Source organism: Thioalkalivibrio sp. AKL8 (assembly GCF_000380525.1).
GTDB classification, from domain to species: domain Bacteria; phylum Pseudomonadota; class Gammaproteobacteria; order Ectothiorhodospirales; family Ectothiorhodospiraceae; genus Thioalkalivibrio; species Thioalkalivibrio versutus.
The window spans coordinates 167371-223958 of the sequence record NZ_AQYF01000005.1 but is presented as its reverse complement, the minus strand read 5'-3'; the positions used below and the strand labels follow the sequence as shown (position 1 = coordinate 223958).

General features: G+C 66.6%; 51 protein-coding genes and 1 tRNA gene (2 of these 52 only partly in view). 22 read left to right on the top strand and 30 right to left on the bottom strand.

Going from position 1 to position 56588, the window contains the following annotated elements; genetic code table 11:
* From ccoS to G335_RS0104000, 10 genes are all read right to left on the bottom strand, one after another.
* Nucleotides 1–190 carry the 5' portion of a cbb3-type cytochrome oxidase assembly protein CcoS gene (gene ccoS, locus G335_RS0104045; protein WP_018145090.1) on the bottom strand. It extends 29 nt beyond the left edge of the window, so 190 of the gene's 219 nt are visible here — the first part of the coding sequence; its start codon is at nucleotides 188–190; the stop codon falls past the left edge of the window.
* A gap of 30 nt (nucleotides 191–220) precedes the next feature.
* Nucleotides 221–2779, bottom strand: coding sequence for a heavy metal translocating P-type ATPase (locus tag G335_RS0104040; RefSeq protein ID WP_018168911.1), 2559 nt, complete (start codon nucleotides 2777–2779; stop codon nucleotides 221–223).
* 17 nt (nucleotides 2780–2796) lie between these two features.
* Nucleotides 2797–3630 (bottom strand): FixH family protein, encoded by an 834-nt coding sequence (locus tag G335_RS0104035; protein ID WP_018168910.1) that lies wholly within the window; start codon nucleotides 3628–3630, stop codon nucleotides 2797–2799.
* Nucleotides 3631–3740: 110 nt separating this feature from the next.
* Nucleotides 3741–5141, bottom strand: coding sequence for a cytochrome c oxidase accessory protein CcoG (ccoG, locus tag G335_RS0104030; RefSeq protein ID WP_018168909.1), 1401 nt, complete (start codon nucleotides 5139–5141; stop codon nucleotides 3741–3743).
* Between the two features lie 179 nt (nucleotides 5142–5320).
* Entirely contained in the window at nucleotides 5321–6250 is a 930-nt protein-coding gene (ccoP, locus tag G335_RS0104025; protein WP_018168908.1) for a cytochrome-c oxidase, cbb3-type subunit III, read from the bottom strand.
* Nucleotides 6247–6465 (bottom strand): cbb3-type cytochrome c oxidase subunit 3, encoded by a 219-nt coding sequence (locus G335_RS0104020; RefSeq protein WP_018145085.1) that lies wholly within the window; start codon nucleotides 6463–6465, stop codon nucleotides 6247–6249. The genes ccoP and G335_RS0104020 overlap by 4 nt, the downstream gene beginning before the upstream one ends.
* A gap of 18 nt (nucleotides 6466–6483) precedes the next feature.
* Complete coding sequence (gene ccoO, locus G335_RS0104015; RefSeq protein WP_018168907.1) at nucleotides 6484–7218, bottom strand: cytochrome-c oxidase, cbb3-type subunit II; 735 nt, start codon at nucleotides 7216–7218, stop codon at nucleotides 6484–6486.
* 19 nt (nucleotides 7219–7237) lie between these two features.
* Nucleotides 7238–8722 (bottom strand): cytochrome-c oxidase, cbb3-type subunit I, encoded by a 1485-nt coding sequence (ccoN, locus tag G335_RS0104010; protein WP_018168906.1) that lies wholly within the window; start codon nucleotides 8720–8722, stop codon nucleotides 7238–7240.
* 204 nt (nucleotides 8723–8926) lie between these two features.
* Nucleotides 8927–9799 carry a malonyl-ACP O-methyltransferase BioC gene (gene bioC, locus G335_RS0104005; RefSeq protein WP_018168905.1) on the bottom strand — a complete coding sequence of 291 codons (873 nt, stop codon included), beginning with the start codon at nucleotides 9797–9799 and terminating at the stop codon, nucleotides 8927–8929.
* On the bottom strand, nucleotides 9796–10620 hold the full coding sequence (locus G335_RS0104000; RefSeq protein WP_018168904.1) for an alpha/beta fold hydrolase: 825 nt from the start codon (nucleotides 10618–10620) through the stop codon (nucleotides 9796–9798). Before G335_RS0104000 ends, bioC begins: the two co-directional genes overlap by 4 nt.
* A 47-nt stretch (nucleotides 10621–10667) precedes the next feature.
* Between G335_RS0104000 and plsY the strand changes: the two genes are divergently transcribed.
* The gene (gene plsY / locus G335_RS0103995; protein ID WP_018168903.1) at nucleotides 10668–11285 is read left to right on the top strand and encodes a glycerol-3-phosphate 1-O-acyltransferase PlsY; all 618 of its coding nucleotides are present in this window, start codon (nucleotides 10668–10670) and stop codon (nucleotides 11283–11285) included.
* A gap of 45 nt (nucleotides 11286–11330) precedes the next feature.
* Here plsY and tsaD read toward each other — a convergent pair whose 3' ends face one another.
* Nucleotides 11331–12353, bottom strand: coding sequence for a tRNA (adenosine(37)-N6)-threonylcarbamoyltransferase complex transferase subunit TsaD (gene tsaD / locus G335_RS0103990; RefSeq protein WP_018168902.1), 1023 nt, complete (start codon nucleotides 12351–12353; stop codon nucleotides 11331–11333).
* A 76-nt stretch (nucleotides 12354–12429) separates the two neighbouring features.
* Nucleotides 12430–13629 carry a class I SAM-dependent methyltransferase gene (locus tag G335_RS0103985; protein WP_043689831.1) on the bottom strand — a complete coding sequence of 400 codons (1200 nt, stop codon included), beginning with the start codon at nucleotides 13627–13629 and terminating at the stop codon, nucleotides 12430–12432.
* A gap of 82 nt (nucleotides 13630–13711) precedes the next feature.
* Between G335_RS0103985 and G335_RS0103980 the strand changes: the two genes are divergently transcribed.
* The 3 genes from G335_RS0103980 (at nucleotide 13712) to G335_RS0103970 (ending at nucleotide 16324) form a co-directional block, all read left to right on the top strand.
* Nucleotides 13712–14434 carry a pteridine reductase gene (locus tag G335_RS0103980; protein ID WP_026304759.1) on the top strand — a complete coding sequence of 241 codons (723 nt, stop codon included), beginning with the start codon at nucleotides 13712–13714 and terminating at the stop codon, nucleotides 14432–14434.
* 64 nt (nucleotides 14435–14498) lie between these two features.
* The gene (locus G335_RS0103975; RefSeq protein ID WP_018168899.1) at nucleotides 14499–14759 is read left to right on the top strand and encodes a ubiquinone biosynthesis accessory factor UbiK; all 261 of its coding nucleotides are present in this window, start codon (nucleotides 14499–14501) and stop codon (nucleotides 14757–14759) included.
* Between the two features lie 59 nt (nucleotides 14760–14818).
* Nucleotides 14819–16324, top strand: a complete 1506-nt coding sequence (locus G335_RS0103970; protein WP_018168898.1) for a YifB family Mg chelatase-like AAA ATPase — start codon at nucleotides 14819–14821, stop codon at nucleotides 16322–16324.
* A gap of 72 nt (nucleotides 16325–16396) precedes the next feature.
* On the opposite strand, the gene G335_RS0103965 is transcribed toward G335_RS0103970, so the two are convergent.
* Complete coding sequence (locus tag G335_RS0103965; protein WP_018168897.1) at nucleotides 16397–17269, bottom strand: c-type cytochrome; 873 nt, start codon at nucleotides 17267–17269, stop codon at nucleotides 16397–16399.
* A gap of 183 nt (nucleotides 17270–17452) precedes the next feature.
* Here G335_RS0103965 and G335_RS0103960 point away from each other — a divergent pair.
* A tRNA-Arg gene (locus G335_RS0103960) sits at nucleotides 17453–17529 on the top strand.
* Nucleotides 17530–17708: 179 nt separating this feature from the next.
* Here the strand turns inward: G335_RS0103960 and rfaH are convergent.
* Nucleotides 17709–18260: a transcription/translation regulatory transformer protein RfaH gene (rfaH, locus tag G335_RS0103955; protein WP_018168896.1), complete on the bottom strand. Its 552-nt coding sequence runs from the start codon at nucleotides 18258–18260 to the stop codon at nucleotides 17709–17711.
* 174 nt (nucleotides 18261–18434) lie between these two features.
* Between rfaH and G335_RS14405 the strand changes: the two genes are divergently transcribed.
* On the top strand, nucleotides 18435–18569 hold the full coding sequence (locus G335_RS14405; RefSeq protein WP_018168895.1) for a hypothetical protein: 135 nt from the start codon (nucleotides 18435–18437) through the stop codon (nucleotides 18567–18569).
* A gap of 94 nt (nucleotides 18570–18663) precedes the next feature.
* Here the strand turns inward: G335_RS14405 and G335_RS0103945 are convergent, their stop codons facing one another.
* The 3 genes from G335_RS0103945 to G335_RS0103935 form a co-directional block, all read right to left on the bottom strand.
* On the bottom strand, nucleotides 18664–19602 hold the full coding sequence (locus G335_RS0103945) for a DmsC/YnfH family molybdoenzyme membrane anchor subunit (protein WP_018168894.1): 939 nt from the start codon (nucleotides 19600–19602) through the stop codon (nucleotides 18664–18666).
* 26 nt (nucleotides 19603–19628) lie between these two features.
* A complete protein-coding gene (locus G335_RS0103940) occupies nucleotides 19629–20324 on the bottom strand; it encodes a 4Fe-4S dicluster domain-containing protein (protein ID WP_038032074.1) in 696 nt (231 codons plus the stop codon).
* Between the two features lie 75 nt (nucleotides 20325–20399).
* The gene (locus G335_RS0103935; protein WP_018168893.1) at nucleotides 20400–23309 is read right to left on the bottom strand and encodes a molybdopterin oxidoreductase family protein; all 2910 of its coding nucleotides are present in this window, start codon (nucleotides 23307–23309) and stop codon (nucleotides 20400–20402) included.
* A 235-nt stretch (nucleotides 23310–23544) separates the two neighbouring features.
* On the opposite strand from G335_RS0103935, the gene moaA reads away from it, so the two are divergent.
* The gene (gene moaA, locus G335_RS0103930) at nucleotides 23545–24555 is read left to right on the top strand and encodes a GTP 3',8-cyclase MoaA (RefSeq protein WP_018168892.1); all 1011 of its coding nucleotides are present in this window, start codon (nucleotides 23545–23547) and stop codon (nucleotides 24553–24555) included.
* 96 nt (nucleotides 24556–24651) lie between these two features.
* Here moaA and G335_RS0103925 read toward each other — a convergent pair whose 3' ends face one another.
* Nucleotides 24652–25140, bottom strand: coding sequence for a universal stress protein (locus G335_RS0103925; protein WP_018145067.1), 489 nt, complete (start codon nucleotides 25138–25140; stop codon nucleotides 24652–24654).
* A gap of 310 nt (nucleotides 25141–25450) precedes the next feature.
* Between G335_RS0103925 and G335_RS0103920 the strand changes: the two genes are divergently transcribed.
* Together G335_RS0103920 and G335_RS0103915 are read left to right on the top strand one after the other, a co-directional pair.
* The gene (locus G335_RS0103920) at nucleotides 25451–26956 is read left to right on the top strand and encodes a SulP family inorganic anion transporter (RefSeq protein WP_018175974.1); all 1506 of its coding nucleotides are present in this window, start codon (nucleotides 25451–25453) and stop codon (nucleotides 26954–26956) included.
* 266 nt (nucleotides 26957–27222) lie between these two features.
* Nucleotides 27223–27951: a rhomboid family intramembrane serine protease gene (locus G335_RS0103915; RefSeq protein ID WP_018175973.1), complete on the top strand. Its 729-nt coding sequence runs from the start codon at nucleotides 27223–27225 to the stop codon at nucleotides 27949–27951.
* 115 nt (nucleotides 27952–28066) lie between these two features.
* Here the strand turns inward: G335_RS0103915 and G335_RS0103910 are convergent, their stop codons facing one another.
* The gene (locus tag G335_RS0103910) at nucleotides 28067–30187 is read right to left on the bottom strand and encodes a TonB-dependent receptor (protein ID WP_018175972.1); all 2121 of its coding nucleotides are present in this window, start codon (nucleotides 30185–30187) and stop codon (nucleotides 28067–28069) included.
* 243 nt (nucleotides 30188–30430) lie between these two features.
* Here G335_RS0103910 and G335_RS0103905 point away from each other — a divergent pair, with 243 nt between their 5' ends.
* Nucleotides 30431–31456, top strand: a complete 1026-nt coding sequence (locus tag G335_RS0103905; protein WP_018168888.1) for a porin — start codon at nucleotides 30431–30433, stop codon at nucleotides 31454–31456.
* Nucleotides 31457–31577: 121 nt separating this feature from the next.
* Here G335_RS0103905 and G335_RS0103900 read toward each other — a convergent pair whose 3' ends face one another.
* Both G335_RS0103900 and G335_RS0103895 read right to left on the bottom strand, forming a co-directional pair.
* Nucleotides 31578–32450, bottom strand: coding sequence for a dienelactone hydrolase family protein (locus G335_RS0103900; protein WP_018175971.1), 873 nt, complete (start codon nucleotides 32448–32450; stop codon nucleotides 31578–31580).
* 113 nt (nucleotides 32451–32563) lie between these two features.
* Nucleotides 32564–33028, bottom strand: a complete 465-nt coding sequence (locus G335_RS0103895; protein ID WP_018168886.1) for a tRNA (cytidine(34)-2'-O)-methyltransferase — start codon at nucleotides 33026–33028, stop codon at nucleotides 32564–32566.
* On the opposite strand from G335_RS0103895, the gene G335_RS0103890 reads away from it, so the two are divergent.
* Nucleotides 33027–34019 (top strand): dihydroorotate dehydrogenase, encoded by a 993-nt coding sequence (locus G335_RS0103890; RefSeq protein WP_018168885.1) that lies wholly within the window; start codon nucleotides 33027–33029, stop codon nucleotides 34017–34019. The genes G335_RS0103895 and G335_RS0103890 overlap by 2 nt on opposite strands.
* Before the next feature lie 339 nt (nucleotides 34020–34358).
* Here G335_RS0103890 and ntrC read toward each other — a convergent pair whose 3' ends face one another.
* The 6 genes from ntrC to G335_RS0103860 form a co-directional block, all read right to left on the bottom strand.
* Nucleotides 34359–35795: a nitrogen regulation protein NR(I) gene (gene ntrC, locus G335_RS0103885; RefSeq protein ID WP_018145059.1), complete on the bottom strand. Its 1437-nt coding sequence runs from the start codon at nucleotides 35793–35795 to the stop codon at nucleotides 34359–34361.
* Nucleotides 35795–36892: a nitrogen regulation protein NR(II) gene (glnL, locus tag G335_RS0103880; protein WP_026312996.1), complete on the bottom strand. Its 1098-nt coding sequence runs from the start codon at nucleotides 36890–36892 to the stop codon at nucleotides 35795–35797. Before glnL ends, ntrC begins: the two co-directional genes overlap by 1 nt.
* A 188-nt stretch (nucleotides 36893–37080) precedes the next feature.
* Nucleotides 37081–37728, bottom strand: coding sequence for a DUF4124 domain-containing protein (locus G335_RS0103875; RefSeq protein ID WP_018168883.1), 648 nt, complete (start codon nucleotides 37726–37728; stop codon nucleotides 37081–37083).
* Nucleotides 37729–37830: 102 nt separating this feature from the next.
* A complete protein-coding gene (locus G335_RS0103870) occupies nucleotides 37831–38685 on the bottom strand; it encodes a hypothetical protein (RefSeq protein WP_018168882.1) in 855 nt (284 codons plus the stop codon).
* Nucleotides 38685–39080, bottom strand: a complete 396-nt coding sequence (locus tag G335_RS0103865; protein WP_018168881.1) for a DUF2782 domain-containing protein — start codon at nucleotides 39078–39080, stop codon at nucleotides 38685–38687. Before G335_RS0103865 ends, G335_RS0103870 begins: the two co-directional genes overlap by 1 nt.
* Nucleotides 39080–39805, bottom strand: a complete 726-nt coding sequence (locus tag G335_RS0103860) for a TIGR00730 family Rossman fold protein (RefSeq protein WP_018145054.1) — start codon at nucleotides 39803–39805, stop codon at nucleotides 39080–39082. Before G335_RS0103860 ends, G335_RS0103865 begins: the two co-directional genes overlap by 1 nt.
* Before the next feature lie 144 nt (nucleotides 39806–39949).
* Between G335_RS0103860 and polA the strand changes: the two genes are divergently transcribed.
* From polA to G335_RS0103845, 3 genes are read left to right on the top strand one after another with little or no spacing between them, the layout of a single operon-like run.
* Complete coding sequence (gene polA, locus G335_RS0103855) at nucleotides 39950–42652, top strand: DNA polymerase I (RefSeq protein ID WP_018175970.1); 2703 nt, start codon at nucleotides 39950–39952, stop codon at nucleotides 42650–42652.
* Nucleotides 42653–43171, top strand: a complete 519-nt coding sequence (locus tag G335_RS0103850; protein WP_018175969.1) for a hypothetical protein — start codon at nucleotides 42653–42655, stop codon at nucleotides 43169–43171.
* An 11-nt stretch (nucleotides 43172–43182) separates the two neighbouring features.
* A complete protein-coding gene (locus G335_RS0103845; protein ID WP_018168877.1) occupies nucleotides 43183–43830 on the top strand; it encodes an SCO family protein in 648 nt (215 codons plus the stop codon).
* A 282-nt stretch (nucleotides 43831–44112) separates the two neighbouring features.
* Here G335_RS0103845 and yihA read toward each other — a convergent pair whose 3' ends face one another.
* The gene (gene yihA, locus G335_RS0103840) at nucleotides 44113–44727 is read right to left on the bottom strand and encodes a ribosome biogenesis GTP-binding protein YihA/YsxC (RefSeq protein WP_018175968.1); all 615 of its coding nucleotides are present in this window, start codon (nucleotides 44725–44727) and stop codon (nucleotides 44113–44115) included.
* Nucleotides 44728–44887: 160 nt separating this feature from the next.
* Here yihA and G335_RS0103835 point away from each other — a divergent pair, with 160 nt between their 5' ends.
* From G335_RS0103835 to G335_RS0103800, 8 genes are all read left to right on the top strand, one after another.
* Nucleotides 44888–45511: a cytochrome c gene (locus G335_RS0103835; protein ID WP_018168875.1), complete on the top strand. Its 624-nt coding sequence runs from the start codon at nucleotides 44888–44890 to the stop codon at nucleotides 45509–45511.
* Nucleotides 45512–45777: 266 nt separating this feature from the next.
* The gene (locus tag G335_RS0103830; RefSeq protein ID WP_018175967.1) at nucleotides 45778–47847 is read left to right on the top strand and encodes a cytochrome c biogenesis protein ResB; all 2070 of its coding nucleotides are present in this window, start codon (nucleotides 45778–45780) and stop codon (nucleotides 47845–47847) included.
* 26 nt (nucleotides 47848–47873) lie between these two features.
* The gene (gene ccsB, locus G335_RS0103825) at nucleotides 47874–49046 is read left to right on the top strand and encodes a c-type cytochrome biogenesis protein CcsB (protein WP_018168873.1); all 1173 of its coding nucleotides are present in this window, start codon (nucleotides 47874–47876) and stop codon (nucleotides 49044–49046) included.
* Nucleotides 49047–49679 carry a thiol:disulfide interchange protein DsbA/DsbL gene (locus tag G335_RS0103820; protein WP_018145046.1) on the top strand — a complete coding sequence of 211 codons (633 nt, stop codon included), beginning with the start codon at nucleotides 49047–49049 and terminating at the stop codon, nucleotides 49677–49679.
* A 27-nt stretch (nucleotides 49680–49706) separates the two neighbouring features.
* On the top strand, nucleotides 49707–51347 hold the full coding sequence (locus tag G335_RS0103815) for an acetolactate synthase large subunit (protein WP_018168871.1): 1641 nt from the start codon (nucleotides 49707–49709) through the stop codon (nucleotides 51345–51347).
* A 37-nt stretch (nucleotides 51348–51384) separates the two neighbouring features.
* Complete coding sequence (locus G335_RS0103810) at nucleotides 51385–52266, top strand: endonuclease/exonuclease/phosphatase family protein (RefSeq protein WP_018145044.1); 882 nt, start codon at nucleotides 51385–51387, stop codon at nucleotides 52264–52266.
* Between the two features lie 117 nt (nucleotides 52267–52383).
* On the top strand, nucleotides 52384–53670 hold the full coding sequence (locus tag G335_RS0103805; RefSeq protein WP_018175966.1) for a GGDEF domain-containing protein: 1287 nt from the start codon (nucleotides 52384–52386) through the stop codon (nucleotides 53668–53670).
* A gap of 19 nt (nucleotides 53671–53689) precedes the next feature.
* Complete coding sequence (locus G335_RS0103800) at nucleotides 53690–54574, top strand: carbohydrate kinase (protein ID WP_018168869.1); 885 nt, start codon at nucleotides 53690–53692, stop codon at nucleotides 54572–54574.
* Nucleotides 54575–55136: 562 nt separating this feature from the next.
* Here G335_RS0103800 and G335_RS0103795 read toward each other — a convergent pair.
* On the bottom strand, nucleotides 55137–56561 hold the full coding sequence (locus G335_RS0103795) for an HlyD family type I secretion periplasmic adaptor subunit (RefSeq protein WP_018175965.1): 1425 nt from the start codon (nucleotides 56559–56561) through the stop codon (nucleotides 55137–55139).
* Between the two features lie 8 nt (nucleotides 56562–56569).
* A protein-coding gene (locus G335_RS0103790; protein ID WP_018175964.1) for a type I secretion system permease/ATPase crosses the window boundary here: on the bottom strand, nucleotides 56570–56588 show its end. It continues 2135 nt past the right edge of the window; 19 of the gene's 2154 nt are visible here — the last part of the coding sequence; its start codon lies off the right edge, out of view — the gene reads right to left on this strand; it ends in the stop codon at nucleotides 56570–56572.

Sequence of the window (56588 nt, the reverse complement as noted above, 5' to 3'; positions counted from 1 at the left end):
CGGTCGCGTCGGGAGGGGCCTCCTCGCCGGATCCGGTCGGGATACGCGGGTCATCATCGTCCATCAGGATGCGATGCGCCGGGCCCTGAAGATCGTCGTACTGCCCCGAGCGGATGGCCCAGAACAGCACCACGCCCACCACCAGGGCGAACAGCATGGCCAGCGGGATCAGCAGGTAGAGGATTGACATGTTTCCAGTGTACCCAGGCGCGCGAACGGCTTAAACCGGGGGTGGCCGTGACGCCGGATCGCGCACGGACCCCTCTCCGGAAGGCACCGACGACTCGGCGCCTGTGTCCATCACGTCGCGCCCCGGACGCAGGCGCAGCGCATTGCCAACCACCAGCAACGAGCTGAGCGACATGCCCAGCGCCGCCAGCCAGGGAGTCAGCAGCCCCGCCGCGGCTACCGGGAGGGCCACCAGGTTGTAGCCGATTGCCCAGGCGATGTTCTGCCGGATCACCCGCCGCGTGTGGCGCGCCTGGTCCAGCGCCTGCGGCAGGTGTTCCAGGCGATCCGAGAGCAGGACCAGGTCGGCCTGATTCTGCGCCAGCTGGGTGCCGCCGCCCATCGCCAGCGATACATCGGCCCCGGCCAGCACCGGGGCATCGTTGATGCCCTCGCCGGCCATCAGGACCACCCGGCCCTCTGCCTGGCGAGCGTCCACATAGGCGAGCTTCCCCTCCGGGGTCAGGCCACCCTCGGCTTCGGCGATGCCCATTTCCGCCGCGAAGGCCTGCGCGGCCTGCGGGCGGTCCCCGGTCAGCAAGACCACCCGCAAGCCGCGCCCCTGCAGATCGGCGATCACGTTCCGCGCCCCGGGACGCGGAGTGTCGGCCAGCCAGAACAGCGCGACCGGTTGGTCGTCGACCACCAGCCAGACCGGGGTGGCCAGGGGATAGCCCAGGGGTGCCTCCGGGCTGGGCGTATCGCGCTGCGGCAACATCGACGATCCACCAATGGCCACACGGTGGCCCTCTATGTGGCCAACGAGGCCGCGCCCGGGGAGGTTGCGAACCTCGCTGGCGACCACCGATGAGGACGTGGCCGGAGCGACCAGGGCGCGTGCCAGGGGGTGCTCGGAATGGGCCTCGAGCGCGGCGGCCCAGTCCAGCCAGTCAGCCCCCTCGGGCGTGGGCTGCAGCTCGGATTGTGCTACCAGACGCGGCATGCCGACGGTCAGGGTTCCGGTCTTGTCGAGACAGACCATATCGACGCGCGGCAAGGTCTCCAGGGCACTGCCGCGCGTAACCAGCAGACCGAGGCGCGACAACGCGCCGGTGGTGGCTGTCAGCGCGACCGGCGTCGCGAGCGCCAGGGCACAGGGGCAGGTGGCGACCAGCATGGCGACCATGACCCAGAGGGCCCGCGTCGGATCGATCCACGCATACCAGACCAGACCCGCCAGCGCCGTCAGGACCAGGACGGCACCCACAAACCAGCCGGTACCGGCCTCGGCGATCCGGGCCATCCGCGGCTTCTCGGTCTGGGCGCGATCGAGCAGGCGCTGGATCGCCGCCAGGGTCGTCTCGGCGCCGACGCGCTGGACCTCGATGGCGAGTGGGCCATCGACGTTCACGGTCCCGCCGGTCACGGGATCCCCGACGCGCACCGCGTGCGGCTCGGGCTCGCCGGTCAACAGGGCACGATTGACTGTCGACTCACCCTCGCACACCACGCCGTCCGTGGGGATGGTCTCGCCCGGGCGCACACGTACCCGATCCCCCGGCACCAGCTCGCCGACCGGGACCGCCTCGACGCGCCCCGCTGCATCCAGACGGTTGGCGATGGCGGGAACCAGGCGATCCAGGCGGTCAATGGCATGGCTGGCGTGCTGGCGCGCGATCAGCTCCAGATAGCGGCTGGTGAGCAGGAAGAAGACGAACATCACGACCGACTCGAAATAGACGTGCTCGCCGGTCCCGAGAATGACCGCGTACAGGCTGGCCAGGTAGGTCACGATGATCGCCAGACTCACGGGCACGTCCATCCCCAGCTGGCGATGACGCAGGTCGCGCCAGGCGCTTTGATAGAACGGGATCGCGGAATACAGGACGACCGGTGTGGTCAGCGCCGCCGCCACCCAGCGCATGAACTGGAGCAGGTCTTCGTGCTCGGTGTCCTCGGCGCCCAGCCAGAGCGCCACGGCCAGCATCATCACCTGCATCATCCCCAGGGCGGCAACGGCGATCCGGCGCAAGGCGAGGCCCCGTTCGCGGGCGATCGCCTGCTCGCGGGTTCCGGGGTCGTAGGGATGGGCGTGGTACCCGATGTCGCGGATCGCCTTGAGGATATCCGACAGGGCAATGCGCGCGGGGTCCCAGACGACCTGCGCGCGATGGGTGGAGTAATTCACGCGAAAGCTCTCCACGCCCGGAAGGGCCTGGACATGACGCTCGTTCAGCCATACGCAGGCCGCACAGGTGATGCCCTCGAGCATCAGGGCGGCCTCACGGCGGTCGCCCTCTGCGCCGGCGGGCGCGACGAACTGTTGCTGGACGCCGGGGTGATCGAACAGTTCGAGCTCGCGGAGCTCGTCGGGGATCAGGGGGCTGCCGGTGTCCGCCGGGGGGGCATCACGGTGATGGTAATAGGCCCCCAGGCCACGCTCGATGATCGCGCCGGCCACGGCCTGGCAGCCGGGGCAGCAGGTAGGTTCCACGCGGCCCTCGAACGTCACCGGGTAGCAGGCGCCTACCGGCACCTCCAGGCCGCAGTGGAAACAACGGGCCTCGGCCTCGGGCGTTGCCGGGCCCTGCGAGTCGGACGCGAGCGCCACGGCGGGAGCGCGGTGGGCTAACCGGGCTGGGCGCTACGCACGCGGGTGCGTGCCTGTTGCTCCAGAAGCTGCCCATCGTGCTGGACCTGGAAGCGCAGATCCCAGCGCCCCGGTGCCGGCAGCGCCACTTCGACCTGATACATGCCCTCGCCCATCGCCTGCATCTCGAAGCCCTGGTCGCGACGTTCGTCGGCCAGCCACATGAAAAGGCCGCGGATGCTGGCATCGTCGATCGGCTCGCCGTCCGCATCCCGCACCTCGACCTGCAGGGTGGCGGTCTCGCCCTCGGTGGGTCGGTCAACCCAGCCCTGTCGCACCTGCCAGCCCTTCTGTCGCTGTTCCTGCAGCTCCGAGACGCGGTGCACGGCGAGCGCCTGCTTGCGGCTCTCCATGCCGGCCACCGTGCCTGGGAAGGCGGAGGTCACCCGCTCGGCCCGGTTCTCCGGCTCCGGCAGGATCGAGCCGATGAACTGCTGCGGCATCCCGTTATGGGCGAGTGTGATCAGGACTGCCTGCACCGAGGCGACCATGGTGAAGAACCCCACCAATACCAACGGGGCCCAGTGCAGACGCCCAATCTTGGCCTTGCCACCACTTTCGACCTCGGCCTCCTTCTGGGTGAACACGATCCCCAGGCCGTAAGGCACGATGATGTAGAGCGCCAGATGAATGGCGAAGACGTCGGCCCCCTGCCAGGTCAGGATCGAATAGGGGATAAACACGAACAGCATGAGCGCGACGACCACGGCCGAGGTGCTGTAGGCCTTGAACCGCGTGAAGCGGTAGATCAGGGCGAACAGGATGGCCAGTGCCGCACTGCCGATGCCGAGGGTAATGACGAGATTGCTCATATGCTTTTCTTCGTTTCCTGCGTGAACGCAAGCTAGGCGCTTGCGGTGTGCCGCGCGAGTTCCGGCAGCTCGGTTACTGTTTCTTCGCCGGTGGCTGGCGGCAACGCTTGCTAGCGGTGACTGAACTGCGAAGTCACCTCGAGCGGTTCGATATGGCCGTCGCGGTCGGTGATCACGAAGCGGAAAGGCTGCGGCGAGGGAGTACCGGCGGGCACGTCGTGGCGCACACGCGCCACGACGGTCAGCCGCTCACCGGGCTCCAGACGGATGCGTTCCACCTGGCCCAGATCCAGTTCGGCGCCCTCCAGCCCCGCCAGGCCGATCTCGAAGTCCAGCTCCCGATCGGCGGTGTTGTTCAGGCGGATCTCGTAGCCGTTCTGGGTGCGACCATCGGACATCTGGACGTAGAGCGGCTGGCGCACCTGGTTGACGTTGGCGTCCACCGGCGGGCGCCCGAGAATACTGCCGACCAGCGCCACGATCACGATCAGCACGGCGGCCCCGTAGCCAAGGGTCTTGCCGCGCAGGACATGGGTCTTCCCGCCCTCCTGCTCGCGCTCGGAGGTATAGGCGATCAGGCCGCGGGGCCAGCCCTGCTTGTCCATAATGGTGTCGCAGGCATCAATACAAAGTGCGCAGTGGATGCACTGGAACTGCAGCCCGTCGCGGATATCGATGCCCGTCGGGCACACCTGAACGCAATAGCCGCAGTCGATGCAGTCACCCACCCCGGCGGCCTGGCGTTCCTCGCGGGTCTTCAGACCGGCCTTGACCTTGGAGCGCCCGGCGGTACCTTCCCCGCGCGCCTCTTCATACGACACGATCATGGTGTCGCGGTCGAACATCACGCTCTGGAATCGGGCGTAGGGGCACATGAAGGTGCAGACCTGTTCGCGCGCCAATCCGGCAAAGGTGTAGGTCGTCGCCGTCAGGATGCCCGCAGTCAGGTAGGCCGCGTAGACCGCCTGACCCGTAAAGAAGTCGCTCACGATCGAGGGGGCATTCCCCCAGTACAGGATGAAACCGAGGCCGGTGGCAAAGGCCACGAGCAGCCAGGACAGGTGGGTCAACCCGTACTTGAACAGCTTTTCGCCAGTCCAGGGCTGCTTGGCCAGGCGCAGGCGGGCGGGCCGTTCACCCTGGATCTTGCGCTCCAGCCACATGAAGACGTCGGTCCACAGGGTCTGGAAGCAGAAATAGCCACAGAACACCCGTCCGGCGACGCCCGTGACGAAAAACAGCAGCAAGGCGGCCACGAGCAGGAAGCCGGCCAACCAGAAGATGTCCTGCGGGTAGACGACCAGATCGAAGATGTGAAACTGCCGGCCCGGGATGTCGAACAAGACCGCCTGATTGGGGCCGTATTCGCGCTCCCAGCGGACCCAGGGCAGGCCGAAGAACACACCGTAGGCGAGCAACAGGATGCCGGTCTTCAGATTGCGGAAACGCCCCTTGACCGACCGCGGATGGATCGGGATGCGTGCCTCGTACAACGGCTGGGCCTGGGACATCAAAACCTCCCGGAGTTCAATCCGGCAGAGTGGGGCGGCCGCAAGGCGCGCCCCGGGATCGGGTTCCTTCCAAAAAAGCAGGGGCGCCCTCGGGCGTCAAACAACCCGGCGGGCACCCCTGTAGTTATCGCGGCGAGCGCCCGGCCCCGGGGCTCACCATACGGTCAACAGTTTCGCGCTTACTGCCCGCCACCCAACGAATGCACGTAGGCCGTCAGCATCTTGATCTCCGCATCGGACAGACGATCCCCGAACGCAGGCATCTCGCGCTGGGCGCCGTTGCGAATGAAGTTCGCCACCAGACGCTGACGCTCGCTGTCGCTTTCCGCACCGCGCACGTCCACCAGACCCCAGAGATCATTGGTCAGGTTGGGCGCGCCCTGGGAGGCCAGGCCCTGGGCATCCATGGCGTGGCACTGGAAGCAGCCGCCGTCCGTACCGGTGAAAATGCGTTCGCCGGCGTCCGCTTCTTCTTGGTCGACGCTGTAGTCGTTGAGCGACAGCACGTACGCTGCGACCTGATTCAGCTGGTCGCCGTCGAGGGTGTCGCGGTAGCCCGGCATGTAGCCCAGGCGACCCTGGTGCAGGGTTTCCTCGATCTGCTCCACGGTGCCACCCCACTTCCAGTGGTCGTTGCGCAGGTTCGGGTACTGCCCGACCACGCCGGCACCGCCAACCTGATGGCAGGCGGCACACCAGGTGCCGAAGGAACCCTGGGCGTAGGCGTTGACGAAGCTCATGCTCTCGGCGTCCTGCAGGATGGTTTCGTAATCCTGGGCCGCGACTTGGTCAAGCATCTCGCGCTGACGCACCGCGTAGGTGCCGGTCTGCATGTCCTTGGCCAGCAGCGCACGGGTGTTCCAGTGCATCGTCCGCTCTTCGCCACCCTGCTCGAAGGTGATGGTGTTGAAGCCCTTGGTAAAGCTGTCACCGATCGGCCAGGCCGGGTAGATCAGCCAGTACACCACGGCAAACACGATCGTGGCGTAGAAACCCCACAGCCACCAGCGCGGGAGCGGGTTGTTGTATTCCTGGAGGTTCCCGTCCCAGACGTGCCCAGTGGTCTCGACCTGGTTCGGGTCCTTTTCGCGGTTGTCCTGTGTGCTCATTGCTCGTCACTCTTGGTTTTGTCACGCCGGGCCACGGGCTCCCGATGTGAATCATCGTCATCCAGAGGAATATAGCGATACGTCTCGAACTTCCGGGCCCGCTGACGGTTGGCAAACAGGAAGATCACGACCCCGATAAAGGTACCCATGAAGAGCAACAGGGCGACCATCTTGCTGTTGCCCATGTCCGTGATCCATTCCCACAGTCCCATCATGTTCGCGCCCGCTCCTCCTTACCGGAACTCGGCAAAGTGTCCGTCGTCGTATTCGCTGAAGTCGACCATGGTCCCGAGCACCTGGAGATAGGCGACCATTGCGTCCATCTCGGTGACCGTCCCGGGGTTGCCGTCGAAGTTCCCCGCCTGGGCCTGGCGAACCAGGTTGTCCTCGGCGTCACGGATGTCGAACATCCGGGCGTGCTCTTCGCCGAACCGCTCGACGTTGGCCTCGTATTCCTCTTCGGTGAGCGAGTACGGCACACCGACCCGCTTCAGCGCGACCATCCGGCGGTCGATATCGGAGTAGTCAAGCGGGGTTTCTGCCAGCCAGGGGTAGCCCGGCATGATCGACTCCGGCACCAGCGACTGCGGATCGATCAGGTGCTGAACCTGCCATTCGTTGGAGTACTTGCCGCCAACTCGGGCGAGGTCCGGACCGGTGCGCTTGGAGCCCCACTGGAACGGATGGTCGTACTGCGACTCGGCCGCCAGCGAGTAGTGGCCGTAGCGCAGCATCTCGTCACGGAACGGACGCACCATCTGCGAGTGGCAGGTGTAGCAGCCCTCGCGAACGAAGATGTCGCGACCACGCTGTTCCAGCGGGGTGTAGGGACGCACGCCGTCCACTTCCTCGATCGTGTCGTCGATGTAGAACAACGGCACGATCTCGACCAGGCCGCCGACGCTGATCACCGCAAGGGTGAGGATGATCAGCAGGCCGGCATTGGTTTCAACGCTTTCATGCTTCATGGATCTATTCTCTCCCTAATCAGGCCGTGCGGGCTTCGGTGGACGCAGCCTGGGCCTCGCGGGCCTCGGCCTTGATGCCCGAGCGAACGGTCATCGCGATGTTGAACGCCATGATCAGCATGCCGGCGAGGAAGAACCCGCCACCAATGGCGCGCACCACGTACGGCTTGTGCAGGAACACCACCGACTCGGTGAAGGTGTAGGCAAGGTTCCCGTACTGATCGAAGGCACGCAGCATCAGACCCTGACCGATACCGGCCACCCACATCGCGGTGATGTACAAGACGATCCCGATGGTCGCCAGGAAGAAGTGCACGTACACCAGCTTCAGGCTGTACAGGTTCACGTTCCACAGGCGCGGCATCAGGTGGTACAGGGAGCCGAAGGTGATCATCGCCACCCAGCCCAGCGCACCGGAATGCACGTGGCCCACGGTCCAGTCGGTGTAGTGCGACAACGCGTTCACGCTCTTCAGCGACATCATCGGACCTTCGAAGGTCGACATGCCATAGAACGCCAGCGCGGTGATCAGGAACAGCATGATCGGGTCGGTGCGCAGCTTATCCCAGGCGCCCGACAGGGTCATGATGCCGTTGATCATGCCACCCCAGGAAGGCAGCAGCAGCAGGATGGAGAAGGTCGCCGCCAGGGTGGAGACCCAGTCCGGCAGGGCGGTCCAGTGCAGGTGGTGCGCGCCCACCCACATGTACAGAAAGACCAGCGCCCAGAAATGGATGATGGACAGCTTGTACGAGTAGATCGGACGCCCGGCCTGCTTCGGCACGAAGTAGTACATCATCCCGAGGAAGGCCGCGGTCAGGAAGAAGCCCACCGCATTATGGCCGTACCACCACTGAGTCATCGCATCCTGCACCCCAGAGAAGATGGAGTAGGAATGCGGGTGGAACAGACCCACCGGCACCTGGATGTTGTTGAAGACGTGCAGCAGCGCGGTCGCCAGGATGAAGGCCATGAAGAACCAGTTCGCCACATAGATGTGCGGCTGGTTCCGGCGCAGCAGGGTCATCAGGAAGACCATGAAGTAAGCCACCCAGACAACCAGGATGATGATGTCGATCTGCCAGTTGAATTCGGCGTACTCGCGGCCCTGGGTGATCCCCATCATGTAGGTGATCACGCCAAGGATCAGTGCCAGGTTCCACCCGTAGAAGGTGAAGCTCGCCATGGAATCACTCCACAGGCGGGTCTGACAGGTCCGCTGAACCACGTAATACGAGGTGGCGAACAGCGCGTTACCCCCGAACCCGAAGATCACGGCCGTGGTATGGACCGGACGGAAACGCCCGAAGGTGATCTGCGCGATATCGAAATTCAGGAACGGGAACGCCAGTTGCGAGGCGATCCAGACGCCGGCGGCCATCCCGAACACGCCCCAGAGGACGGCGGCAATGGCAAACCGCTTGATAATCGCGTAGTTGTACTGCTCGGAAGTCGCGACTGACGCTGCGGGTGCGGCACCCGCCGTAGTGGCTGCTTGTGACATGACTTTTCCACCTTGCTGCGGGGAACACGGATGTCCCGATGGTTCGGGGGCGTGAACTCTACCCCATTCCGGGCCCACAAAAAACCAATACCGCCTGTGTCACTCGGATATTGAGTGCGATTGGCGGAACTTTTGACCGCTTCGATAATACATCGGTCATACACCTCCAGGCGAGAGGGCGCCGGGCCGATTCGTTGATCTGGATCAACGAATCGGCTGGACCGGGATCACCCGCCCCGCCGGGCGCGATGGCGGCGGGGCATCCGGCACCCAGGCATGGCCATAGACCACCTCCCAGGTTGCCGGAAGGCGACCCTCCACGCCGAAGTCGCGCGCGTAGGCCTCGGCCACCGCAACCAGGCGGCGCGGACCGAACAGTCCGGGCGACCGGCCCGACAGGGCATTGCGCACCCCAACCCCGCGCAGGTCACGAATCAACCCGGTCAGATCCGGGTAGGTCAGGGTCAGGGCCTCCTGGTCCATCACCGGATCGGCAAACCCGGCGCGCACCAGGGCATCGCCAATGTCGTGCATATCCATGAAGGCGTTCACATGCGTCCCCGCCCCACCGTCCACCGTCGCGAAGGCGGCCCGCAGCTCACGCAGGGTGTCAGGACCGAAGGTGGTGAACATCCACAGCCCGCCCGGGCGCAGGATACGCCGCACCTCCATGAAGGCCTGATCCAGGCTGGCGCACCACTGCAGGGCGGAACTGGAAACCGCCAGGTCGAAGGATTGCTCCGCCAGCGGCAGCGCCTCGAGATCGCCGCAGACCACCTGCGGCCGGCGCAGCCAGCGCCCGCGGCGGCGCGCCCGCGCGACCATCTCCGGGGCGAAATCGACCCCGGCCAGGCGGGCTTTGCGGTAGCGGCGGCTCAAGTGGTCCAGGGCCTCGCCGATGCCGCAGCCGAGATCCACAACCTGTTCCGGCTGCATGCGAACCCAGTCCAGCCGCCCCAGCATTCGCTCCTGCACCTCGCGCTGCAGGACTGCGTGCTCCTCGTAGGTGGAGGCCGCCCGCGCGAAGGCCTCGCGGACCCGCGCCTTGTCGAGATCGAAACTGTCGGGTCGGCTCATGCGGATTTCCCTGCGCTGCACTGATTCAAGAACTCGACGACCAAACCGGCCAAGGATTGCGGGCGCGCGAACCACTCCGCGTGGCCGCCCACGCCGCGGACGACCCGACTGGCGGGTCGCAGCCTGTGCAGGTCGTCCGCCACGGCGGCCGGCACCAGCGCATCGCCGGCCTCCAGCCAGGCCGCCGCCGGCACCTCCAGGCCCGCCCAGACGGACCGAAGATCCGCCGCCTCCAGTAGCGCGAGGCCGGCCTCCAGGCCCTCGGGCGAGGCTGGAGCGGCCTGTAACTGCAACACCAGCCGGCGGGCGAGCGAAGCGGCATCCTGGCTGCCACGTGCACAGAGCATCGCCAGGCGGCGCTCCAGCCGCCGGCGACCACCCCCGAGGGCTGCACGAAAATCTTCCAGCTCGGCCGGGGGCAGGGCCGCCGGCCAGTCGTCGGCCTTCGCAAAGCGCGGCGAGGCCCCGATCAGCAGCAGCCCCTGGGGCCCCGACCACTGGCGCGCGGCGGCCAGCGCGACCAGGCCGCCCAGGGACCAGCCCGCCCACACCGGACACTCGACATCCGCTGGCAGCGAAGCGATCAACGCCGCCGCGGTGCGCTCGGCATCCGCCAGCGTCTCGCCATCGCCGGCGGCCCCGTGCCCGGGCAGGTCCGGCGCCAGCACCCGTGTCACACCCGGGAGCGCGGCCCGCAGCGGCGCCCACACCGCGCCAGAGAAGCCCCAGCCATGCAGGAGCACCAGCGTCGGAGCACCGCCCTGCGATTGCGCGGCAGGCACGTCAGCGCCCTGAACGGCGGCCACCGGCTTGCGTATCATGTGCGGTCGAATCCTCTCGCCAATCCGCGCAGGCAGGCTGACCGCTCATGGGCATCACAATCGGCATCATCATCGCGTATCTACTGGGATCGCTTTCCACGGCCATTCTGGTCAGCAAGCTGCTGCGCCTGCCGGACCCGCGCACCACCGGCTCGAAGAACCCCGGCGCCACCAATGTACTGCGCTCGGGCGGCAAGACGGCGGCCATCATCACGCTCATCGGGGATGTCGGCAAGGGCTGGCTGCCGGTGTTCGTCGCCCTGCAACTGGACCTGTTCCCCGGCTGGGCGATCGGCCTGATCGGCCTGGCCGCCTTCCTCGGGCACGTGTTCCCGGTGTTCTACCGCTTTCAGGGCGGCAAGGGCGTGGCCACCGCACTGGGCGTGATGCTCGCCATCAGCCCGCTGGTCGGCGGCCTGGTCCTGCTCACCTGGCTGGTCGTTGCCGCCATCTGGCGCTATTCGTCGCTGGCTGCCCTGGTCGCCGCCGGCATGGCCCCGGTGTACATGGTCCTGCTGGGCATGGACCACTGGATCAGTGCCGCCGTGGCCCTGATGAGCGTGATCCTGTTCATCCGTCACGACAGCAACATCCGCCGCCTGATGCGCGGGGAGGAATCGCGGATCGGCCAGAAGGACAAGGCCCCGGCGGCGCCGAAGGAGTAACCCTTCGGCCTGCGGACGGGTTTACAGCCCCATCCGCAGCCCCCTTCATGCCGCCGCGGGCGGCGCCAGCTCCGCCAGCGGCCAGCGCGCCCGCGCCGCCACCACCGGCGCCCCGGTTTCCGCCACCTGGCCAGCCTGCAGTCGCCGCAGGCCGGCCAGCGCGATCATTGCCCCATTGTCGGTGCAGAATTCGGGCCGCGGGAAATACACTGGCACCCCCTGACGCTGCGCCATGGCCTTGAGCCCGGCGCGCAATGTCGTGTTGGCCGCCACGCCACCGGCGACCACCAGCGCCGGGGCCCCGGTTTGCTCCAGGCCGCGCCGGGTCTTCTCCACCAGGGTGTCGGTCACCGCTTCCTCGAAGGCGCGGGCGACATCCTCCGGCCGGTAGACCTGTTTCTTCAATGCGGTCAGCACCGCGGTCTTCAGACCGGAGAAGCTCATGTCCAGCCCCGGGCGGTCGAGCATCGGGCGCGGCAGGCGCAGGGCGTCCGAGCGCCCCTGCTCGGCCAGACGCGCGAGCGCCGGCCCACCCGGATAGCCCAGCCCCAGCAGCTTGGCGGTCTTGTCGAAGGCCTCGCCCGCGGCATCGTCGATGCTCTCGCCGATCAGGTCGTAGTCGCCCAGGGCACGCGCGTGAATCAGCTGGGTATGCCCGCCGGAGACCTGCAGCACCAGGAACGGGAAATCGAGCCCGGTATCCTCCAGAAACGGCGCCAGCAGGTGGCCCTCCAGGTGATGCACGGCCAGCGCCGGGATGCCCCAGCCCCAGGCCAGGGAGCGCGCCACCGAGGCCCCGGTCAGGAGCGCCCCCAGCAACCCCGGCCCACCGGTGTAGACCACCGCATCCAGGTCGTGGCCGTCCACGCCCGCCTCGTCCAGCACCGCGCGCACCAACGGCAGCAACCGCTGGATATGATCGCGCGAGGCCAGCTCCGGCACCACGCCGCCGTAGACGGCGTGCAGGTCAGTCTGGCTGTACAGCCGGTGCGCAAGCAGGCCCCGGTCCGCGTCGATCAGCGCCACACCCGTCTCGTCGCAGGAAGTCTCGATGCCCAGTACGATCATTGCGCAAGCATGCCGGGTTTCACGGGCCGCACCAAGCAGCCCCTGTGCGTCCGCGCCATTGCGTGGGGGCAAGCGCTCACAGTCGCCCCCGGCGATCCGGGATCCCGTCCAGCGGCAGATGTGCACAATCGCGGCCCAGGGCCATCACCTGAAAACGCTCGCCCATCTCCCCGGGCAGCGTCAGCATGCGCACGGCCTGGGCGGCCTGCATGGTCACACGGGCATCCTCGCCGCTGCCGACGCGGGCCTCGAAACGCCCTGGCAGCCCCGCCCCCAGCAGGAATTCGCCCTGCGCGGCATAGGCCAGCACGTCGAGACCCGCGGCGTCCGCCGCCTCTGCAACCCCGGTGAAATCCACGCTCGCGGTCAGATCCATCAGGCCCGGATAAGCCAGCGGGTCCTGGATCATCTGCTGGCGGTAATACCCCACCAGCGTACCCTGGTGACGCTCCGGGGCGTAGTAGGCGCTGCGCGGAAAGCCATAGTCCACGATCACGGCGACCCCCTGCTCCAGGAAGTCGGCCAGCGCGGTCACCCACGCGGCCTGGGCCGGGCGCCATTCGGAGAGGTAGCCCTCGGGCCACGGGCCATGCTCGGCCTGGAGCCGCGCCACCGGCTCGGCGAGGCCGGGCGGGGCCGGGCGCTCGGCCAGGCTCAGGGTGCCGGCGGCATCGGTCGTGATCCCGACCTGCCAGACCCGGCCTTCACGCCAGCGGAAGAGCTCCACCGGCAGGGCATCCAGGACCTCGTTGGCCAGCACCACACCGCGCAACGGGGTCTCGGGCAGGGCATCCAGCCACGCCACCCGGGCGTACTCCGCGGGTTCAAGCGCAGCCTCCAGGTGGACCTGCTGCCGCGCCCGCAGGTCCGGACTGACCTCGACGATCCAGTAGCGCTCCCACGCCACCCCGAGTTCGCGCAGCGTGGTGATCACATCCCCCGCGAGCCGCCCGCTGCCGGCGCCGAATTCGAGCAGTGTGCCGGTGCCGTTCAGATCGTCCCGCAACACCGGGGCCAGCCAGGTCGCCAGGGTCTCGCCGAACAGGGGCGACAGCTCCGGCGCGGTGACGAAATCGCCCCCCTCGCCCAGCTTGTGGGCCCCGTTCACGTAATAGCCAAGCCCCGGCGCATACAGCGCGGCCTGCATGTAATCGACGAACGGAAGGAACCCCTCGCCGGCGACGACACTCTGTTGCAGGGAGGCCTGCAGACGCAGGGCGATATCGGCGGCCACCGGATCGGCCGGGGCGTTTGTGCTAGGTTTCGGCGGCATCATGACGACGAATGGTACCAACCCGGGGGCAGGCGTGACGCAGGTACAATCCGACAGCATGGACACGACTGCCGGGGAGGCACGGGTGGTGCTGGTCACCGGGGCCGCCCGGCGGGTCGGCGCAACCATCGTGCGCGGGTTGCACGCAGCCGGGTTGCGGGTACTGATCCACTACCGCGGCTCGCGCACGGATGCCGAAGACCTCGTCGCGGAACTGAACGCGAAGCGCCCGGACAGCGCCCGCGCCCTGCAGGCCGACCTCCTCGACCTGGAGGCTATCGAACGCCTGGCGCGCGAGGCCGAGGCGGCCTGGGGCCGCCTGGACTTCCTGGTCAACAACGCCTCGACCTTCTACGCCACCGCCGTGGGCGAGATCACCCAACAGAGCTGGGACGACCTGATCGGCTCCAACCTGAAGGCCCCGACTTTCCTCACCCAGGCCTGCAATCCGGCGTTGCAGCGTGAGCAGGGCGCGGTCGTCAATATCGTCGACATCCATGCGCTGCGCCCGCTAAAGGGCTTCCCGGTGTACTCGGCGGCCAAGGCCGGTCTGTGGGCGCTGACCCAGGCCTACGCCCGCGAGCTGGGGCCGGACGTGCGGGTCAACGGCGTTGCCCCCGGCGCGATCCTCGCCCCCGAGGAGGCCGAAAACACTGGCACCCACGAGGCAATGATTGAACGCACCGCACTCAAGCGCGAGGGAAGCCCGGAGGACATCGCGCGCACCGTGCGCTTCCTGCTGCTGGACGCGCCCTACATCACCGGCCAGGTGATCCCGGTGGACGGCGGCCGGTCGGCATCGCAGTAGCCGCGCCCCCGTCCCGCCGCGCTACACTGGTCCCAACCGAGCATTTGCGCCAGGAGACTGCAGCATGATCGATTCCAAACGCTTCGACGACCTTGCCCGCCGCATCACCGAAAGCCTGCCGGAGTCGGTACGCCACATGCAGGAGGACGTGCAGCGCCAGGTCCGCTCGTCGCTGCAAAGCGGCTTCGAACGCATGGACCTGGTGACCCGCGAAGACTTCGACATCCAGGTGGCCCTGCTGGAACGTACCCGCGAACGCCTGGCGGAGCTGGAGGCGCGCGTCGCCGCGCTGGAAGCCCGCCCGAGCGACGAATCCGGGCAGTAACCACCACCTGAATCCACCCGCCGGGCACGGATGCCGGGCGGCAGAACGGAGGGGCACGGATGCCCGTCACTATCGCCTACGCCCGCGCCATCGACGGCATTCACGCCCCGCTGGTCACCATCGAGACCCACCTGGCCAACGGGCTGCCCGCCTTCCAGATCGTGGGCCTGCCCGAGGCCGCGGTGCGCGAAAGCCGTGATCGCGTGCGCGCGGCGATCCAGACCAGCGGCTTCGAGTTTCCACGGCGCCGCATCACCGTCAACCTGGCCCCCGCCGACCTGCCCAAGGACGGCGGCCGCTTCGATCTCGGCATTGCGCTGGGCATCCTGGCCGCCAGCCAGCAGATCCCGGGCGCAGCGCTGGCCCGGCACGAGTTTCTCGGCGAGCTGGGGCTGGACGGCACCTTGCGCCCGGTGGGCGGCACCCTGGCTGCCGGACTTGCGGCAGCCAACGCCGAGCGGGCGCTGGTGGTGAACCCGGAGGATGGGGCGGAGGCGGCCCTCGCCAGCCGCGCCCGGGTTCTCACCGGCTCGCACCTGAGCGCCGTCTGCGCCGCGCTGGCGGGGCGCGAGGCCCTGGTGCCGGCACAACCGCCCGAGCCTTCCGCACCCGCGCACCCCGACCTCGCCGACGTGCGCGGCCAGCACCAGGCGCGCCGGGCCCTGGAGATAGCGGCCGCCGGCGGGCATCACCTGCTGATGGTCGGCCCACCCGGGAGCGGCAAATCCATGCTGGCCGCGCGCATCCCCGGCATCCTGCCGTCAATGGACGAGGACGAGGCCCTGGAGACCGCGGCCATCCACAGCCTGCGCGGCAGTTCGCACCTGCGCCGGGACTGGCGCGCGCGTCCGTTCCGGTCCCCGCACCACACCGCCTCGGGCGTCGCGCTGGTCGGTGGCGGCAGTACGCCACGCCCCGGCGAGATCTCGCTCGCGCACCAGGGCGTATTGTTCCTCGACGAACTCACCGAATTCAGCCGCTCGGTGCTCGACGTACTGCGCGAGCCGCTGGAGAGTGGCGTCATCCACATCTCGCGCGCGGCCCGCCAGGCCGAGTTTCCGGCCCGCTTCCAGCTGGTCGGTGCGATGAACCCCTGCCCACAGGGCTTCGATTGCGACCTCGCCGAACGCTGCGAATGCACCCCGGAGCAGCGGGCCCGTCACCGCAAGCGCCTGTCGGCACCGCTACTCGACCGGATTGACCTGGCCATCGAGGTCCCGCGTATCCCGCCCGGGGACCTGGCGGGATCGGCCGACGCATCCGAAGACTCGGCCTCCGTGGCGAAACGCGTGGCGCGGGCCCGCAAGGTGCAGCGCGAGCGCCAGAATGGACTGAACAGCGCACTCGATGGCTCAGCCCTGGACCGGTACGCCGCCCTCGGCACGGCTGACCGGGAGCTGCTGGACAAGGCTGCGGAACGCTTCCGGCTCTCCGCGCGGGCCTACCACCGCATCCTGCGGGTAGCGCGCTCCATTGCCGATCTCAACGGCGCCGAGGCGATCGCGACCCAGCACCTGACCGAGGCTCTGAGCTACCGCGCCCTGGACCACTGGCGCACGCAATAGGCGCCGCCAAAGAAAAACCCCGCCCAGGCGATACCTGGGCGGGGTTTTGTAGTGCCATTGCTACGGGGTCGATCAGTCTTCGAACGTCGCCACGTAGACGGCCAGGTCGGCGATGTCCTCGTCCGACAGGTTGGCGGCATTCGGCGCCATCAGGGCGGTCTGGTCGCCAACGGTCTCGCCGGCGCGGTAACGCACCAGCTTGTCGGCAATGTACTCGGCATCACGACCGGCCAGCTTCGGGAACACCGGGGTACCCTGGCCCTGCGCACCATGGCAGGCAATACAGGTGTTGTAACTCGACTGGCCGCGCTCCGCATCGCCATCTTCAACCGCGATGGTGGCAACCGCTTCGGCCTCTTCTTCGGCCGCCGCTTCGCCAGTCTCGGTAGTAGCGACCGGCTCTTCGCCCTCGGCAGCATCTTCAGCGGCGGTGTCGCCATTGCCGTTATCGCTGCCTTCATAGTCGTGATCGACCCCGGCCTGGTCCAGCATGTAGGCGACCACGTCGCGCATCTGCTCGTCGCTCAGGCTGGAATCGCCACCGCGCGCCGGCATGGCGCCGATGCCGTTGATCGAGTTGGCGAACAGGGTATCCAGGCCCTTGTCGTTCAGGCGGTTGCTCCACTCGTCGGTGTCGTCTTTGAGCGGGGCGCCGGAAACACCAGCGTCATGGCAGGCCGCGCAGACGTTCGAGTAGAGGTCGCCCGGGCTCAGGTCCGCGGCTTCCTCGGCGCTATCCACCTGGCCGGACACCACCTGACCGATCGGCGCGATGCGCTGGGCGACGCGCTCGTCACTCACGGTGTCGGGCTGGGACACCTGCATGCCGGCAAGCCAGCCGGCCAGGTGCGACACCAGGAAAAGGACCGTACCCAGCAAGGCCAGGGACGCAATAAACAGCAACACCTTGTTCCCGGTGTCCATCTTGATCGGTTGATTTCCCACTTCTCTCCCTCCGAGATCCCGGCCTTGAGCGGCCATGTGGTGTGCTATTCGAAAGCCCTCGCGCATCAAGCGCAAATCGGGCGCAGAGTATAGGGCATCATGCAAACCACGACCACAAACCGAGTGTGGCGGTCAAATATGGCTGGACGCGTCAAAGCTCGCGCCCGTATCATTGCAGGTCTTGCGCCCGTAGCTCAGCTGGATAGAGTACTGCCCTCCGAAGGCAGGGGTCGCAGGTTCGAATCCTGCCGGGCGCGCCATCATGACGACGAAGAAGGGCCCATTGTATGGGCTCTTCTTCGTTATGCGGATGGATCCCGGAGCCGGACGCCCCCTTCTCCAGCCGAGGCCCGCTGAACGGGACAACCGATCCGCCCCACCATGACAATCCCCAGTCTCTGCACATCGCAGACGACCGCCTTGCCCTCGCACTGCCCGATCAGACAACAGGCCCTACGGCCGCAGCCGGCAGCTCGACCTGCTGACACTGGCTCATGATCTGCATGAGAACGATCACGCGCTCTTCTCCGGTACGGGCGAGAAACAAGGCCTCGCGCCCCTGGAACGGCCCATCCGTGATGGTGACCGGCTGCTGCGGGGCAAAGTCACTGTCACGGGTAAGGTCGAGACAGCCGCTCTCGGGGTCCAAGCGCAGGCGGATCCCCTCGATAACCGGCTCGGGAACCGGCACCGGGCTGGAGCCAAAGCGCACCAACCCAAGCACGCCGCGCGTGGAGCGAATTGGGGCCCAGTTTTCTGCGACGTCGCAAAGCTGTGCGAAAAGGTAGCGCGGAAACAGGGACTCGGTGACGGCGGTGCGACGCCCCCTGCGGCGAATGGGCCGGCGGATCAGCGGCCGGAACGTGCGATAGCCCTGGCGGTCGAGATTCGCCTCGGCGCGGGCTTCTTCCCGGGGTTTGCATTGGATGGTGTACCAGTGTTTCAAGGGGACCTCTTCGCAGCAGTGCGCCGGCAATTGCGCACCAGCCATAGCATCAGCTCACTCTAATGATAGGCCGACTGGCAGCGAACGTGCGTAGTTGCATCACGAAACTGGATGCACAGGGTTGCCGGGGCGATCGGCTACTGCCTTGATCTGGATCAAATTCGGCAGCCCGGGGCAGCGCTAGCTTCAGAGGTGCAACAACACCTCAGGAGAACCCTCATGCTGACCGAAATCATGTTCCAGTCGCCCATCGGCATTCTGACCATCATCACCCTGCTGGGGATCGTGGCCTTCTTTGGCTACGTGGGCTATTACATCATCCACGGCATGCGCCAGGACGAGCAGCGCGAGTAAGACATCCGCGCCCGACGGCCAGCGGCCACGACGGGCGCCCATGAAAACGCCCGCGCAAGGCGGGCGTTCGATGTGCCACTTCAGCCAGCGGGGCTCAGGTGTGCTGGTCCCCGTGGTACAAGCGCACGACGTGCCGGGCCTCGGCGAAGAACAGCCAGCGCTCCATGATCACACCCGCCAGGGCCGCGACCAGGCCGAGCCAGGCCACGATGGCCGGCACGCCGGACAGGATCGCGGCGAACACCAGGATCGGGGTACCGAACGCGAGCAGGAACACGCCCATCTTCAGGGTGTCGGTGGTGTTCTTGCCTGCATCGTAGCCAAACTCGTCGGTCAGGAAGGTACCGGCGGTATGCCCGGTATCCAGCAACCGCACGGTCGCGCGGTTGAAGGTGGTGGCGGTGTTGATGGTCGGGCCGGTCACGCGGGAGATCCAGAAGTAGTAGATCCCCTTGAGGACGCCAGCGATCAGCAGCAGCACGATGGCCACGCCCGCATGCATCGCGGTGGCGTTGCCGAACACACTGGCAATGGCGGCGAAGGCGACGGCACCGGTGGCCACACCCAGAAGGATGTAGTTGGCCGGGGTCAGCGCGGTGTTCCACTGGCGGATGGTCTTCAGGCAGCCGTAGATCATCCCGGTGGAGAACAGCGTGACCACCGCCAGCACGGCGGCGATGGCGCCAGCCACTGCGGCCAACGGACCGACTTCGTGGCCCTGCAGCAGCACGCCGAGGCCATAGATCGCGGCGAACGGGTAGAACAGCACGGCAAATACCGCCTCGCGCGAGAGCCAGGAGGTCTTGAAGCGCATGAAGGAACGCCAGGCGTTCTTCTTGTTCGCCAGGTGGCCGGTGGACAGCATGAGCCCGACGGTGATCATGCCCAGGGCCGCAACCCCGTGCGCGATCAGCTCGCCATGGCTCATGACCGGACCGATGCCCGCGAGATGGAAGGCCACCAGCAACAGGAACAGGCCGTAGCCCGCACCGGAGATGACAGTAAACAGAATGACGGAAAACGCCGGATGCATGGTTTTCTCTCCCCGATCGGGCGCGCTTAGCGCGCCACCATCTTGTTGACCCAGTCCTTCACCGAGGTGATCAGCGTGTTGGCACGCACGTCGTCGGTGGGGATGGAACGGGTGATCCGCGGCGGCAGATAGGTGTTGACCGGCTTGTAGCCAAGCTCGGGCATCTGCTTCACACCGCCACGTTCGCGGACCAGGCGGCTCACCTCGGAGGCGTCGTCATCAAAGTCGCCGAAGAAGCGCGCGTGCGCCGGGCAGGTGATGACGCAGGCGGGCTGACGCTCTTCCGGCGGCAGCTGCTCGTCGTAGATGCGGTCCACGCACAGCGTGCACTTCTTCATCACGCCGTCTTCGCGGTCCAGCTCGCGGGCGCCGTACGGGCAGGCCCAGGCGCAGTAGTTGCAGCCCATGCACTTGTCCTGGTCGACCAGCACGATGCCGTCTTCCGGGCGCTTGTAGGAGGCACCGGTGGGGCAGACGTTCACGCAGTCGGCATGCTCGCAGTGCATGCAGGACATCGGGATGTTGACGGTCTTGTTGTTGGGGTAGTCCCCGACCTCGTAGTGGCGGATGCGGTTGAACCACACGCCGCTCGGGTCCTCGCCGTAGGGGCGATAGTCGGTCAGCGGACCCGTGGTGCCGCTGGTGTTCCACTGCTTGCAGGCCACCGCGCAGGCATGGCAGCCCACGCAGGTGTCCATGTCGATTACGAGTCCAAGTCGCATGGTTGGTACTCCCTCAAATCGTTCGTGCGGGCAAGCCCCGCGATGGCCTTGAGGCCGTCGCGGAACCGGGCCGGATCAGTTTTTCTCGTCGTCCAGCGAACCGCGCGTGAGCACGTCGCGGATGTCGCGGTTCAGGTGCACGGGCTTGTGCGCGTGGTAGCGCAGCTGGTCCGGCGATTCGGACATGCCCGGCGTGGCCTTCACCTCGTCGAACTGCGGCCAGGCGCTCTGCTCGTCGGGACCGGCCGGGGTGATCTTGACCTTGAGGTCGTACCACGCGGCCTGCCCGGTGACCGGGTCGGAGTTGGTGATGTTGTCGATCGGGTCGCCCTTCTTCGGGAGCAGCTCGCTGATCAGGTGATTCATCAGGAAGCCCTTCTGCGACTCGTTCGCCTCCGGCTTCAGGCCCCAGGCGCCCTTCTGCTTGCCGATGGCGTTCCAGGTCCAGACGGTGCTGGGCTCGCAGCCCTCGATCAGCTTGACCTGCACGCGAATCTTGCCGTTGTGCGACTCCAGCCACACCCAGGACAGATCCTCGATGCCCATGGACTCCGCCTTCTGACGGTTCATGTACAGGTAGTTCTGGGCGCAGATCTGGCGCAGCCAGGCGTTCTGCGAATCCCAGGAGTGGTACATGAACATCGGACGCTGGTTGACCGCGTAGAACGGGTACTCGTCCTCGTCGATCCGGGTCTGCTCCAGCGGCTTGTGCCAGATGGGCAGCGGATCGAAGTACTGGGTCAGCCGGTCCTTGTGCTCCTGCTTGGTCGGTTGCGGGCCGTCGTACAGGCCCTGGCCGGCCAGCTTGAAGCGCTGCTGGGTCTCGGAGTAGATCTCGATCGTGATCGGATCGGTCTTGCCTACCCAGCCGGCGTGCTTGGCCAGCTCCAGGTAGTCCTTGTTGGCGTAGCGGTAGAACTGCTGATTCGGCGCCAGGTGGTACAGGAAGAACCCCTGGTTCTCGATGTACGCCTCCCACTGCTTCGGGTTCGGCTCGCCGCGCAAGTGGCTCTGGCCGTCCTTGCCGCGATAGCCGGACAGGAAGCCGATGCCCGGCTCCTTCTCGAAGTTGACGATGAAGTCCTTGTAATCCGAGAACTTGCGGCTGCCATCGTCCTTGGTGAACGCCGGGAACTTCAGGCGCCCGGCCAGCTCGACCATGACCTCCTGCCACGGCCGCACGTTGCGATCGGGCTCGAGGATCGGGTGGCGGATGGAGTCCGCCGCCGCGGCCGGCTCGGAGATCGGGCGGTCGAGCATGGAGATGGTGTCGTAGCGCTCCAGATAGGTGGTATCCGGCAGCACCAGGTCGGCGAAGCTGACCATCTCGGAATTGAACGCATCCGAGACCACCAGGAACGGGATCTTGTACTCGCCGTTCTCGTCCTTGGACCGCAGCATGTCCATCACTTCGGCGGTGTTCATCGTGGAGTTCCACGACATGTTCGCCATGAAGAAGATCAGGGTGTCGATCGGGTACGGGTCGGCGTTGACCGCGTTGGTCACCACCATGTGCATCATGCCGTGGTTGGACACCGGCGCATCCCAGGAGAAGGCCTTGTCGATGCGCAGCGGGTTGCCGTCGTCATCGATGACCAGATCCTCCGGCGCGGTCGGGAAACCGAGCGGCGGGCTCTTCAGCGGGGTGTTCGGGGCGCATTCCTTGGCCGGCTTGATGCCCGGCGGGATGTGCTTCGGATACGGCGGCTTGGCCAGGTGACCGCCGGGGCAGTCCACCGAGCCGAGCATGATCTGCAGCAGGTGAATCGCGCGGCAGGTCTGGAATCCATTGGAGTGCGCGGAGATGCCGCGCATCGCGTGCATGGACACCGGACGCCCGAACACCTTGTCGTGCTTGCGGCCCCAGGAGTCGGTCCACTCGATGTCGAGCTCGATGGTCTCCTTGAACGCGACGTGGGCCATCTCCAGCGCCAGGCGCTCGGTCTGCTCGGCCGGGATGCCGGTCACCGCGGCGGTATTCTCCGGGGAATACTCGTCCGCCAGGTAACGTTCGGCCAGCAGGGTCATCACGGTCTTGACCGGGCGGCCGTCCGGGGCGGTGTACTCGCCGAACAGGGCCGGCTTGATGTCGACCTGGCTGCCGTCGACGAAGGCCTCCTTCTCCAGTTCCCAGACCTGCGGGTTGCCGGCCTCGTCACGCAGGATCAGGCCGTCGCCCTTCTGGCCCGGGGTCTGTACGACCAGCTGGGTGGCGTTGGTGTAGCGCACCAGGAAGTCCCAGTCGAACTGGTCGTTCTTCAGCAGCACGTGCAGCATCGACAGCGCGAACAGGCCGTCGGTGCCGGGCTTGATGCCCACCCACTCGTCGGCGATCGCCTGGTAGCCGGTGCGCACCGGGTTGATCGCGACGAACTTGCCGCCGCTGCGCTTGAGCTTTTCCAGCCCGATCTTGATCGGGTTGGAGGCATGGTCTTCCGCCACACCCCAGAGCATGTGGTACTTGGTGCGATCCCAGTCGGGGTCGCCGAATTCCCAGAAGGCGAAGCCAGTGGTGTACAGGCCGCCGGCGGCCATGTTCACCGAGCAGAAGCCACCGTGGGCCGCCCAGTTGTAGGTACCGAACTGGGTTGCCCACAGGCCGGTCAGGGCCTGCATCTGGTCACGGCCGGTGAAGAACGCCAGCTTGCGCGGGTCGGTCTCGCGGATCTTCTGCAGGCGCGCGGACAGGGTGTCCAGCGCCTCGTCCCAGGAGATCGGCTCAAACTCGCCAGCACCGCGCTCGGTGCCCGGCTTGCGGCGCATCGGCTGGTGCAGGCGCGCCGGGGACTGCTGCTTCATGATCCCCGCGTTGCCCTTGGCGCAGAGCACACCCTTGTTGATCGGGTGGTGCCGATTCCCCTGGATGTAGCGGACCTTGTTGTCCTGGACGGTAACCTTGATACCGCAACGACAGGCGCACATGTAGCAGGTGGTGTACTTGATCTCCTGCTCGCCGTGCTTTTCGAATTCGGGCAACGCGCTCATGGGGGCGACCTCGTGATCTCGGTTCAGTTATGCATCGCGCATTGTGGACGGAGCGGACACATTCTGCCAACGAGTCTTTTCTATTTGCGGATAAACCAGAATTATCGGGTGAAGATTTTTTTTATTGTGACCCGAATCCACAGATGATTTGCACGTTCATGTGGCAAAGACCGCAAAATGATCTACGATGTGTACCACGGAACATATCGCCCCACTCGACGTCACAGGCCCGCCAATGGAACACGCCGACACCCCCACGGAAGGAAACGCCCTGATCGACGCCTTCGGTCGCCGCATCGAATACGTGCGCCTCTCGGTCACCGATCGCTGCGATCTGCGCTGTTTCTACTGCATGCCCAAGGGCTTTCGCGACTTCGAGGAGCCGGAACACTGGCTCAGCTTCGAGGAGATCGAGCGCGTGATGGGCGCCTTCGGTCGCCTCGGCACCCGCCGTGTGCGCCTGACCGGCGGCGAGCCCCTGGTGCGCAAGAACCTCCCGGATCTGGCCGCGCGCCTGAATGCCCTGCCCGGCATCGACGATATCTCGCTGTCCACCAACGCCACGCGCATGGCGCGCCATGCGCAGGAGCTGAAGGATGCTGGCGTCGACCGGATCAACGTCAGCCTCGATTCGCTCAAGCCCGAGGTCTTCAAGGAGATCACCGGCGGCAAGCTGGAGAAGGTGCTGGACGGGCTGATGGCCTCCAAGGCCGCGGGCCTCGCCCCAATCAAGATCAACATGGTCGTGATGGGCGGGATCAACGAGCCGGAGGTCGAGGACATGGTCGACTTCTGCATCGAGCACGGCTTCACCCTGCGCTTCATCGAGACCATGCCGATGGGCGACACGGGCCGCCAGGCGAAAGAGGGCCATTACGTGAACCTGCAGGATGTGCGTGCCCGCCTGGAGCCGCGCTACAACCTGGTGCCCGGCGTGATGCCCGGGGGCGGCCCGGCGCGCTACATGCAGATCCCGGATACCGATGTGCGCATCGGCTTCATCACCCCGATCTCGCAGCACTTCTGCGATACCTGCAACCGCGTGCGCCTGTCGGTGGACGGCACCATCTACACCTGCCTCGGCAACGACCACAGCCTGAACCTGCGCCCCTACCTGCGCGAGGGCTGTACCGATTCGGAACTGGAGGACCTGGTGGTTCAGGCCATCAACCTGAAGCCGGAACGCCACGAATTCTCCGAGCGCCCGGAGAAAGTCCTGCGCTTCATGTCCATGACCGGGGGCTGAGGCCCGGCCAGCCGGCACCGCGATGAGCATGCCGCAGGAACGAGAAAGGCCCGCTGAAAGCGGGCCTTCTGCATGCCGGGAGGGCTGCGAGCCGCTTCAGTCGACGGCGCCTTCCGGCGGCAGCTTTTCCTTCATCGAGTCGGACAGCGGCACGTCGTGCACCACCAGGACCGGCAGGCGCGCATTGCGCACCAGCCACTCGGTGGCAGAGCCGGAGAGCATGTTGGAGATCTGGCTGCGCCCACGGGTCCCCATCACGATCATGTCCGCACCCCACTCTTCGGCGTGGCGGGAAATTTCCTCGGGGGCGCTGCCCACGGCGATGGCGACGTCGTCGTCTGCCTCGGCCCACTCCTGCATCTGGGCACGCACCTTCTCCTCCGCAGCATTGCGCATGTCCTTCGCGTTCAGCGGCGACGAGCCCGCACCACTGAACGCACCGGCAGAGCTGGGACCGGCCACGTCCGACGGCTTCATCACATACAACAACCGCTTCTTCGCCCCCGGGCAGTGCTGGCGGGCAATCGCCAGGGCCGAGGCCGACGCGGGCGAGAAGTCGATGGCGATGATGACGCGCTGCAGCATGGGGATCCCCTTTGTGATCGCATGAAACCGACCCGGCGTACGCGCCCGGGGTCATGAAAACTTCAGAACCGACTACATAGAGTGGTACAATTTCGCGCCTTTCCTGAGCGGTTCTCAGTCTGTACTGGCACCGAACCGCTTGCAACCGCGCCATCCACTGGTGGCAACCGGGCCCGGCTACTTCCCGGGGAGGCACCGATCCAACCCTTCGCGTGGATCCGCGCCTCCCAAAGTCTCTGGTACCTGTTCGTTCACCCGTTGATCCCGACCCGGGTCGGCTTCGGCGCGCACCGGTATTGGGGAACGCAACGTGCAGCAGACCATACAAGACTTCCTGTCCCGCCAGCGCAAGGTCTGGTTCTTCAATGTCCGCGGCGACCTGATCGCCGGGATCGTGGTCGCACTGGCCCTGATCCCCGAGGCGATCGCCTTCTCCATCATCGCCGGCGTGGACCCGAGCGTGGGCCTGTACGCCTCGTTCACCATGGCGGTGGTGATCGCCTTCGCCGGCGGGCGGCCCGGAATGATCTCGGCGGCAACCGGGGCGATGGCCCTGCTCACGGTCACGCTGGTGGCCGAGCACGGGCTGCAGTACCTGCTGGCGGCCACCATCCTGACCGGGCTCATCCAGCTCCTGTTCTCGTGGGCCAAGCTCGCGCGCTACATGATGTTCATCCCGCGCACCGTGCTGGTCGGCTTCGTCAACGCGCTGGCGATCCTGATCTTTCTCTCCCAGGTGCCCTACCTGGTCGATGGCGACACCACCATGTGGGCGCTGGTCGCGGCCGGTCTGATCATCCTCTACGGCCTGCCGATGATCCCCGGCTACCCGAAGCTCCTGCCGCCACCGCTGGTCGCGATCATCGCGCTAACCGCCGTCGTCTACTACATGGGCATGCCCACGCTGGAAGTCGGCGACATGGGCGACCTGCCCTCCGGCCTGCCGGTGTTCCTGTTCCCGGACATCCCGTGGAACCTGGAGACCCTGCAGATCATCTTCCCGACCGCGTTCGCGCTGGCGATCGTTGGTCTGCTGGAGTCGCTGCTGACGGCCTCGATCCTCGATGACCTGACCGACACCCCCTCCGGCAAGAACCGTGAGGCCCAGGGCCAGGGCATCGCCAACATCGTCACCGGCTTCTTCGGCGGCATGGCCGGCTGCGCGATGATTGGCCAGTCGGTCATCAACATCAAGTCCGGCGGTCTCGGTCGGCTGTCGACCCTGTCGGCCGGCCTGTTCCTGCTGTTCTTCATCCTGGTGCTGGGCGATCTGGTCTCGATCATCCCGATGGCCGCACTGGTCGCGGTGATGATCATGGTCTCCATCGCCACCTTCGACTGGGGCTCGCTGACCACGCTGCACAAGTTGCCGCGCACCGATGCCGTGGTGCTGATCGTGACCGTCGCGGTCACCGTGATCACCCACGACCTGTCGATGGGCGTGTTCGCCGGCGTGCTGCTCTCCGCGATCTTCTTCGCACGCAAGATGGTCAAGGCGGTGGAAGTGAAGAGTGACCTGTCGGAGGACGGCAAGACCCGTATCTACACCGTTCGCGGCCAGCTCTTCTTCGTCGCCGTGGACAAGTTCATCGACAGCTTCGACTACCGCGAAGGCATCCATAACGTCGAGATCGACCTGACCCGCGCCTCGCTGTGGGACAGCTCGGCCGTGGCCGCGATCGACAAGGTGGTCGGCAAGTTCCGCCGTAACGGCATGGAGGTCGAAGTGAAGGCCCCGCGCGGCGAAAGCGGCGAACTCCACGACAAGCTTGCCCTGCACGACAAGGGCGCCGACCTGGGGCCGGGCGGGCACTAATCCCGCCGTTCGCCTTCGGCACCGTCATTGCGAGGAGCCGAAGGCGACGCGGCACAAAAAGCAGCGGAGCTGGGTTGAACGGCCGCACGCCGGCCCGAAGGGCGTGCGGAGCGAGTAACCGCCATCCGGAACCACCGGCTCCCGACTCGGTGCCAGCTTTGGGAGGTTGCCACGGCCCCTGCGGGGCCTCGCAATGACGGTGCCAGGGGCGGCGCCCGGGAGCCAGAGAGATTGGACCTCGTGCCCGAGCGTGGCAGGCTAGGCGCATGATGAATCTGCGCCGGCCGGCACCCCCGACCGATCCCAGGGCCGAACGCGAGCGCATTCGGCGCGCCCTGATGTGGCCCATGCTCGGGGCCGGCATCCTGATCGCGATCCATGCGCTGCAGGAGCTGACCGGCGGCGACTGGTCACGCCTGGGCATCCTCCCGCGCGACGCGGTCGGGGTGCTGGGCATCATCACCTCGCCGCTGATCCACGGCTCCTGGGGCCACCTGCTGGCCAATGTCCCGACCCTCTGGGTGCTAGGCATGCTGACCCTCTACGGCTTTCCCCAGGCCACGCGCACGGCGGTGCCGCTGATCTGGCTGATGGGTGGACTGGGCGTGTGGCTGTTTGCCCGCGAGGGGCTGCACATCGGGGCGTCCGGCCTTACCCACGGTCTGATGTTCTTCGCGGTCGTGATCGGGATTCGCCGCCGCGATGCGCTGTCCATCGCGCTCGCCATCATCATCCTGTTTCTTTACGGCAGCATGCTGTGGGGCGTGTTCCCCAGCGGGCCCAAGGTGTCGTTCGAGGCACACCTGTTCGGCGCGGTGGTGGGCGCGGCCTGCGGCGGGTTGCTGTACCGGCGTGACCCGTTACCCCCGGCGCGCCGATCCTCCTGGGAGGACGACGACGAGACCGACCCGGAGACCCTGCGCAAGATCGAGCAGGGGCGCCTGGACGAGATCGAGCCCGGGAAGTCGTCGGACGAGCCGTGGCGTCGTGATTAGTCGGACCCGTGTGTGGATGCGGTTCGCTGCGCTCAGCGCATCCTGCGATGATGCTTCCGGCCCCGCAGATCACAGGGTGCCGTGAGCGCAGCGAACCACACCGACCCCACCCCTCTCACTGTCCGAAATACATCCGCACCCCCGCCATCAAGGTCAGACCCGGCGCTGGCTCGTAGTAGCGGCCGCCCGCCGCATTGATCCGGATGTTGTCGACATTGTCAGCATCCAGCAGGTTGTTGGCGGCGACGAAGGCCTCGGCACGGGTATCGCCCTGCTGCCAGAACCGGCCGGCGCGCAGGTTCAGCGTCGTCTGCGGCCCCACCTTCTCCGTGTTCGCGTTGTCCACATAACGCGACCCCACATGCAGCGCGTCCACGGTCACGAACCAGGGGCCGTCGCGCCAGTCGGCCTCGACGAACAACTGCTCGCGCGGCAGCCCCGGCATCCGGTTGCCGTCATGGCGAACACCCTCGGCATCCTCGAACTCGCGAAAACGGAAACGATTGAGGCTTGCAGCGGCGCTCAGGGTCCACTGTGGGTTCAACCGCCAGTCTGCGCTTAGCTCAACGCCATCGCGGGCCGTGCGCCCGGCGTTGGTATAGAACGTCCGGTCGCCCTGACCTTCAAGCTGGTACGGCGACAGCTCGTCGCGCACCCGGGTAGCGTAGACCGAGGCCTCCCAGGAGAGCTGCGGATTCTCGCGCCGGATACCGACCTCGATACTGCGCGCCCGTTGTGGGTCCACCTCGGGGTTGAAGCCGCCTCCGCCCTCCGGATTGGCAAACTCGGTGAAGGTCGGGGTCTCGAAGTTGGTCGCCACATTCACGTAGGCGCGATACTCGGGCCGGAAGTGCCAGATCAGCCCGGCCATGCCGCTGGTCTCGTCAAAGGTCCGTCGGCCCGATCGGTCCGTGACGTCATCACCGTCGTCAAACCGCTCGACGAAGTGATCGTCGATGGACATGCGAATACGGTCGTGACGGGCGCCGGCCACCAGGTTCCAGTCCGACCCGAGTGCGGTATCGGTCTGCACGAACACCCCGCGCGAGCGGGCACGCTCCCGCTGGTCGAGCGCCAGGTCGCTCATGGGATCAACCGGGTCCGCGGAACACTCGCCGCCGTCGCGATCGAAAAGCCGGCCAGCAGAACAGCGCCGTGTGCGGTCATCGCGCTGTTCTTCCAGGTCGATGCCGGTGAGCACACGGGTCGCCCCAACGTCGCGCTCGTACTGGGCATTGACTCCAAAGAAATCGCGCTCGTAGGCGACGCGGGAATCACCGGGGAACGGCAACTGCTGCGCATAGTCGCGCTGGGTCCAGAATCCGCCCAGGCGCAGCTCGCCCCCGGCCAGCGGCTGCTCCCATTGCAGGCCGGTGGTCAGCTGTTCGGCGGACTGGGTACTGTCCAGCGCCGTGGCCAGCGGGGCCGCGGCACGCCGGTCCTCGCGCATCTCCTCGCGGGTCAGGCCGCCGGGATCGTCGGTGCGTGGCGCATCCAGGTAGCGCAGGTGAACGTTGAGCGTGCCGGCATCCAGTTCCGAGGCGGTATGCAGGCGCAGATAGCGCTTCTCGGCGGTGGACTGTTCGCGGTAGCCGTCGATGGCGAAATCATGTGCGGTCAGGGAATAGCGGTGGGTGCCGTGGTCCTGCTCCGCCACCGCCTCGGCGCGACGATAGCCGTAGCTGCCCAGCAGCACCCCGCCGCCGAAGCCGCGCGGATCCCGCCCATCGCGGGTGCGCGCAGCGATCACACCGCCGGAGGCATTGCCGTACAACGCCGCGCTGGGCCCGCGCAGCACCTCGATGTCGCGCAGGTTCAGCAGATCGATGGCATCCACCTGCGACTGGCCGTCCGGCGTGGTCTCGGGGACCCCGTCCTGGAGGATGCGCAGTCCACGCACCCCGAACGGGGCGCGCGAACCGAAACCGCGGATCGAGATTCGCGCATCCTGGGCAAAGTTGTAGCGGTTCTGGCCGAACAGCCCCGGCACACGGTTGAGCGCCTCGTCCAGCTGCAGACCCTGCCGCCCCTCGGTGGCCTGGCGGTCGTCGACCCGGCTGACCGCCGCCGGCAGATCCGCCAACGGGGTCGCCAGGCGCGGCGCCGTCACCGTGATCTCGACCGGATCGAGCACCGGCGGCGCCTCATCCTCCGCGCCGCTTGCCGGGGATACAACCAGAAGGGGCCACAGCATCCAGCCACTCAGGCGGGGGATCGTCGACTCCGATGCTTCCAATGCCGCACCTCCTCTCGCTCGCCCCGAGACCTCCAGTAGACCGGAAACCGGCTCCTCATCGGAAGGACCCATCGCCTTGCGGCGGGTTCCGTTCGAAGCCGTGTCATTTCCGCAACGGTGTGGCCTTTTAACGGGATCTTCATGAGCGCTTAACCAGGGCGTCACCCGGCCTCCCCATGCTTGCGCCCTGTCGAGAGGCACTCGCGTCTCGCCAACGTTCAAACGCAAATAGGGGAGAAATCCATGAACCGCAAGCACCTGCTGACCAGCCTGATCGCCGCCGGCCTGGTCGTCCCGGCCCTGGCCACCGCCGACTGGACGCTGTACGGGCGGGCCCACCTGTCCGCCGACATCCTGGATGACGGCGCCGAATACAACGAATTCAACGTCTCGAGCAATTCCAGCCGCCTGGGCTTCAAGGGCGAGCGCGAATTCCGCGAACAGCTGGTCGGCATGTTCCAGATCGAGCAGCAGATCGATTTCGACACCAACGGCACAAACTTCGCGACCCGCGACACCTTTGTGGGCCTGAAGGGTTCCGAGTGGGGCATGCTGCGCATCGGCAAGTTCGACACCCCGTTCAAGCGCGCCCGTGGCCCGGCCAACTTCTTCGGCGATCAGGTCGGCGATATGCGCAACCTGACTCGCTCACGCGCCCAGACCGGACGTTTCGACGAGCGCTTCAACAACAGCATCCACTACCAGACCCCCAGCTTCGGCGGCCTGACCTGGAACATCCAGTACGCCAACGAGACCGGCGATGCCTCCACCGTGGACGGTGCGACCAACAAGGCCTACTCCACCTCGCTGAATCTCAACATGGGCGACCTGACCGGTGCCCTGGCCTACGAAAAACAGGAAGACGGCGCGATGGATCCGGATGCCTGGCGCCTGGCCGTTGGCTACCGCATCACGCCGGCCTTCCGCATGGGTGCCTTCTACCAGAACTCGGAAACTACCAATGGCGACGAAGCAGATGTGTACGGCCTGGGCGGGCAGTTCCGCCTGACATCGAACATGTACCTGAACGGCCACGCCTTCCAGCTGGATTCCGATCTGGACGATGCCGACGCCACCATGTATGCGCTTGGCCTCGAATACCGTGTCGACAGTGACCTGCGTTTCTACGGCAACGTCGCAATGGTCGACAACGACGCGAACTCCGCCTTGAGCCCCTGGAGTGCGGCCCGCAGTGCCAACCCCGACGATGCCAACCCCCTCGCCCAGACGGCCACGGCACTGTCGATCGGCATGCGCTACGACTTCTAAGGCCGTAGCACGGACACCCCGACGGCCAGGACCGCCGGGGCGTCTACCATCCCAGGCCCTGCCGGATTACGCCCCGGCGGGGCCTTTTTCGTTGGTGCCCAGCTCGCGGACGGCAGCGAGGTCAGTCGCGCAGGTGCTGGTTGACGAAGCGGGTGACGCGGATCATGGCGTCGCGCGATGCGAGGTCGTCGGCGAAGGTGCGGTTGTTGCCGTTGCGGAAGTCGAAGCCGCGGCCCACGCCCGGGTATTCGATCCAGTGCACTTCGCCCCCGCGGCTTGCGAGACCATCGGCGGCCATGCGCGCGGTGCGGTGGCGCTGGTACTGCTCCTCGTCCCCGATCAGGATCATCATCGGGATCTCGAGCTCGTTGACCTCGTTGGCGTAGCGATACACCTGGTGCGGCTCGCCCAGGTTCGGGTCCTGCAGGTGCGGGTAGTAGCCGGCCCAGCAGGCGACATCCTCGACCTGGCGCTCGAAGGTGACGGCGACCTTGAGCGCCTTGTAGCCGCCACGGGTGATGGACACCAGACAGGCGCGGTCACCCACGATGTCGTCGCGTTCCAGCAGCACGTCCAGACCCTGGTTCAGGTCACCTTCCAGCTCGTAGTCATGGTCCAGAGGATGACTCTCCATAAAGCGGCCGGTGTACAGATCCGGCGCCAGCACGACGAAGCCGCGCGCGGCCAGGCGCTTCACGTGCAGCTCGGCCAGATCGTCCAGGCCGCGCCGGCCATGGGTCCAGAGGATTGCGGGATAGTCCTCACCGTCCGCCGGACGGGCGACCATCGCCGGAATGCCGATGCCATCGCGCTCGTATTCGATGCGTTCGATCGCCACCTCGTGGTTTTCGAGATCGGCGTACATGACCCCGTCCTCCCACCAGTCGTCGTCCCACCACCAGTTGTCGGAACCGGTGGGTTCATCGGCCGCCAGCGGGGCCGAGATCAGGGCCGTGGCGGCCAGCAGACAGAAAGAACGCAGCACTGGAAACATCGGAAACCTCTCGTGGTGGACGTACGGGCGCGATCGCCCTCGAAAGACGGACGGCGCGGGTGCTTTCTTCCGAGGGTAGTGCAATCCCGCACGCCGTACCTGCTGACTCGGCGTCATGCGCCGTCGGGAAACCCCAGCTGGCGCCAGGCCTCGTAGACCACCACCGCCACGGCATTGGAAAGGTTGAGGCTGCGGCTGCCCTCGCGCATCGGGAGGCGCAGGCGATGCTCCGACGGCAGGGTATCCAGGACGGACTCCGGCAGGCCTCGCGTCTCGGGACCGAACAACAAGGCATCGCCATCGCGGAAGGTCGGGGCGTCGTAGCGAACCTGCCCGCGCGTGGTCATGGCGAAGACCCGGCCAGGCTGCACCGATTCCCGCCAATGGTCGAGGCTGTCATACTCTTGCACCCGGGCCAGCTCGTGATAGTCGAGCCCGGCGCGGCGCGCCCGCGCACTGTCCAGCTCGAAGCCTAGCGGATGGATCAGGTGCAGCGCCGCCCCGGTATTGGCCGCCAGACGAATGATATTGCCCGTGTTCGGCGGGATCTCCGGTTCATAGAGGACGATGTGAAGCATGAGTGATTCGCGCACCGATCCGCGGCTGGCCCTGGAATTCTGCGGCCTGCATTTGAACACGCCGCTGGTGCTGCTGTCCGGCTGTGTCGGCTTCGGCGAGGAGTACACCCGCGTGGCCGGCTTTTCCAACCGCGATGCGGGCGCGATCTGCCTGAAGGGCACGACCGGCCAGGCGCGGCTGGGCAACGCCCCGCACCGCGTCTACGAGACCCCGGACGGCATGCTGAACGCAATCGGCCTGCAGAACCCCGGGGTCGATCACGTGGTGGACCACACCCTGCCACAGCTCGATTTCGACGAGACGCGCTTCTTCGCCAACGTCTCGGGCTCCACCCTCGAGGAGTACATCGAGGTCACCCGACGCTTCGACGACTCGCCGATCGACGCCATCGAGATCAACATCTCCTGCCCCAACGTGAAGGAAGGCGGCGTCGCCTTCGGCAACGATCCCGACATGTCCGCGCGGGTGGTCGAGGCCTGCCGCAAGGTCACCTCCAAGCCGCTGATCACCAAGCTCTCGCCCAACCAGACCGACATCGCCGAGAACGCCCGGCGCTGCATCGAGGCCGGCACCGACGCGTTTGCGGTGATCAACACCCTGATGGGCATGGCGGTGGACGTGGAGAACCGCCGCGCGGTCATCGGCAACAACCAGGGCGGGCTGTCCGGCCCGGCGATCAAGCCGATCGCGCTGCTGAAGGTGCAGCAGGTCTACCAGGTGGCCGCGCCGCACAACGTGCCGATCATCGGCCAGGGCGGCGTGATGAACGCCACCGACGCGCTGGAGTTCCTGATCGCCGGCGCCAGCACCGTGGGCGTGGGCACGGGCCTGTTCTACGACGCGCTGTGCCTGCCGAAGATCCTGCATGGCATCAGCGACTACATGGACCGCCACGGCTACACCCACGTGCGCGACCTGACCGGCACCCTGCAGCTGAACGGTGCCGTCTCCGCCTGCGCCCCACCCGCTCCGCAGGATCCCACCACCTGAAAGGCCGGTTCACTAAAGAGCCTGTTGACCACGAAGCACACGAAGGCGCGAAGAAGGGCGAGATCAAGGGCGCTTCACAGGAAGAAGGAAAGTCCTGAGGGTTCGAGGGTGGGGCACTTGGTCTCCGACCCGGGACCCTGACAGAGGGGTAGGATGCGTTGAGCCATGCGAAACGCATCGGGGCCGGGCCACCCCGTGTGGCCGATGCGATTCGCTACGCTCATCGGCATCCTACCCGTAACAAAACGATCCCTGGTTTTCTCCGTGTCCTCCGTGATCTCTGTGGTTAAATCGCCCTTGCCCTTCTTCGTGCCTTCGTGGGCTTCGTGGTGAAAAAACCTACTCGTCGTCGAGGCCGAGTTCCTGGATCTTGCGAGTGAGGGTGTTGCGGCCCCATCCAAGCAGGGCGGCCGCCTGCTGGCGGTGACCACCGGTCGCGTTCAGGGCCTCGCGGATCACCGTGCGTTCCATCTGCGGCAGGACCGAGCCCAGCAGGTCGTGATCGCCGCGCTGCCAGTGCTGACGGGCGACCTGGGCGAGTTCGGCGGTCCAGTCCCGCGGACCGGCAGCGACACGGACCGGGGCACTCCCGGGCTCGGCACGGCTCTCGGTCGGCTGGTGCAACTCGGCCGGCAGGTCATCCAGGTGCACCTCCCGGCCCGATGCCATGACGGTGAGCCAACGGCAGGTGTTTTCCAGCTGGCGGACGTTCCCCGGCCACGGCAAACGCTGCAGCTCCGCGACCACCTCGGGGCGCATGGTCTTGGCCTCCACCCCCAGTTCCTGAGCGACCTCGGCCATGAAGTGCTGTACCAGCAACGGGATATCCTCCGGCCGCTCGCGCAGGGATGGCACGTGGATGCGGATCACGTTCAGGCGGTGGAACAGATCCTCGCGGAACAAGCCCGCGCGGACGCGTTCTTCCAGGTCCTGGTGGGTCGCGGCGATGATGCGCACGTCCACCCGGATCGGGGTATGCCCGCCCACACGGTAGAACGTGCCATCGGACAGCACCCGCAACAGGCGCGTCTGCAGGTCGAACGGCATATCGCCGATCTCGTCGAGGAACAGGGTGCCGCCGTCGGCCTGCTCGAAGCGGCCCTTGCGACTCTGGTTGGCCCCGGTGAACGCGCCGCGTTCGTGACCGAACAGTTCGCTTTCCAGCAGATCCTTGGGGATGGCCGCGGTGTTCAGCGCGATCAACGGCTGGTCGGCGCGCGGGCTGTGCTGGTGCAGGGCCCGCGCGACCAGCTCCTTGCCGGTACCGGATTCGCCGTTGATCAGCACGGTGATATTGCTGCGCGAGAGCCGCCCGATGGCACGGAACATCTCCTGCATGGCCGGGGCCTCGCCGATGATCGGGGTCTCCTCGATCTCGGGACCGGCGGGACCGTTCTCCTGCCCGGCACGGCGCGCCTCCAGCGCGCGCTGCACCAGGGCCACGGCCTCGTCCACGTCGAACGGCTTGGGCAGGTACTCGAAGGCCCCGGTCTGGTAGGCGCCCACCGCGCTCTCCAGATCGGAGAAGGCGGTCATGATGATGACCGGCGGCGGATCCGGGCGGGTCTGCATGCGGGCGAGGAAATCCAGCCCGTTCAGGCCCGGCATGCGGATGTCGGCGACGATGGTGTCCGGGACCGGATCCCGCTCGAGCGCCGCCCAGGCAGCGTCCGCGGTCTCGAAGCCGCGCACGGCGATCGCGTGACGCTGGAGGGCGCGTTCCAGCACCCAGCGGATCGAGTCGTCGTCGTCAATGATCCAGACGATGGGTTCCATCAGTGCGTCTCCTCCCGGCCCTGGGGGGAATCAATAGGAAGCAGGATGTCGAATGAGGTCGCCCCCGGGCGCGAATGGCATTCGATCAAGCCGTCATGCAGCTGGATCAGGCTCTGGGCAATCGGCAGCCCCAGCCCGGTGCCCTCGGCGCGCCCGGTGACCATCGGGAAAAAGATGCGTTCGCGGATCTCCTCCGGGATGCCGGGGCCGTTGTCGCGCACACTCAGTTTGGCCACCAGCCGGTGGCGCTTTCCGGAGATCGTGTACTGGCGCAGGATCCGCGAGCTCAGGGTGATCTGCCCCCCGTCTTCCAGTGCATGCACCGCGTTCTGCACCAGGTTGAGGATGGCCTGCACCAGCATGTCGCGATCCGCCTGCACGTCGGGAATACTGGGGTCGTAGTCGCCGCGGATCTTCAGCCCCAGCGGCAGTTGCACGCTGACCAGGCCCCGCACGTGCTCCAGGACCTCGTGCAGATTGACGGCCTCGCGCCGCGGCATGTTGTTCGGCCCCAGCATGCGGTCGACCAGGCTGCGCAGGCGGTCCGCCTCGCGGATGATGATCTGGGTGTATTCCTTGAGGCCCGAGTCGTCCAGCTCGCTGGCGAGCAACTGCGCCGCGCCGCGCAGCCCGCCCAGCGGGTTCTTGATCTCGTGGGCCAGCCCGCGCGTCACTGCACGGGTGATCGCCTGCTGCTTCTGCAACTGTTCCTCGCGGCTGATGCGCTCGTGGCGGTCGATGGCGTTCAGTTCGAACAGCAACTGGCCTGGCCGCTCGCCGGCCGGGTGCAGTGGCGTGATGATCACGTCGGCCAGGAAGCTGTCGGCTCGCAGGGGCTCCATCTGACGGGCACGCAGCGTGATCGGCTGATCCAGGGTCAGCGCCGAACGCAAGCGGTTGGCCAGATTCCGGTCCAGCTTGAGCCATTGCCCCAGTCCGTAACCGACGATGCGTTCGCGGCTCAGCCCGAGCAGGACCTCAGCCGCACTGTTCAGGCTCAGCAGGCGCAGGTCCGCATCGGTCACCAGCACCGCCGTGGAGAGGTCGTCCCACCAGGGCGGGGTGGTCATACCGGGATTGGCAAGGGGCGTAGTCATCGAAAGGCCTCAAGCAGGAATCGCGCCAAGCGAAAATCGCCGGGCGGGACGCTGAAGCCGAGGGCTGCGTCACACCAGAAGCCTGGCCGCCGACACCCTTGAAACCGAAACGCCCCAGATTGGTGCAAGTGTAGCACCAATCTGGGGCGCAAGCCGCACCACTTCGGTGCGCTATACGAGGGCCGCCGTCAATTCGGGCCAGGCGTCACCGGCTGCGGCGCCCGGGGAGCCTGCGGTGCCTGCGGTGCACCGCCCGACGGAAACTGCTGGGGCCGTTGCTGCTGTTGCTGGCTGCGCGGGATGGCCATGCGCAGCACGTTGAACTCGATGGTATCGCTGGCGCCCAGTTCCTGACCCGACTCGTCCACGACCCGCGCCTGCAGGGTATAGGCACCGCGGTTCAGGCCCTGGAAGGTCGCGCTCGTCGAAGCCCCCTCGCCGGCGGCCTCCCCGTCCAGCAGCCAGACCACGCGGTGGCCGGCGTCGGCATCAAGCGCCGGTTCAAGCTCGAGCTCGGCGGTCACGTTGCCGTCGTTCGCCCGCACGCCCTCGCCATCCTCCGGCCGCGCGATGGCGACCCGCTGGTAGGCACCCTCCACCTCCGGCTGGCCGCGGGGGCGCACCGGACGTTCGAGGATCTCGCGCGCGCCCTCCAGCGGCACGCCCCGCATCGGCTCACGCACATCGACCGACTCGCTACGGCTCCCCTCGGGGGGCCGGTCGCCGAAGTGGACATTGCCCTGATCGTCGGTCCAGCGATAGACGTCGGCACTCAGGAGCGCAGGGGCGAGAAGGGCGGCCAGGGGCAGCGCCAGCCAGACAGCGATTCGGAACATGGGCTTTCCTCCTTGGAAGGCACGGATCCACGACCCCGCCTCGTTGTGTTTGCGAACGACTGGCCCAGGCGCCCCACACGTCCGTGCGGGCCGGCTGGGCCATCAAGCCGCGGCGCGAACCCAGATACCCTGCAAGCGAGCCGCTTCTGCCTGAAGGGCTGCCAGCCGTTCGCGCTCGGTGCGCCCATCGGCCCCGGCCTCCAGTGCGGCGAGCCAGTCGTCCAGCGCAGCCAGGCGCAGCAGGGTCGGCGCCGCCCCTCGCTCGATGGCGGTCAACGGTCGCCGTCCGTTATATCCGGACAGCAACGCCCGGTAGCCCTCGGCATCCGGCCGCCCCGCGTCATCCACGGCGACCGCCAGGGCGAGCCGTGCGACCTGCCAGAAGGCCGGCACCGGCGCGGGCGGGAGGACCAGATCGGCCAGGCCGGCGCCCTCCGGATAGATGCGGACCGTCTGCCAGACACTTCCCGCCAGCGGCAGGTCCTCGAAACGGTAAAGCCCCTGATGGTGCAGCTCGGCATCCAGGATCGCCCGCGATTCGGCATCCAGCGAAGACGTGATTGTGTCCGCACGCTCGCGCATCCTCTGCTGCAGCACGCCGCGTCGGTAGCCGTCTCCAGCAGGCAGGGCACCGGCCGTGTGGCGGCCCTGCCAGTCGGCCGCGCGCTCGCCCAGGGCCTCCAGGCTGCCAGGCCCTTCGGCCGCGACCGTGCCCTGAATGGCCTGGCCACGCTCGAGCACCAGGACCACCTGCCCGGCCGCATCATCCGCACCCCGGCCGATCACGCGGCCACAGCCAGCAGGGACCTCGGCGAGGGCCTGCTCCAGGGCCGGCGCCGCGGCGGCCGGCAGGCGCAGGCACTGCACCGGCCGGCCGTCGAGTTCCGGCCCCTCGGGACCGGCCGTCAGTGCCAGGCCGGCAAGCTCGCCGCAGCCCTGAATTTCGGATTCATTCATTACCATCGGAAAATCACCCAGGACGGGGGTACAAAGTCGGGATCCAGCTCATTGCGGCGACCATCCAGCGTGCCATCGCCGGTGGTATCGATGAGGTAGTAGGTCGGGCCGACCGCAGGCGTAACCTCGACCATCACCAGCTGGCCGCCCATGCGGTATTCGCGCCGCGTCTCGCCATCGCGCTCGATAATGATGATGTCGGCCTCTTCCAGGGAGCGCTGCTCGCGGGCGCGCTCGTCCAGCACCGGGGGCGGCGGATCGGCAGCCTCGTCCAGTTCCGGCGGCGGCGGGGCATCCCCCCACTCGCGGTCTTCCTGCGCCAGCGCCGAACCGGGCACCAGCAGCAGGGCCGCCAGCAGCGACAGGGGCAGGCTCAGGCGGGTCGGGGTCATCATCACAGCTCCATCAGTCGTTTCTTTTCTTCCGCGGACGGCTCGAAGCTGCGCGTCTCGTAGTGCTCGAAGATCGCGCTCACCACATCCTCCGGCGAATCTACCAACGAGTATAGCTGCAGGTCCTCCTCGTCGATGGTGCCCTGTTCCACCAGGGTGTCCTGGAACCAGTCGAGCAGCCCCTTCCAGAACTCGCTGCCCACGAGGACCACGGGAATACGCCGAGTCTTGCCGGTCTGCACCAGCGTCAGGATCTCCGCCAGCTCGTCCAGCGTGCCAAAGCCGCCCGGCAGGACCACGTAGGCGGATGCATACTTCACGAACATCACCTTGCGCGAAAAGAAGTGGCGAAAGCCCAGCCCCACGTCTTGGTAATCATTCGCACTCTGCTCGTGGGGTAGCTGGATATTCAGGCCGATGCTGGGCGAGCGCCCGCCGAAGGCCCCCTTGTTGGCCGCCTCCATGATGCCCGGACCGCCGCCGCTGACCACCGCAAAGCCGGCATCCGACAGCTGGCGCGCGGTCGTCTCGCCCAGCTGGTAATAGCGATGCTCCGGGGGGAAGCGGGCAGAACCAAAGATGCTGACCGAGGGCTTGATGTGCGCCAGGCGCTCGAAGCCCTCCACGAACTCCGCCATGATCTGGAAGATCTTCCAGCTTTCGCGGGTCAGGGCAGAGTCATCAATCGGACGCAGGCCCGGGTGTTCGGCACGTTCACGGTTGTTCATGCGGCGGGTTCCTCGGATGGAGACTCAAGCGTAACGGGCGCCCCGCGTCCATACAAACGTATCCATACAAATGGCCCGCACGAATGGGCGCCTCACGGCCAGCCCTGTAGAATGGCGCGCGTTCCCTGTCCGGATTCCGCCTGCATGTCGCAACCGCCTCTCGTCCTGGTCGACGGCTCGTCCTACCTGTTCCGCGCGTTCCACGCCCTGCCGCCACTGACCGCGCCGGATGGCGCCCCGACCGGCGCGATGATCGGTGTGGCCAACATGCTGCGCAAGCTGCGCGCGGACTACGGGCCGGAGCACATGGCGGTGGTGTTCGACGCCAAGGGCAAGACCTTCCGCGATGACATCTACCCCGAATACAAGGCCACCCGCCCCCCGATGCCGGATGAGCTGGCGGCCCAGATCGAGCCTCTGCACGAGCTGGTCCGGGCGATGGGCCTACCGCTGCTGTGCGTCGGGGGTGTCGAGGCCGACGACGTGATCGCGACCCTGGCCGACCAGGCGGCGCGCGCCGGCCACGCGGTGGTGATCTCCACCGGCGACAAGGACCTCGCCCAACTGGTGGATGACCGCATCACGCTGGTGAACACCATGAGCGGCGTCACCCTGGACCCGGACGGCGTGCAGGAGAAGTTCGGCGTCGCCCCGGAGCAGATCGTCGACTATCTCGCGCTCATGGGCGACAGCGTCGACAACATCCCGGGCGTCGACAAGGTCGGCCCGAAGACCGCGGCCAAGTGGATCGCGAAGTACGGTGACCTCGATACCATCCTCGAGCAGGCCGACGACATCGGCGGCAAGATTGGCGAGAACCTGCGCGCGGCCGCCGACCGGCTGCCGACCTCGCGCGAGCTGATTACGGTCAAGCGCGATGTCGAGCTGGACATCGGCCCCGATGACCTCGCCATCCAGGAACCGGACCATGAACGCCTGCTGGAGATGGTGCGCCGCTACGGCTTCACCCGCTGGCGTGCGGAACTGGAGGGCGGCAACGGCGAGGCCGCAGGCGACAACCCCGGGCCAGCGAAGGCACAGGGGACCTACCAGACCGTTCGCGAAGAGGCCGATTTCGCTGGGCTACTGGAGCGTCTGGACAAGGCCGAGCGCGTGGCCTTCGACACCGAGACCACCAGCCTGGATGCGATGCGGGCCGAACTGGTAGGCATGTCGTTCGCGTTCGAGCCGGGTACCGCGTACTACCTGCCGCTCGCCCATACCGGGCCGGATGCGGACCCGCAGTTACCGTTCGACGCGACGCTGGAGCGCCTGAAGCCGTGGCTGGAGTCCACGGACCACGGCAAGCTCGGACATCACCTGAAGTACGACCGCAACGTACTGGGGAATCACGGCATCACCCTGCGCGGGATCCAGGACGACACCCTGCTCGAATCCTTCTGCCTGGACGCCGGCGCCAACCGCCACGACCTGGACTCCCTGGCCGAGCGACACCTGGACTACAAGACCACGCACTACGAGGACGTGGCGGGCAAGGGCGCGAAGCAGATTCCGTTCGCCGAAGTGGATATCGGCATCGCCACCGATTACGCCGGCGAGGATGCCGACATCTGCCTGCAACTGGATGCGGTGTTCCAGCCGCGCCTGAAGGAAGCGGAAGGGCCGGCGTTCGTCTATCGCGAGATCGAGATGCCGCTGGTCCCGGTGCTGGCGGATATCGAGCGCGCAGGCGTGAAGGTCGACCCGGACCAGCTCGGCGCGCAGAGCCAGGCGCTGCTGACCGAGATGGAGCGTATCGAGCGCGAGGCCTTCGAGGAGGCCGGCGGCGAGTTCAACCTCGGCTCGCCCAAGCAGATCCAGGAGATCCTGTTCGAACGCCTGGGGCTGCCGGTGCTGCGGCGCACGCCCAAGGGCCAGCCCTCGACCGCCGAGGACGTGCTGGAACAGATGGCGGGTGACTACGCCCTGCCACGCCTGATCCTGGAGCACCGCGGGCTGTCCAAGCTGCGCAGCACCTACACCGAGACCCTGCCCCGGCGCATCCACCCCAAGACCGGGCGGGTGCATACGTCCTATCACCAGTCGGGCGCGGCCACCGGACGCCTGTCGTCGTCGGAACCGAACCTGCAGAACATCCCCGTGCGCACCGAGGCCGGGCGGCGCATCCGCCAGGCCTTCATCGCCGAGCCAGGCCACCAGCTGCTGGCGGCCGACTACTCGCAGATCGAGCTGCGCATCATGGCCCATCTGTCGCAGGATGCGGGCCTGCTGCGCGCCTTCGCCGAGGGGCAGGACATCCACCGCGCGACCGCCGCCGAGGTCTTTGGCACAGAGCCGGACCAGGTCTCGAACGACCAGCGCCGGGCGGCCAAGGCGATCAACTTCGGGTTGATCTACGGCATGTCCGCCTGGGGGCTGGCGCGCAACCTCGGCATCGAGCAGGGCGAGGCGCGCGAATACATCGACCGCTACTTCAATCGCTATCCCGGCGTGCACGACTATATGGAGAAGGCCCGCGCCAGCGGGCGCGAGAACGGCTTTGTCGAGACGCTCTTCGGCCGCCGCCTGTACCTGCCGGAGATCAACAGCCGCAACGGTGCCCGGCGCCAGCAGTCCGAGCGCGTCGCAATCAACGCCCCGATGCAGGGCACGGCCGCCGACATCATCAAGCGCGCGATGGTACGGGTCGCGAACGACCTGGCCGAGTCAGCAATCGAGGCCCGCATGATCATGCAGGTACACGATGAACTCGTATTCGAAGTCGCCGACGACGCACTGGATGCATTGACCGACCTCGTGCGCCAGGCCATGAGCGGCGCCGCCGATCTCGACGTCGAGCTGGTGGTGGATATCGGCGTCGGCGCCAACTGGGACGATGCGCACTAAATGACGGACGCGCCCGCCATGCGCTTCAATCGGGTCGCCCCCTGGCTGGTCGCGATCCTGTTGCTGGCCACGGCATGGGTGCTGGCTGATCGCTATCTGGACACCGGCGGTTCGGGCGACGTCACGATTCTCCAGCCAGGCGAGTGCGATCTGAACGTCGCCCCCTGCACCGCCACCCATCCGGCAGGCGGCACGCTCACCCTGGAGATCGCGCCGCGCCCGGTGCCGATGCTGCAACCCCTGGCCCTGACCCTGGATCTGGATGCGACCGCGCGGACCCACTTGGGCGACCCGGAGGCCCTGGAACTGGACTTGGCCGGGGTGGAGATGTACATGGGCTTCCAGCGCCCGCGACTGGAACATACCGGTGACGGGCGCTACACCGGCGAGACCACCCTGCCCATCTGCACCACCGAGGCCATGACCTGGGCCGCCACCGTAATGCCCGCGGGCGACCCCGATGCGGCCCGGGTCCAGTTCCGCTTCGTCACCCGCCGCAGCCACAGCGACACACCCTGAGGGAGATCGACATGCAGCGCATTCCGCTGAGCAGCCTGTTATGGGCGCTGGCCGTGCTGGCGGCCGGTGCCCTGCTCGTCTTCGTGATGCTCCGCCCGGCACCGCCGCCCGTGCCCCAGGGGGCCGACCACGAACGCCTGCCGGTGGCGGATGCGGTATCCGGCGGGCCGATCGAACTGCCGGTATCCACCGAGGGCAACCGGTTCCGGCTCGCGGACCTGGAAGGGCAATACGTCTGGGTGTACTTCGGCTACACCGCCTGCCCGGATGCCTGCCCCACCAGCCTGGGCTGGATCAGCGCCGCGCTGGATCGCCTGCCCCCGGAACTGGAGGACAAGGTGGCCGCGGTACTGGTGAGCGTCGACCCGGAACGCGACGACGCCCAGCGCCTGGAAACCTACGTCGGCCACTTCCACCCGGCCATCCAGGCCGCCACGGGTCCCCACGAGGAGCTACGACCGATCACCGAACGCTACGGGGTGTTCTACGAGCGCACCGAGATCGACTCGGCCATGGGGTATGTGGTGGATCACAGCTCGTCCACCTACCTGATCGGGCCCGAAGGCGAACTACTGGAGATCCACCCGCACGGCACATCGGCAAGCGAGCTGATGGCCACCCTGCAGGCGCGAATCGAGGGCCGTGAGGGCCGCGAATAAGTTCGCCTCTTCCGCGCCGGACGCTTGTGTGAGCCTGGGGCAATCGATTCTGTGAACAAATTCGCAATCGAGACGGATCCGGCCGGAACTTTGCCCGGACGACGCTTTCTCACCTCATAAGCGCTCTAGCCCAGCGCGGCCCGCTTCTCTCCCTGAGCGGGCAATAGGCCTCTCCACCCCCTGTAGAGGCCGAAATTAGCCCCGGTCCCACCCCAAGGCCGGGGCTTCTTTTTGTCCAAGCCTCCTGACCCAACGCCTGACACCCGTCCCTATGCCCGTGGGTCAATCGGACTCGTGGTCAACCAGCCAGTCGCCGAGCAGGCCGCGCAAATCGTCCACGCCCTGGTTTTTCAGGGAAGAAAAGGTCTGCAGCGTCGCCTCCACGCCCATGACCTCGAGCTCGCCATGGGCCTTGCGCAGCTGCCGATCGGCCTCCTGGCGCGAGAGCTTGTCCGCCTTGGTCAACACACAGTGCAGGCGGCAGCGCTCCAGCGGGACCCACTCCAGCAGCTGGCGATCCAGGTCCGTCAGCGGGCGGCGGATATCCATGATCAGCACCAGCCCGATCAGGTTTTGGCGCGTCCGCAGATATGCCCCCAGCAACTGGTCCCACTCGGCCCGCTTGCCGGCCGAGACCTTGGCAAAGCCGTAACCCGGCAGGTCCACCAGCCGCCAGTGCTCTGCCGGCGGCAGACTGAACAGGTTGATCTCCTGGGTGCGTCCCGGTGTGCGCCCGACCCGCGCCAGCGCCTTGCGCCCGCACAGGGCATTCAGGGCACTCGACTTACCGGCATTGGAACGCCCGGCGAAGGCGATCTCGACGCCGGCATCCTCGGGGAGCTGGGATAGCTGAGCCACCCCGCGCATGAAGGCGGTCTCGCGGAATCGGGGTTGCATGGGGGGATACTGTCCTTGGCCGAGTGCGGGGCTCGGTTTATTTTTGAGTACAAATTAGCATTGTGCTATAAACTGCGCCCCTTATGTTGATCGCCCTGCCATGGGGCACAAGGAACGGGTCGAGACCCGGCACGCATTTACAAGCAGGAGATTCTCCATCATGAACCACAAGCTTTCCGCTCTCTTTGCTGCCCTGTCCGTATCCCTGCTGCTCCCGCTGTCGGCGGCCCAGGCGGGCGATCCTCAGCGCGGCCAGGAACTCTCCCAGTCCTGCGCGGCTTGCCACCAGGCTGACGGCAACAGCGTCAATCCGGAATGGCCCAAGCTCGCCGGCCAGCACCCGAAGTACACCACCAAGCAGCTGGAAGACTACAAGTCCGGCCGCCGTGAAAACTCGCTGATGGCCGGCCAGGTTGCCAACCTGGACGAGCAGGACATGCGTGACCTGTCCGCCTACTTCGCCGAGCAGAGCACCAGCAGCGGCACCGCCGACGAAGAAGTCGTCGAGCGCGGCGAACAGATCTACCGCGGCGGCATCCCGTCGCAGAATGTCGCCGCCTGCATCGCCTGCCACGGCCCCAACGGCAACGGCAACCCGGAAGCCATGTTCCCGGCCGTCGCCGGCCAGCACGCGCAGTACAGCGCCGACCAGCTGCGCTACTTCCGCAGCGGCGAGCGCGCCAACGATAACGGTCGCATGATGCGCAATGTCGCGCGCAACATGTCGGATTCCGACATCGAGGCCGTGTCCCAGTACATGGCCGGCCTGCAGACCGGTAACTGATCCGGTCCGCAGTTGTGCCGCGCAGGATGGGCGGCGAAGCGACCCAGGAAAGGGGCGGCCTCGGCCGCCCCTTTTTGTTGGGCGCAAGAAATACACGTTTTGCGGGAATGCCCTCGTAGCCATTTGCGTCATGGTGGGGCACGACCGAACTCCTCGGCACGCCATCGGTCCACCCAGTGCTCGCGGAACGCCCGTGCAGTTTGTCTTGGAAATTGAACCCCCTCGGGTTGCTTCGCATAGTCGCCAGGGTTAAAGCAGGTTTCAGAATGTCGAATATCGATCAGGCCGCAGACGCCGGCCCGTCCTCCGCATCTCGCCAGAAAGCCGCCCGCAAGCCGCGGCGTAGCCGCATCCTTGTGGATTTCATGGGCTCGATGACCCTGGCGATCACCCTGCTGGTGGCGCTGTCCATCGCCTCCGTGATCGGCACCGTACTGGTGCAGAACGAGCCCTATACGGAGTACCTGATGGATTTCGGGCCGTTCTGGCATGAGATCTTCGCCGGGATGGGCCTGTATCAGGTGTACTCCGCCACATGGTTCCTGCTGGTGGTGGCCTTCCTGGTCATCTCCACCTCCTTCTGCGTCTATCGCCAGTCGCCCGGACTGCTGAAGGACCTTCGCCGCTATAACCTGCAGGTCAAGGAAAAGTCCCTGCGCTCGTTTCACTCGAGCGCCACCGGCGACCTCGACCAGCCGCAGGACGAATTCGTCCAGCACGCCCATCGGGTGCTGAAGGCCCAGGGCTTCAAGGCCCGCGAGAAGAACAGCGATGGCCAGACCGTCATTGCCGCGATGCGCGGGCGCTGGAACCGCCTGGGCTACCTGCTGACCCATGTCGGCATTGTCGTCATCTGTGTCGGCGCCCTGGCCGATGGCACGACCCTGCTCAAGATCAACGAATGGCTGGGGAACCTGGAGATCGAGACCCGCAGCGTGCCGATCTCCGAGGTCCCGCGCTCGGCCTGGATCCCGGACTGGAACCCGTCCTTCCGCGGTTCGGTGGAGATCCCCGAGGGCGCCTCGGCCAACGTGGTCTTCCTGCCGATGCGGGAGGGCTATTTCGTCCAGGAACTGCCGTTCCGCATCGAATTGGAGGAGTTCCGCATTGAGCGCTTTTCCACCGGCGCCGAGAGCTCCTACGAATCGGACCTGATCATCCACGATCCGAACCGCGACGAGCCGCTGCGGCATACGATCTCGGTCAACTATCCGCTGATCTACAACGGCTACGCCATCTTCCAGGCCAGTTTTGCCGACGGCGGCACCCGCCTGGACATCGACGCCATCCCGCTGGGTGCCGAGGCGCTGCAAGCGCTCGAAGTCCCCGGCCGCGTGTTCCAGGAGATGGACATCCCGACCCCGGATGGCGATACCCGTACCATCGAATTCATCAATTTCCAGCTGGAGAACGTAGTCCCGCTCCTGAATGAAGAAGGCGTGCGCGAAAACCGGCACATGGGCCCGAGCTTCGACTTCCGCCTGATGGATCGCACCGGCCATGGCCTGTACTACCGCAACTACCAGCGCCCGGCCCTGCAGGAAGGGGCGATGTATTTCCTGAGCGGCGTGCGCGAGAGCCCGGCCGACGAGTTCCATTACCTGTTCCTGCCGGCCGATGCCGACAACTCGCTGGAACGTTTCCGCACCTATCTGGCCATGCTGCACAACCCGGAGGTGCGCAACGAGATCGCCCGCCAGGTCGCCCGTGACGACGACACCGTCGAGGGGTCGCAGAACCAGGCGATTGCGCAAACCGCGGCCGAACTGATGGGCCTGTTCGCCCAGGGCGGCTACATGGCCGTGCACAACGAGATCGAACGCCGCGTCCCGGCAGAACGCATCGAGGAAGTACGTGACCTGATGGTCCGCATCCTTCACGCCGGTCTTCAGGGGCTTTACATGGAGGTCCTGCAGGACGAGGGTGTGGTCTCGATCCAGGAAGAAGAACAGCGCTTCCTGGAGGACACGATCTCGGCGATCAACGCGATCAGCCTGTATCAGTCGCCGTTCTTCTTCCACCTGAAGGACTTCGAGCACCGCGAGGCCTCGGGCCTGCAGATCGCCCGCGCCCCGGGCCAGAGCACGGTGTACGTCGGCAGCACCATGCTGATTGTCGGGATCTTCCTGCTGTTCTACGTGTCCTATCAGCGCCTGTGGATCATGGCGCGGCGGCGCGAGGACGGCGAAGGCACCCACGTGGTGATGGCCGGCACCAGTAACCGCCATCAAGTGGAATTCGAGGAACGTTTCGCGCATCTTAAGCGCTGGATCATCGAGCAAAAGCCGGTCCGTTCGGACTCGGCTGGCGACGACAGTCACAACAAGAACGCCTGACCCGCGCGTAGCCGGAGGAGCACACCATGTCTGTACCCCACGAGGCCCTGGATTTCGAACGGCCCGGTTTCTTCCGCCAACTGCAGTTGCGCGACTGGGCCTACTTTGCACTGATGGCCGCCGTAGCGGTGATCTCGCTGACGTTCTACGGCGAGAACATGGACCGCTACGACATCGGCGGCCTGATCCTTGCGGTCGGCACCAGCGCCTGGATGGGCTGGTTCTGGCGCCCATGGCAGGCCTTCTCGATCATCGTCGGGGTGCTGGCGCTGTTCGGCATCTGGCTTTACGGCGACAGCCTGGCCGCCAACGAGACCAATTTCTGGCTGAACTACATCGGTTCCGGTCAGGCCGGCGTCATGTGGATGAGCGTGTTCCTCTATCTCTCCACCGTCGCCTATCTGATGGGCCTGTTCTCCAATTCCGATTTCCCCGCCCGCGTGGGTGCCGCCTTCGCCTGGGTCGGTGCTGGTGCGGGGGCCATGGCGCTGCTGGTGCGCTGGCGCGAGATCTACCTGACCGACCCGACCTGGGGCTACATCCCGGTGGCGAACCTCTACGAGGTGTTCATCCTGTTTGCGGCCCTGACCGCGCTGATGTACCTCTACTACGAGCAGCGCACCGGCTCGCGCAACATGGGTGCCTTCGTGATGCTCATCATCGCGGCCTCGGTCACCTTCCTGCTGTGGTACATGTTCACCCGCGACGCGCACATCGTCGAGCCGCTGGTGCCGGCGCTGAACAGCTGGTGGATGAAGATCCACGTACCCACCAATTTCGTGGGCTACGGCGGCTTTGCCATCGCCGCCATGCTCGGCGTCGCCTTCCTGATCCGCGATCGCCTGGAACGCACGCGGCCGGACGCCGCGATCACCCAGCGCATGCCGACCAAGGAGACGCTGGACAGCGTGATGTATAAGTCCATCGCGATCGGCTTCGCCTTCTTCACCCTCGCGACCGTGCTCGGCGCGATGTGGGCGGCCGAGGCCTGGGGCGGCTACTGGTCCTGGGACCCGAAGGAGACCTGGGCGCTGATCGTCTGGCTGAACTACGCGGCCTGGCTGCACATGCGCTTTACCAAGGGCTGGCGTGGCCCGACCATGGCCTGGTGGGCGATTGTGGGCCTGTTCATCACCACCTTCGCGTTCCTGGGCGTGAACATGTTCCTGTCCGGCCTGCATTCCTACGGAGAACTGTAAATGAAGCGTCGTGAATTCATGGGCGCCCTGGGCGGCGCCGGCCTGCTGCTCGCCACCGGTACCAGCCTCGCGGCCGAATACCGCGAAGGCCAGCACTACCGGGCCATCCAGCCGCCGCTCGACACCGGCCTGGAGGACGGCAAGATCCAGGTCGTCGAGATCTTCTGGTATGGCTGCCCGCACTGCTACGAATTCGAGCCCAAGGTCCAGGCGTGGAAGCCCGGCCTGGCCGACGACGTACAGTTCGAATACCTGCCAGCACCGATGAACGATGTCTGGGCGCTGCATGCCCGGGTGTACTACACCGCAGAAAAGCTGGGCGTGCTCGACGAGGTGCATCAGGCGTTCTACGACGCGATCCACGATCAGGGCCGCCAGCTGCGCTCGGAAAGCGCCATCCTGCGCTTCATCAACCAGCGCGGACTCGACGCCGACGAATTCCGCGAAACCATGCGCTCCGACGCGATTCGCCAGCGGATCGTCGAGGCCACCGAGGCGGTGCAGGACTACGCCGTGAGCGGCGTGCCCACCCTGGTCATCAATGGCGAGGCCAGCGTCTCCGCCAGCATGGCCGGCGGGCACGACGAAATGCTGGAGGTTGCCGACTACCTGATCGAACGTGCCCGCGGCTAACGCGGGCCCGCTCCGACGGGTTCGGCCATGAGCGATCCGACCACCGCCCAGCGTCTGGTCGAGTGCCTCGAACAGGAGGGCGTTGAACGCATCTTCGGCCTCCCCGGCGAAGAGAACATGGCCGTTCTCGACGCCCTGGCCGATTCCCCCATCGAGTTCGTCACCACCCGTCACGAGCAGGGCGCTGCCTTCATGGCCGACGTCCACGGGCGGCTGTCCGGCAAGGCGGGCGTCTGTCTGGCGACCCTGGGACCCGGCGCCACCAACCTGATCACCGGCGTCGCCGACGCCAACATGGATCACGCCCCCCTGGTCGCAATTGCCGGCCAGGCCAGCACCCATCGGCTGCACAAGGAATCGCACCAGGTCCTCGACCTGAAGGGCCTGTTCCAGCCGATCACCAAGTACAGCTCACAGGTGCTGGAACCCGAGATCCTGCCCGAGGTGATCCGCAAGGCCTTCAAGTGGGCCGAAGGCGGCAAACCCGGTGCCAGCTTCATCGAGCTGCCAGAGAACATCGCCTCACTGCCGTGCCCGAATCCACCCTTGCCGGTACATGCCGGCCCGGCCGCCGTACCGGCCGAAGCCTCCCTGGAGGCGGCCGCACGCCTGCTGAACGAGGCCCGGCACCCGCTGATCCTGGCCGGGAACGGCGTGATCCGTTCCGGCGCCAGCGGCGCCCTGGCCATGCTCGCCAGCGCCCTGAACATTCCGGTCGCCAACACCTTCATGGCCAAGGGCGTACTGCCGTTCCGCCACCCGCTGGCGCTGGGCTCGGTCGGCCTGCAAAGCCAGGACTTCGTGAATTTTGGCTTCCACAAGGCCGATGTGATCGTCTGCATCGGCTACGACCTGGTCGAATACCCGCCCAGCTTCTGGCATCCGGACGCCGACCGGACCCTGATCCATATCGACTCCGCGCCGGCCGAGATCGACGGTCACTACAATGTGACCGCCGAGGTACTGGGCGATCTGACGACCTGCCTGCACCGCCTGGCGGAACAGGTGAGCCCCCGCGAAGAGACCATCCTGCGCCCGCTACGCCAGAGCCTGATCGACGACATGAACGAGCACCGCAACGACACCCAGGTGCCGCTCAAGCCGCAAAAGCTGATCTGGGATCTGCGCACCGCCGCCGACCTCGACGCGATCATGATCACCGATGTGGGCGCGCACAAGCTCTGGATGGCGCGCATGTTCCGCTGCGAGCTGCCCAATACCTGCCTGATCTCCAATGGCTTTGCCAGCATGGGGATCGCGCTCCCGGGCGCCATTGCCGCCGCCAAGCTCCACCCCGAACGCCAGGTGGTCGCGGTCACCGGCGATGCCGGCTTCCTGATGAACGTGCAGGAACTGGAAACGGCGGTTCGCCTGGGCCTCAACTTCGTTGTGCTGATCTGGAACGACAACGCCTACGGCCTGATCGAGTGGAAGCAGGTGCGCGAATATGGCCGCAAGGCTTTCGTCGAGTTCGGCAATCCGGACTTCGTGCAGCTGGCGCAGTCGTTTGGGGCGCAAGGCGTGCGCATCGAACCCGGCGACAGCCTGGAGATGGCGCTGCGCGAGGCCCTGGTAACACCCGGGGTCACGATCATCGACTGCCCAGTGGACTACAGCGAGAACATGAAGCTGACGGAACGTTTGGGCGAACTGGTTTGTCCATTCTGACAACGCGGACTTCCCCGCCAGCAGGAGACGACCCGCGATGACCTCGATCGCGTCCGGCCATGATCGCACCGCGCCCACCGGGCCCGAGGGCGCGACACAACCGGAAGCCTCCACCCCGGAACGCCTGGGATATCACCACGAGCAGGGCAGCCAGCGCCTGCGGCTCTTGAGCTTCAACGCCCAGGTCGGCATCCACTCCTCCCGGTTGCATCACTACCTGACCAACAGCTGGAAGCACGTGCTCCCCTACGGTGGGCGCATGGACAACCTCGACCGGGTGGCACGCTTTATCTCGGAGTTCGACATCGTCGGTGTGCAGGAACTGGACGGGGGTAGCCTGCGCAGCAACTTCGTCGATCTGGCCTCCTATCTCTCCGAACGTGCGCAGTTCCCGTATACCTACAACCGGATCAACCGCGATCTGGGGCAGTTCGCCAAGCACTCCCTCGCCCTGTTCTCGCGCTTGGAGCCGGACCGGGTGGAGATGCACCGTCTGCCCGGAGCGCTGCCCGGCCGTGGCGCGATTGAGGCCCGCTACGCCATGGGCGACGGCGAGGAGCTGGTGCTGTTCCTGCTGCACCTGGCCCTGGGCAAGCGCACGCGGAAATCCCAGCTGGCCTACGTCGCGGAGCATATCCAGGATTTTCCACATGCGATCGTGATGGGCGACCTCAACTGCCAGCAGGACAGCGAGGAACTGCGGCAACTGGTCGCGCGTACCGGGTTGATGGAGCCGATGGCCTGCCCGGCCACCTATCCCGCCTGGGACCCGCGCCTGGTGTTCGACCACATCCTGCTGACCCCCGACCTGCACGTCAGCGACGTGCGTGTCTACAACGTGGCGCTCTCCGACCACCTGCCGGTCGGTATCGAGATCGAACTGCCGCAGCGCCAAGCCCTTCATGATCCAGCGCACTAAACCGATGCCGAAAGACGGGTACGGTTCGAGCGCTAGTGGGTACATTAGTCCGTGTTTCCCTGGCATCCACCCCATTTCCGCGTTTAAATAGGCGCGCCTACTATCCGGGATTTCCCGATGTCCGATAGCGATCTGCGCAAGACCATTATCGAGCTCGAGCGCTCGCTGGATCGGGAGCGAGCCCTGCAGGACGCGATCCGCCGCGTCGCCCTGCGATCGCTCGCGGTGGTCTCCGCGAAGGTGCCGGCACTGGAAGGCGCCGTGCGCGACCTGACCCGCGCCATCGAATCCGACCCCGGCGACACCGCCTGGCTGGATCGCTTGAGCGGCCAGCTGGCCGACGCCGTGCGCTCCAGCGATCAGCGAGAGGACCTGGCCGACGGCATCCTCGCGGTCGTCCAGCGTGGCCTGCTCGGCTTCGAATTCCTCGACCCCGAGCTGGAGGCCCTCACCCGGGCCGCCGATCGGCGCGACAAGGCAGAGATCGAACGCACCCTCACACGCCTGTTCTCGGTGATGCACGACAAGTGCGAGCAGGCAATGACGGAGCGCGAAGAACTCACCGAGGTCGTCGGCGAGATCTGGCACCGCCTGGAAGACGTGGATACCGCCCTGTCCGAAGACGAGGCGCGCGGCCAGCGCGCCCGGGAATCGGTCTCCGAGCTGCACGCGGGGATCTCCGGGGATGTCGAGCACATCAAAGGCCGGGTGGTCGACGTCGAGGACCTCGCGACGCTGCGCACCGAGGTGACCCGCGGTCTCGACCGCATGGTGGAGCGCGTCACCACGTTTCGGAACGAGCAGGAAGACGAACTGCAGGTGGTGCAGGAACGGAACCGCCTCCTGCGCTCCAAGGGCCGCAGCCTGGAGGGTCAGGTGCAAGCACTGCGCAACCGGCTGGAGCAGGCGCGCGCCGAAGCCAGTCGCGACAGCCTCACCGGCCTGCCCAATCGAATGGCCTTCGAACAGCGGCTGGAGCAACTCCCCGCAGAACTCGAGAAATCGGGCGCGGCCTCGCTGCTGGTCTGGGACATCGACCACTTCAAGACCATCAATGACGAGTACGGCCACACTGCCGGCGACAAGGTCCTGCGGGCGGTCGCCGAGATCCTGGCCGAGGGCGTGCGCGAGCCGGATTTCGTCGCGCGCTACGGCGGGGAGGAATTCGTGATGATCATCCATCGCGAGCCTGACGCTGCATACAGCCAGGCCAATACCATCCGCGACGCTGTGGACCGTCTGATCGTGCGCTCCGGCAAGACGCGTCTGAAGGTCACCATCTCCGCCGGGCTGGCCGGAATCGATCCCGCCGCCGCCCCGGAGGCGATATTCGATGCCGCCGACCACGCGCTGCTACAAGCGAAAAAGCGAGGCCGTGACCGCATCGAGCGGGCCGGCGACTGATCCACTGCCGAGGGAACCCATGAACGGCACGCCTCAACCCCACCTGATCTTCGGCGAAGTCCTGTTCGATTGCTTCCCCGACGGTACGCGCGTCCTCGGCGGCGCGCCCTTCAACGTCGCCTGGAACCTGCACCAGCTGGGCGAGGCCGCCTGTTTCGTGGGCGGAGTCGGGGACGACGCGGACGGCCGCAGCATCCGCGAGCGCATGAACCGCATCGGGATGGACACCCGCGGCCTGTACAGGCACCCCGCGGCCCCCACCGGCCAGGTCCGCATCGCCCTGGAAGACGGCGAACCGACCTACACCATCGTCCCTGACCAGGCCTATGACACCGTTCCGGCGGAATGGGCGGACCAGCTGCCGGACACCGCGGGCCTCCTCTATCACGGCACGCTCGCCCTGCGCGCGGACAACCGCGAGCTACTGGAACGGTTACAGGCCCGCGCACAACATCGTTTCGTCGACGTGAACCTGCGCGCACCGTGGTACCAGCCTGACGACGTCCTCGCGCTGATGCGCGGGGCCGACGTGGTCAAGCTGAACACCGACGAGGCGGCCACGCTGGCCCCCGACGTCGCCGCACCGGAGCGCTCGGCGGCGCTCCTGGAACGCGCCGCGATCCGCTCCGCCCTGATCATCACCCACGGCGCCGACGGCGCAGCCATCCACACCACCGATGGCCAGCACTGGCAGGCCCCAGCCCCCGCGGTCGACGGCTTCCGCGACGCCGTAGGCGCCGGCGACGCCTTCGCCAGTGTCGCCATCATCGGCCAGCAACACGGTTGGCCCTGGGCGACCACGCTGGAGCGCGCGCTCGGGTTCGCAGCCGCCGTCTGCTCCCTGCAGGGCGCCACCAGCGAAGACTCCGACTTCTACCACCGCGCCCGCACCGCCTGGAGCTAATCGCTCCCTTCGCACAAACAATGCCCCGCGCACAAAAACCGGCGGCAATCTGACTCCAGAGAAGGGACTCAGCCCATCCTCACGACACTGGGCAGCGATGAGAGCCAAGCCGAGCATGTATCGCTTGTGGGCATTACAACCCCGCAACTAACCCAATGGGACGCTGATCGCTTTGCAGCTCGCCCATACAGCGCGGTGACAGATCATTAACCGTGCCCTGTCAGTACACAGACCGACTCCAACACGAACGTTTCCATCATGCGATGCCGCCCTATCGCCTAGGGAGACGCTGATTGAATCGCGCGCTCGCGTTGGTGCCCCCTGTTTTCCGAGACAAGGCGCGTCGTGCAGCGCGTAGTGGTTCTACCCGCAAGCGGCGCAACGAAGGATCGGGGAACAGGGGGCACCAACCCGACAAGTGATTGAAAGAGCGGGCTCGGCCGCTTTTGCGCGCGCACGGCGTTGCTGCTCCCTTGTGCAGAATGACTGCACGGCAGTCACCGCGCCTTGTGCGCACGCAAAAGCGACTCGAGCGCGAGCGCGCGATTCAATCAGCGTCTCCCTAGCGCTCCCCCAGGCTCTCGTTGGCGGCGCGCAGCAACGGCGCGAGGAAGTACTCGATGATCCGGCGGTAACCGATCTTGATCTCGACCGTCGCCATCATGCCCGGTGCGATGCGCACCGCCTCGCCATGGACATCCACGGTGTCCTGCTCCAGGCGGACACGTACCACAAAGACCAGTCCCTGTTGCTCGTCCTGCACCGCATCCTGCGAGACGTCCGTCACCACACCGTCGATGGTGCCGTACTTGGTATAGGGGAACGTCTGCAGCTTGACCTCGGCCTCCTGGCCGGCCCGGACAAAGCCGATGTCCTTGTTGGGCAGGGTGGCCTCGACTTCGACGGCCCCGTCCTCGGGAACCACGACCATCAACGGACGGGCTGGCTCCACGACCCCACCCACCGTGTGCACCGCCAGTTGCTCGACCGTGCCATCCACGGGGGCCCGCAGGCGGGTCAGTTCGTCCAGGCGGCGCGCCTTGATCAGGTCCTGGCGCAGCGACTCGGCGTCCGAACGCGCCCGGTGCAGAATATCCAGCGCCTCACGACGACTCTCCGCGCGCAAGGCCTCGCGTTGTTCCCGGACTTCGTGCAGCGCCGCTTCCGCCTCGGCCAGGCGCGCGCGCTGGGCGATCAGTTGATGCGTCGTCTCGATGTAGTTCTGTTCCAGCTCCAGTTGTTCGTGCGCCGCGGCCAACCCCTGGTCGGATAACTGGCGAAAATCCTCGCTGCGACGGCGGATGATGGGCAGGGTGTTTTCCAGGCTGATCACCATCGCCCGGGTCGCCTCCACCTCCTGCTGACGCCGGGCCGTTTCCGCCTGGAGTTGCTGGATCCGTGCACGGTAGTGGTGGACATGCCCGACCAGCACGCGCTCCTCGAGCCGCCTTGCGTTTTCCGGGACGGGGTAGCCGGTGTTGAGAAGCGGGATTCCTTCCTCCGCCTCCAGGGCTTCGAGAAAGGCCTCCGACCGCGCGGCGGTGAGTCGCGTGGAACGATACTCAACGCCCAGGCGCTCCAGATCGGCCCCGGGCAGGGTCGGATCCAGCTCGATCAGGATCTCTCCCGCCTTCACGCGCTGGCCGTCGCGCACGTGGATAGCATGCACGCTGGCCGTCTCGGTAGCCTGGATCGTCTGGGTACGTCCATCCGGTACCACTCGGCCCTCGGCAACCGCCACGATGTCCATGCGCCCCAGGGTCGCCCAGATCAGCGCGAGTACCGCCAGCAAAAGGATGGCGCCGACAATCACCCGGGGCAGTGGATGCACGGGCGTCTCCTGCAGGGAGAGGGCCGCGGGCATGAACTCATGCTCGTGTGTCTGGCGGCGCGGCGGATCCATTTCCCGCCGCCGCGCCCAGGCACGGGCGAATACCCATCGATAGCGTCCTCCCAGGTCACCCCAGGCCTTGCGCAGAATGCCCATGCCGTCCCTCACTCTCGCTGCATGCGC

Bases quoted from the DNA above. Each gene is read 5' to 3' on its own strand.
- ccoN (WP_018168906.1), bottom strand. From the start codon at position 8,722: ATGTCACAAGCAGCCACTACGGCGGGTGCCGCACCCGCAGCGTCAGTC.
- G335_RS0103830 (WP_018175967.1), top strand. From the start codon at position 45,778: ATGTCGAATATCGATCAGGCCGCAGACGCCGGCCCGTCCTCCGCATCT.
- ccoP (WP_018168908.1), bottom strand. From the start codon at position 6,250: ATGAGCACACAGGACAACCGCGAAAAGGACCCGAACCAGGTCGAGACC.
- G335_RS0103795 (WP_018175965.1), bottom strand. From the start codon at position 56,561: ATGGGCATTCTGCGCAAGGCCTGGGGTGACCTGGGAGGACGCTATCGA.
- G335_RS0103905 (WP_018168888.1), top strand. From the start codon at position 30,431: ATGAACCGCAAGCACCTGCTGACCAGCCTGATCGCCGCCGGCCTGGTC.
- G335_RS0104020 (WP_018145085.1), bottom strand. From the start codon at position 6,465: ATGATGGGACTGTGGGAATGGATCACGGACATGGGCAACAGCAAGATG.
- G335_RS0103845 (WP_018168877.1), top strand. From the start codon at position 43,183: ATGCAGCGCATTCCGCTGAGCAGCCTGTTATGGGCGCTGGCCGTGCTG.
- moaA (WP_018168892.1), top strand. From the start codon at position 23,545: ATGGAACACGCCGACACCCCCACGGAAGGAAACGCCCTGATCGACGCC.
- glnL (WP_026312996.1), bottom strand. From the start codon at position 36,892: ATGACTACGCCCCTTGCCAATCCCGGTATGACCACCCCGCCCTGGTGG.
- G335_RS0103925 (WP_018145067.1), bottom strand. From the start codon at position 25,140: ATGCTGCAGCGCGTCATCATCGCCATCGACTTCTCGCCCGCGTCGGCC.
- ccsB (WP_018168873.1), top strand. From the start codon at position 47,874: ATGTCTGTACCCCACGAGGCCCTGGATTTCGAACGGCCCGGTTTCTTC.
- G335_RS0103900 (WP_018175971.1), bottom strand. From the start codon at position 32,450: ATGTTTCCAGTGCTGCGTTCTTTCTGTCTGCTGGCCGCCACGGCCCTG.
- G335_RS0103850 (WP_018175969.1), top strand. From the start codon at position 42,653: ATGACGGACGCGCCCGCCATGCGCTTCAATCGGGTCGCCCCCTGGCTG.
- rfaH (WP_018168896.1), bottom strand. From the start codon at position 18,260: ATGGCTGGTGCGCAATTGCCGGCGCACTGCTGCGAAGAGGTCCCCTTG.
- G335_RS0103860 (WP_018145054.1), bottom strand. From the start codon at position 39,805: ATGAACAACCGTGAACGTGCCGAACACCCGGGCCTGCGTCCGATTGAT.
- bioC (WP_018168905.1), bottom strand. From the start codon at position 9,799: ATGAGCCGACCCGACAGTTTCGATCTCGACAAGGCGCGGGTCCGCGAG.
- G335_RS0103890 (WP_018168885.1), top strand. From the start codon at position 33,027: ATGAGTGATTCGCGCACCGATCCGCGGCTGGCCCTGGAATTCTGCGGC.
- yihA (WP_018175968.1), bottom strand. From the start codon at position 44,727: ATGCAACCCCGATTCCGCGAGACCGCCTTCATGCGCGGGGTGGCTCAG.
- ccoO (WP_018168907.1), bottom strand. From the start codon at position 7,218: ATGAAGCATGAAAGCGTTGAAACCAATGCCGGCCTGCTGATCATCCTC.
- G335_RS0104035 (WP_018168910.1), bottom strand. From the start codon at position 3,630: ATGAGCAATCTCGTCATTACCCTCGGCATCGGCAGTGCGGCACTGGCC.
- G335_RS0103985 (WP_043689831.1), bottom strand. From the start codon at position 13,629: ATGATGCCGCCGAAACCTAGCACAAACGCCCCGGCCGATCCGGTGGCC.
- tsaD (WP_018168902.1), bottom strand. From the start codon at position 12,353: ATGATCGTACTGGGCATCGAGACTTCCTGCGACGAGACGGGTGTGGCG.
- G335_RS14405 (WP_018168895.1), top strand. From the start codon at position 18,435: ATGCTGACCGAAATCATGTTCCAGTCGCCCATCGGCATTCTGACCATC.
- ntrC (WP_018145059.1), bottom strand. From the start codon at position 35,795: ATGGAACCCATCGTCTGGATCATTGACGACGACGACTCGATCCGCTGG.
- G335_RS0103975 (WP_018168899.1), top strand. From the start codon at position 14,499: ATGATCGATTCCAAACGCTTCGACGACCTTGCCCGCCGCATCACCGAA.
- G335_RS0103835 (WP_018168875.1), top strand. From the start codon at position 44,888: ATGAACCACAAGCTTTCCGCTCTCTTTGCTGCCCTGTCCGTATCCCTG.
- plsY (WP_018168903.1), top strand. From the start codon at position 10,668: ATGGGCATCACAATCGGCATCATCATCGCGTATCTACTGGGATCGCTT.
- G335_RS0103875 (WP_018168883.1), bottom strand. From the start codon at position 37,728: ATGTTCCGAATCGCTGTCTGGCTGGCGCTGCCCCTGGCCGCCCTTCTC.
- G335_RS0103820 (WP_018145046.1), top strand. From the start codon at position 49,047: ATGAAGCGTCGTGAATTCATGGGCGCCCTGGGCGGCGCCGGCCTGCTG.
- G335_RS0103810 (WP_018145044.1), top strand. From the start codon at position 51,385: ATGACCTCGATCGCGTCCGGCCATGATCGCACCGCGCCCACCGGGCCC.
- G335_RS0103815 (WP_018168871.1), top strand. From the start codon at position 49,707: ATGAGCGATCCGACCACCGCCCAGCGTCTGGTCGAGTGCCTCGAACAG.
- ccoG (WP_018168909.1), bottom strand. From the start codon at position 5,141: ATGTCCCAGGCCCAGCCGTTGTACGAGGCACGCATCCCGATCCATCCG.
- G335_RS0103895 (WP_018168886.1), bottom strand. From the start codon at position 33,028: ATGCTTCACATCGTCCTCTATGAACCGGAGATCCCGCCGAACACGGGC.
- G335_RS0103940 (WP_038032074.1), bottom strand. From the start codon at position 20,324: ATGCGACTTGGACTCGTAATCGACATGGACACCTGCGTGGGCTGCCAT.
- G335_RS0103970 (WP_018168898.1), top strand. From the start codon at position 14,819: ATGCCCGTCACTATCGCCTACGCCCGCGCCATCGACGGCATTCACGCC.
- G335_RS0104000 (WP_018168904.1), bottom strand. From the start codon at position 10,620: ATGATACGCAAGCCGGTGGCCGCCGTTCAGGGCGCTGACGTGCCTGCC.
- G335_RS0103945 (WP_018168894.1), bottom strand. From the start codon at position 19,602: ATGCATCCGGCGTTTTCCGTCATTCTGTTTACTGTCATCTCCGGTGCG.
- G335_RS0103800 (WP_018168869.1), top strand. From the start codon at position 53,690: ATGAACGGCACGCCTCAACCCCACCTGATCTTCGGCGAAGTCCTGTTC.
- G335_RS0103805 (WP_018175966.1), top strand. From the start codon at position 52,384: ATGTCCGATAGCGATCTGCGCAAGACCATTATCGAGCTCGAGCGCTCG.
- G335_RS0103865 (WP_018168881.1), bottom strand. From the start codon at position 39,080: ATGATGACCCCGACCCGCCTGAGCCTGCCCCTGTCGCTGCTGGCGGCC.
- G335_RS0103935 (WP_018168893.1), bottom strand. From the start codon at position 23,309: ATGAGCGCGTTGCCCGAATTCGAAAAGCACGGCGAGCAGGAGATCAAG.
- polA (WP_018175970.1), top strand. From the start codon at position 39,950: ATGTCGCAACCGCCTCTCGTCCTGGTCGACGGCTCGTCCTACCTGTTC.
- G335_RS0103915 (WP_018175973.1), top strand. From the start codon at position 27,223: ATGATGAATCTGCGCCGGCCGGCACCCCCGACCGATCCCAGGGCCGAA.
- G335_RS0103870 (WP_018168882.1), bottom strand. From the start codon at position 38,685: ATGAATGAATCCGAAATTCAGGGCTGCGGCGAGCTTGCCGGCCTGGCA.